The 57,671-nt window shown below is 49.6% G+C and carries 57 protein-coding genes and 2 other annotated features (2 of these 59 cut by a window edge); of the genes, 47 read left to right on the top strand and 10 right to left on the bottom strand.

What is annotated here, in order from left to right; genetic code table 11:
* Positions 1-1,300: the 5' portion of a LuxR C-terminal-related transcriptional regulator gene (locus H1R82_RS09010; protein WP_181731806.1), read on the bottom strand. It extends 173 nt beyond the left edge of the window; only the first 1,300 of its 1,473 coding nucleotides appear in the window; the start codon lies at positions 1,298-1,300; its stop codon lies off the left edge, out of view.
* Positions 1,301-1,484: 184 nt separating this feature from the next.
* Here H1R82_RS09010 and H1R82_RS09005 point away from each other — a divergent pair, with 184 nt between their 5' ends.
* The 12 genes from H1R82_RS09005 (at position 1,485) to H1R82_RS08950 (ending at position 16,414) form a co-directional block, all read left to right on the top strand.
* Positions 1,485-2,381, top strand: coding sequence for a R2-like ligand-binding oxidase (locus tag H1R82_RS09005; RefSeq protein ID WP_181731805.1), 897 nt, complete (start codon positions 1,485-1,487; stop codon positions 2,379-2,381).
* A gap of 57 nt (positions 2,382-2,438) precedes the next feature.
* Positions 2,439-4,175, top strand: a complete 1,737-nt coding sequence (locus H1R82_RS09000; RefSeq protein ID WP_181731804.1) for an ABC1 kinase family protein — start codon at positions 2,439-2,441, stop codon at positions 4,173-4,175.
* 25 nt (positions 4,176-4,200) lie between these two features.
* Positions 4,201-4,416 carry a hypothetical protein gene (locus H1R82_RS14665; RefSeq protein WP_232333875.1) on the top strand — a complete coding sequence of 72 codons (216 nt, stop codon included), beginning with the start codon at positions 4,201-4,203 and terminating at the stop codon, positions 4,414-4,416.
* A gap of 169 nt (positions 4,417-4,585) precedes the next feature.
* The gene (locus tag H1R82_RS08990; protein ID WP_037993563.1) at positions 4,586-5,518 is read left to right on the top strand and encodes an NAD(P)H-dependent flavin oxidoreductase; all 933 of its coding nucleotides are present in this window, start codon (positions 4,586-4,588) and stop codon (positions 5,516-5,518) included.
* Between the two features lie 384 nt (positions 5,519-5,902).
* Positions 5,903-7,201 (top strand): trigger factor, encoded by a 1,299-nt coding sequence (gene tig / locus H1R82_RS08985; protein WP_181731803.1) that lies wholly within the window; start codon positions 5,903-5,905, stop codon positions 7,199-7,201.
* Between the two features lie 79 nt (positions 7,202-7,280).
* Complete coding sequence (gene clpP, locus H1R82_RS08980) at positions 7,281-7,865, top strand: ATP-dependent Clp endopeptidase proteolytic subunit ClpP (protein WP_181731802.1); 585 nt, start codon at positions 7,281-7,283, stop codon at positions 7,863-7,865.
* Between the two features lie 17 nt (positions 7,866-7,882).
* The gene (clpX, locus tag H1R82_RS08975) at positions 7,883-9,148 is read left to right on the top strand and encodes an ATP-dependent protease ATP-binding subunit ClpX (RefSeq protein WP_181731801.1); all 1,266 of its coding nucleotides are present in this window, start codon (positions 7,883-7,885) and stop codon (positions 9,146-9,148) included.
* A 172-nt stretch (positions 9,149-9,320) separates the two neighbouring features.
* On the top strand, positions 9,321-10,439 hold the full coding sequence (locus H1R82_RS08970; RefSeq protein ID WP_309544813.1) for a lipid II:glycine glycyltransferase FemX: 1,119 nt from the start codon (positions 9,321-9,323) through the stop codon (positions 10,437-10,439).
* Positions 10,440-10,561: 122 nt separating this feature from the next.
* Positions 10,562-12,223: an ATP-dependent protease LonB gene (gene lonB / locus H1R82_RS08965; RefSeq protein ID WP_181731799.1), complete on the top strand. Its 1,662-nt coding sequence runs from the start codon at positions 10,562-10,564 to the stop codon at positions 12,221-12,223.
* A gap of 147 nt (positions 12,224-12,370) precedes the next feature.
* Positions 12,371-14,719, top strand: a complete 2,349-nt coding sequence (lon, locus tag H1R82_RS08960; protein WP_181731798.1) for an endopeptidase La — start codon at positions 12,371-12,373, stop codon at positions 14,717-14,719.
* Positions 14,700-15,296, top strand: coding sequence for a ribosome biogenesis GTP-binding protein YihA/YsxC (yihA, locus tag H1R82_RS08955; RefSeq protein WP_181731797.1), 597 nt, complete (start codon positions 14,700-14,702; stop codon positions 15,294-15,296). Before lon ends, yihA begins: the two co-directional genes overlap by 20 nt.
* A 20-nt stretch (positions 15,297-15,316) precedes the next feature.
* On the top strand, positions 15,317-16,414 hold the full coding sequence (locus H1R82_RS08950; RefSeq protein ID WP_181731796.1) for a D-alanine--D-alanine ligase: 1,098 nt from the start codon (positions 15,317-15,319) through the stop codon (positions 16,412-16,414).
* 44 nt (positions 16,415-16,458) lie between these two features.
* On the opposite strand, the gene map is transcribed toward H1R82_RS08950, so the two are convergent.
* From map to H1R82_RS08925, 5 genes are all read right to left on the bottom strand, one after another.
* Complete coding sequence (map, locus tag H1R82_RS08945) at positions 16,459-17,226, bottom strand: type I methionyl aminopeptidase (protein WP_181731795.1); 768 nt, start codon at positions 17,224-17,226, stop codon at positions 16,459-16,461.
* Positions 17,227-17,393: 167 nt separating this feature from the next.
* Positions 17,394-17,864 (bottom strand): hypothetical protein, encoded by a 471-nt coding sequence (locus H1R82_RS08940; protein WP_181731794.1) that lies wholly within the window; start codon positions 17,862-17,864, stop codon positions 17,394-17,396.
* Between the two features lie 187 nt (positions 17,865-18,051).
* A complete protein-coding gene (locus H1R82_RS08935) occupies positions 18,052-18,897 on the bottom strand; it encodes an ABC transporter permease (RefSeq protein ID WP_309544810.1) in 846 nt (281 codons plus the stop codon).
* Entirely contained in the window at positions 18,894-19,667 is a 774-nt protein-coding gene (locus tag H1R82_RS08930) for an ABC transporter ATP-binding protein (protein ID WP_181731793.1), read from the bottom strand. Before H1R82_RS08930 ends, H1R82_RS08935 begins: the two co-directional genes overlap by 4 nt.
* Positions 19,664-20,692, bottom strand: coding sequence for an ABC transporter substrate-binding protein (locus H1R82_RS08925; RefSeq protein ID WP_244954660.1), 1,029 nt, complete (start codon positions 20,690-20,692; stop codon positions 19,664-19,666). The genes H1R82_RS08930 and H1R82_RS08925 overlap by 4 nt, the downstream gene beginning before the upstream one ends.
* A 199-nt stretch (positions 20,693-20,891) precedes the next feature.
* Between H1R82_RS08925 and hemA the strand changes: the two genes are divergently transcribed.
* From hemA to H1R82_RS08855, 14 genes are all read left to right on the top strand, one after another.
* Positions 20,892-22,238, top strand: a complete 1,347-nt coding sequence (gene hemA / locus H1R82_RS08920; RefSeq protein WP_181731791.1) for a glutamyl-tRNA reductase — start codon at positions 20,892-20,894, stop codon at positions 22,236-22,238.
* Positions 22,239-22,252: 14 nt separating this feature from the next.
* Positions 22,253-23,074: a cytochrome C assembly family protein gene (locus H1R82_RS08915; protein WP_181731790.1), complete on the top strand. Its 822-nt coding sequence runs from the start codon at positions 22,253-22,255 to the stop codon at positions 23,072-23,074.
* A 22-nt stretch (positions 23,075-23,096) separates the two neighbouring features.
* Positions 23,097-23,828, top strand: coding sequence for a precorrin-2 dehydrogenase/sirohydrochlorin ferrochelatase family protein (locus H1R82_RS08910; protein ID WP_181731789.1), 732 nt, complete (start codon positions 23,097-23,099; stop codon positions 23,826-23,828).
* Positions 23,765-24,691 carry a hydroxymethylbilane synthase gene (gene hemC, locus H1R82_RS08905; protein ID WP_181731788.1) on the top strand — a complete coding sequence of 309 codons (927 nt, stop codon included), beginning with the start codon at positions 23,765-23,767 and terminating at the stop codon, positions 24,689-24,691. The genes H1R82_RS08910 and hemC overlap by 64 nt, the downstream gene beginning before the upstream one ends.
* Positions 24,688-26,205, top strand: a complete 1,518-nt coding sequence (cobA, locus tag H1R82_RS08900; protein ID WP_181731787.1) for a uroporphyrinogen-III C-methyltransferase — start codon at positions 24,688-24,690, stop codon at positions 26,203-26,205. The genes hemC and cobA overlap by 4 nt, the downstream gene beginning before the upstream one ends.
* Positions 26,206-26,230: 25 nt before the next feature.
* The gene (gene hemB, locus H1R82_RS08895; protein WP_370527057.1) at positions 26,231-27,202 is read left to right on the top strand and encodes a porphobilinogen synthase; all 972 of its coding nucleotides are present in this window, start codon (positions 26,231-26,233) and stop codon (positions 27,200-27,202) included.
* Positions 27,203-27,331: 129 nt separating this feature from the next.
* Complete coding sequence (gene hemL, locus H1R82_RS08890) at positions 27,332-28,624, top strand: glutamate-1-semialdehyde 2,1-aminomutase (protein ID WP_181731785.1); 1,293 nt, start codon at positions 27,332-27,334, stop codon at positions 28,622-28,624.
* Between the two features lie 191 nt (positions 28,625-28,815).
* Entirely contained in the window at positions 28,816-30,039 is a 1,224-nt protein-coding gene (locus H1R82_RS08885; RefSeq protein ID WP_181731784.1) for a LysM peptidoglycan-binding domain-containing protein, read from the top strand.
* Positions 30,039-31,145, top strand: a complete 1,107-nt coding sequence (locus tag H1R82_RS08880) for a phosphotransferase (RefSeq protein ID WP_181731783.1) — start codon at positions 30,039-30,041, stop codon at positions 31,143-31,145. The genes H1R82_RS08885 and H1R82_RS08880 overlap by 1 nt, the downstream gene beginning before the upstream one ends.
* 236 nt (positions 31,146-31,381) lie before the next feature.
* Entirely contained in the window at positions 31,382-31,543 is a 162-nt protein-coding gene (locus H1R82_RS08875) for a hypothetical protein (RefSeq protein ID WP_181731782.1), read from the top strand.
* Between the two features lie 120 nt (positions 31,544-31,663).
* Positions 31,664-31,894: a binding site (T-box leader), on the top strand.
* 53 nt (positions 31,895-31,947) lie between these two features.
* Positions 31,948-34,587, top strand: coding sequence for a valine--tRNA ligase (locus H1R82_RS08870; protein ID WP_181731781.1), 2,640 nt, complete (start codon positions 31,948-31,950; stop codon positions 34,585-34,587).
* A 160-nt stretch (positions 34,588-34,747) separates the two neighbouring features.
* Complete coding sequence (locus H1R82_RS08865) at positions 34,748-36,052, top strand: bifunctional folylpolyglutamate synthase/dihydrofolate synthase (protein ID WP_181731780.1); 1,305 nt, start codon at positions 34,748-34,750, stop codon at positions 36,050-36,052.
* Between the two features lie 17 nt (positions 36,053-36,069).
* Positions 36,070-37,455 (top strand): UDP-N-acetylmuramate--L-alanine ligase, encoded by a 1,386-nt coding sequence (gene murC / locus H1R82_RS08860; protein WP_181731779.1) that lies wholly within the window; start codon positions 36,070-36,072, stop codon positions 37,453-37,455.
* A gap of 99 nt (positions 37,456-37,554) precedes the next feature.
* A complete protein-coding gene (locus tag H1R82_RS08855) occupies positions 37,555-38,196 on the top strand; it encodes an SCO family protein (protein ID WP_181731778.1) in 642 nt (213 codons plus the stop codon).
* A 29-nt stretch (positions 38,197-38,225) separates the two neighbouring features.
* Here the strand turns inward: H1R82_RS08855 and H1R82_RS08850 are convergent, their stop codons facing one another.
* The gene (locus H1R82_RS08850) at positions 38,226-39,455 is read right to left on the bottom strand and encodes an ABC transporter permease (RefSeq protein WP_181731777.1); all 1,230 of its coding nucleotides are present in this window, start codon (positions 39,453-39,455) and stop codon (positions 38,226-38,228) included.
* On the bottom strand, positions 39,452-40,186 hold the full coding sequence (locus H1R82_RS08845; RefSeq protein ID WP_181731776.1) for an ABC transporter ATP-binding protein: 735 nt from the start codon (positions 40,184-40,186) through the stop codon (positions 39,452-39,454). Before H1R82_RS08845 ends, H1R82_RS08850 begins: the two co-directional genes overlap by 4 nt.
* Positions 40,187-40,278: 92 nt before the next feature.
* On the opposite strand from H1R82_RS08845, the gene H1R82_RS08840 reads away from it, so the two are divergent.
* The 17 genes from H1R82_RS08840 (at position 40,279) to obgE (ending at position 53,882) form a co-directional block, all read left to right on the top strand.
* The gene (locus tag H1R82_RS08840) at positions 40,279-41,322 is read left to right on the top strand and encodes a type IV pilus twitching motility protein PilT (protein WP_181731775.1); all 1,044 of its coding nucleotides are present in this window, start codon (positions 40,279-40,281) and stop codon (positions 41,320-41,322) included.
* A complete protein-coding gene (locus H1R82_RS08835) occupies positions 41,309-42,028 on the top strand; it encodes a prepilin peptidase (RefSeq protein WP_181731774.1) in 720 nt (239 codons plus the stop codon). The genes H1R82_RS08840 and H1R82_RS08835 overlap by 14 nt, the downstream gene beginning before the upstream one ends.
* Before the next feature lie 39 nt (positions 42,029-42,067).
* The gene (locus H1R82_RS08830) at positions 42,068-43,183 is read left to right on the top strand and encodes an SPOR domain-containing protein (RefSeq protein WP_181731773.1); all 1,116 of its coding nucleotides are present in this window, start codon (positions 42,068-42,070) and stop codon (positions 43,181-43,183) included.
* A 197-nt stretch (positions 43,184-43,380) separates the two neighbouring features.
* Entirely contained in the window at positions 43,381-43,980 is a 600-nt protein-coding gene (locus H1R82_RS08825; protein ID WP_181731772.1) for a Maf family protein, read from the top strand.
* Between the two features lie 89 nt (positions 43,981-44,069).
* Positions 44,070-44,777, top strand: coding sequence for a RadC family protein (gene radC / locus H1R82_RS08820; protein WP_269747550.1), 708 nt, complete (start codon positions 44,070-44,072; stop codon positions 44,775-44,777).
* A 43-nt stretch (positions 44,778-44,820) separates the two neighbouring features.
* Entirely contained in the window at positions 44,821-45,879 is a 1,059-nt protein-coding gene (locus H1R82_RS08815) for a rod shape-determining protein (RefSeq protein WP_181731771.1), read from the top strand.
* Between the two features lie 15 nt (positions 45,880-45,894).
* Complete coding sequence (gene mreC, locus H1R82_RS08810; protein ID WP_181731770.1) at positions 45,895-46,710, top strand: rod shape-determining protein MreC; 816 nt, start codon at positions 45,895-45,897, stop codon at positions 46,708-46,710.
* A gap of 30 nt (positions 46,711-46,740) precedes the next feature.
* The gene (gene mreD, locus H1R82_RS08805; RefSeq protein ID WP_181731769.1) at positions 46,741-47,271 is read left to right on the top strand and encodes a rod shape-determining protein MreD; all 531 of its coding nucleotides are present in this window, start codon (positions 46,741-46,743) and stop codon (positions 47,269-47,271) included.
* Between the two features lie 76 nt (positions 47,272-47,347).
* Positions 47,348-48,028 (top strand): septum site-determining protein MinC, encoded by a 681-nt coding sequence (locus H1R82_RS08800; protein WP_181731768.1) that lies wholly within the window; start codon positions 47,348-47,350, stop codon positions 48,026-48,028.
* A 26-nt stretch (positions 48,029-48,054) separates the two neighbouring features.
* Positions 48,055-48,849, top strand: a complete 795-nt coding sequence (gene minD / locus H1R82_RS08795; protein ID WP_181731767.1) for a septum site-determining protein MinD — start codon at positions 48,055-48,057, stop codon at positions 48,847-48,849.
* 94 nt (positions 48,850-48,943) lie between these two features.
* The gene (locus H1R82_RS08790; protein ID WP_181731766.1) at positions 48,944-49,702 is read left to right on the top strand and encodes a M23 family metallopeptidase; all 759 of its coding nucleotides are present in this window, start codon (positions 48,944-48,946) and stop codon (positions 49,700-49,702) included.
* Positions 49,695-50,561, top strand: a complete 867-nt coding sequence (locus H1R82_RS08785) for a M50 family metallopeptidase (protein WP_181731765.1) — start codon at positions 49,695-49,697, stop codon at positions 50,559-50,561. Before H1R82_RS08790 ends, H1R82_RS08785 begins: the two co-directional genes overlap by 8 nt.
* A 68-nt stretch (positions 50,562-50,629) precedes the next feature.
* Positions 50,630-50,701, top strand: a sequence feature (ribosomal protein L21 leader region).
* 12 nt (positions 50,702-50,713) lie between these two features.
* Positions 50,714-51,028: a 50S ribosomal protein L21 gene (rplU, locus tag H1R82_RS08780; RefSeq protein ID WP_037993499.1), complete on the top strand. Its 315-nt coding sequence runs from the start codon at positions 50,714-50,716 to the stop codon at positions 51,026-51,028.
* Positions 51,025-51,363, top strand: a complete 339-nt coding sequence (locus H1R82_RS08775; protein ID WP_181731764.1) for a ribosomal-processing cysteine protease Prp — start codon at positions 51,025-51,027, stop codon at positions 51,361-51,363. The genes rplU and H1R82_RS08775 overlap by 4 nt, the downstream gene beginning before the upstream one ends.
* A 22-nt stretch (positions 51,364-51,385) precedes the next feature.
* Positions 51,386-51,694 carry a 50S ribosomal protein L27 gene (rpmA, locus tag H1R82_RS08770; RefSeq protein WP_037993495.1) on the top strand — a complete coding sequence of 103 codons (309 nt, stop codon included), beginning with the start codon at positions 51,386-51,388 and terminating at the stop codon, positions 51,692-51,694.
* Positions 51,695-51,850: 156 nt separating this feature from the next.
* Complete coding sequence (locus H1R82_RS08765; protein WP_181731763.1) at positions 51,851-52,570, top strand: Spo0B domain-containing protein; 720 nt, start codon at positions 51,851-51,853, stop codon at positions 52,568-52,570.
* A gap of 7 nt (positions 52,571-52,577) precedes the next feature.
* Positions 52,578-53,882, top strand: a complete 1,305-nt coding sequence (obgE, locus tag H1R82_RS08760; RefSeq protein ID WP_181731762.1) for a GTPase ObgE — start codon at positions 52,578-52,580, stop codon at positions 53,880-53,882.
* A 28-nt stretch (positions 53,883-53,910) separates the two neighbouring features.
* On the opposite strand, the gene H1R82_RS08755 is transcribed toward obgE, so the two are convergent.
* Both H1R82_RS08755 and H1R82_RS08750 read right to left on the bottom strand, forming a co-directional pair.
* A complete protein-coding gene (locus tag H1R82_RS08755; protein ID WP_181731761.1) occupies positions 53,911-54,291 on the bottom strand; it encodes a hypothetical protein in 381 nt (126 codons plus the stop codon).
* A gap of 80 nt (positions 54,292-54,371) precedes the next feature.
* Complete coding sequence (locus tag H1R82_RS08750) at positions 54,372-54,842, bottom strand: low molecular weight protein-tyrosine-phosphatase (RefSeq protein WP_181731760.1); 471 nt, start codon at positions 54,840-54,842, stop codon at positions 54,372-54,374.
* Positions 54,843-54,990: 148 nt separating this feature from the next.
* Between H1R82_RS08750 and H1R82_RS08745 the strand changes: the two genes are divergently transcribed.
* The 4 genes in view from H1R82_RS08745 to pheA are tightly spaced (at most 23 nt apart) and all read left to right on the top strand, a layout consistent with a single transcriptional unit that may run on beyond the window.
* Positions 54,991-55,434: an ACT domain-containing protein gene (locus H1R82_RS08745; RefSeq protein WP_181731759.1), complete on the top strand. Its 444-nt coding sequence runs from the start codon at positions 54,991-54,993 to the stop codon at positions 55,432-55,434.
* A gap of 23 nt (positions 55,435-55,457) precedes the next feature.
* On the top strand, positions 55,458-56,531 hold the full coding sequence (gene thrC / locus H1R82_RS08740; RefSeq protein WP_181731758.1) for a threonine synthase: 1,074 nt from the start codon (positions 55,458-55,460) through the stop codon (positions 56,529-56,531).
* Positions 56,528-57,457, top strand: coding sequence for a homoserine kinase (gene thrB / locus H1R82_RS08735; RefSeq protein WP_181731757.1), 930 nt, complete (start codon positions 56,528-56,530; stop codon positions 57,455-57,457). Before thrC ends, thrB begins: the two co-directional genes overlap by 4 nt.
* 20 nt (positions 57,458-57,477) lie before the next feature.
* Positions 57,478-57,671: the beginning of a prephenate dehydratase gene (gene pheA, locus H1R82_RS08730; protein WP_181731756.1), read on the top strand. The gene runs 700 nt beyond the window's last position; the window shows 194 of its 894 coding nt (coding positions 1-194); it begins with the start codon at positions 57,478-57,480; its stop codon lies off the right edge, out of view.

The raw sequence follows: 57,671 nt of genomic DNA, 5'->3' as shown, positions 1-57,671 counted from the left end.
TTTCCCGGTGGGTGAGCGGGGAGGAAAGTTGAAGGGGCGACGCGTTGGCATAAAGTTTGGTGCGTAAATTCCGGGATACGCGGGTCAACAGGGAGCGGATGATTTCGATGGTGGTTTGTGAAACGTCGAAAGGCCTTCCGTTTTGATCCAACAAAAGCACCCCGGTGACATGATGGTTCTCTTCAAACAAAGGAGCGACCAAAAGAGAAGTTAAACGGAAATGCCGGATGTGATGTTTCGGCAGCAGATGGTGAACCTGCCGGAAATACACCGGGCGTTTGACATCAAACAATTTGGAAATCCCAGGCACATTCTGTTCGGATTCATGAATCCGCTGAATTTCTTCCAACGGCACATTATACGAGCAAATCCCTTCCACCTTCTTTAATAAGGGATAGTACCAAAAAAAGGCGCTGCGTTGAAAGCCGGTCAGGCGGCAGATTTGTTTCATGCTGGTGAGCAAGGTTTCCTTGACGCCGCTGGTGGAAAGCAACGTGTCATCAAATTCCAGAATCGCTTCATATTGCCGGAGGGTGTCATACAACGGGCCGCTGGTATATTGCCGGGAAAACTGCAGGGCATGCCGGATCCAACTCGCAATTTCCCGGGCATAAGACCGGGACAAAGCATTTTTGCTGCCTGAAATGGCCAGCGTGAGATGTTGGTTGACGGGTTCGGTGAACCCCCGGGCTTTTCCCTGGAGGATGCGACGGACAAATAAAGTTTGTCTCTCCGTGGGGTATGCCGCAACCCATCGGTTGTTCCGCGGATGATGGACTGCCAGGTCCAGAATTTTTCCTTCGGAAGTGAGCACCGCCATTTTGCTCCACCGGACATCCGGACGGATTTTTAATCCTTGCAGCAGTTGAACCAGCGGGGAATGAGACCGGATGTGAGGAGAATCAAAAGCGCGGAGTGACAAAAACGGCCGTTGCATCAGGGCCAGGTTGATGTTCATGCACAGCGTGTGGATCTTGTGAAAGGCCTGTTGGACAAACGAAGGATCTTGCGATTCCATGACCAATTCCATGAGGATTTGTTCCAAGGATCCGACGGCAAACATCCAATGTTTCGGATCGACGGCCGGTGATTCACCCATCATCCGTTGTTGCAACCGGTCAATCCAAGCGTTTTCGTCGGAAAATGCGAGATCCAGGTGATCAAGCAGGAAAGAGAAGAGACGGGACAGAGCGGCTTTTTGTTCATCCGGGGCATTCCACTTGGATAATTTCAAATGCCATCGTGCCAAACATTCCGGATATCTGCCGGAGATCAGATCAAGCAGTTGCTCTATTTCCATGGCCAACCCCCTAAAAACCTTGGTTTTAGGGGTATTATAACCCAGAATTTCAGGGATTGTCCAAATATTTCAAATAAAATAACATTTAATTGAAATGGTTGGATGTGTGTAAAGAAGGAGCGCAAAGGCGTTTTGCTGTTGTAAGCGGTGACATCTTGTTTGAATCATTGAGGGGGGAACGATTGTGCGGGAACTGAAAACAACCGGTGAAAAGGGATTGGATCATTCGCTTTTGCCCATGCGGTTATATCACAAGGCGAAAAAGTTGGGGGTCTGGGATCCGAAAGACATTGATTTTACCCAAGATAAAGAAACATGGCAAACCTTCACGGACGATGAAAAAGAAGCGAGTCTTCGCTTGGGGGCGATGTTTCAGGCGGGGGAAGAAGCAGTGACCCGGGATTTGCTTCCGCTCATCCGGGTGATTTCCATGGAAGGGCGTTTGGAAGAGGAATTGTATTTGACGACATTTCTGTTTGAAGAAGCGAAACATACCGAGGTATTCCGGAGGTTTTTGGATGAAGTGGTCGGCGGGGCCGGGGATTTGACGATTTATCATCAGAGCCACTTTAAGAAAATTTTTTACGAGTACCTGCCGCAGGCGATGGAACGTCTGATTGATGATCCGTCACCGGAAGCGCAGGCGGAAGCTTCGGTTACTTATAACATGGTGGTGGAAGGAATCCTGGCCGAATCCGGTTATCATGCATTTTATACCGCATTAAAGGGACAACTGGCCATGCCCGGGATGTTTGAAGCCGTTACGAATTTGAAACGAGACGAAGCCCGGCATATCAGTTACGGGAGCTATCTTTTGCAGCGGCTCATTTCAGAGCATGATCACATATGGGATGTGGTTGTCAAACGGATGGAGTTGCTGCTTCCGCATGCAATTGGTGTGGTGGATGAAATCTTCGGCACGATGGATCCGTTTCCGTTTGATCTCAAAAAAGATGACATTGTTGCTTTTGCAATGAAACAGTTTCAAACACGCATGGAAGTGCTCCGGCGGGCGCGCGGAAAAACGCCGGATGAAATTTATTCCATCAGCGAAAAAGATGTCGGCTTGACGGATGAATAATTTTGCATTGGATCAGGCGGACCCGGTGTCCGCCTGTCTTAATCTTTGGAAGGGGGGATGGGTGTGTCCGTCGTGTCGGCGAAAGAGGTTTCGGATTTGGAGTTGGATCAGGCGAGGCGGGAAATTCTTGAAATGCGTTTGAAAATCACGAGAAGTCAACGGTATCGCACCATTGCCGGAATCTTTGCCAAGCACGGGTTGCTTCACTTGTTGGAAGACCGCGGGTTGTTCCGGCTGTTTTTTAAAAAGCGGACCCGGGAAGAAGAAGAAAAACTGCACCGGTTCGGACGCAGGCTGCGGATGGTTTTTGAGGAACTGGGTCCCACTTTTATCAAACTGGGACAAGTTCTTGTTTCCCGGCAGGAAATCATTCCCGAGCCGGTGACGACGGAACTTTCGGAGTTGTTAAACGAAGTTCCTCCCATGCCTTTCCGCTATATGGCCGCGGTGATGGAAGACGGGCTTCCGGAAGGATTAAAGGAGTTTGAGTGGATTGACCCGGAACCGGTCGGATCCGCTTCATTGGCCCAAGTGTACCGTGCACAATTAAAGGATGGACGGGTTTGTGCCGTCAAAGTGGTCCGCCCCATCGTGGACAAACTGTTTGAAACGGATATTTCCATCATCCAAAAATTTGCCGGCCGGTTGCAAAAAAGGCTCCCTCCCCCATACGCAGCTTCAGTGGATTTAAACGGGTTGGTCCGTGATTATTACAGCAGTTCGACCAACGAACTGGACATGCTGGCCGAAGCCCGGACCATGAAAGAGCACCGGGAGATGATGAAGGATTTTGAGACCATTTCCGTCCCCGAAGTGTACAAGGTTTCAAAAAATGTCCTGGTGATGGAGTATGTGGACGGTTGGAATCTCAAAGAATTTCCGGTGGATTTTCTCACGTTTGAAGAACGGTTTATGCGGATGGTCGATTTGGCCCATTATTATGTCAAAACGTTTTCCGAAGGATATTATCATGGTGATCCGCACGGTTCCAACATCATGATCGATAAGCACACGAAAAAGGCGTATGTGATTGACTGGGGAATGGTTGGGCGGGTGGATTCCCTCCATACCGAAGCCATTTTCCGCATGTTGCTTCACACCCGCTTGAATCAGGCGGAAGATGCGGCGGAAGCCGTTTTGGATATTATCCAACCGACGCCTTACACCGATCCGATCCGCTTAAAAGATCAGTTGCGTTCCCATTTTGTGCACTATGTGAACAGTGATCAGGCGGGCAAATACAATTGGGGGAATCTCTTGATCCAGGCGATTGTGATCGGGGTGAAAAACCATTGCCGCATTCCCAATGCCATGGCTTTGTGGGCAAAAGGATTCACGGCCGCAGAAGGGACGGCACGGTGGTTGTGCCCGGAAATCAGTTACCACACGGTTGTGGAATCGGCCGATGTGCAAATCTTGAAAAGCTGGTTGTCGCGGAGGTTTAACTACCGGGCCAATGCCAGTTGGATCAGTGAAGTGGCGAAGCTGACCGGCACTTTGCCGCGCAGGCTGAACAAAATCCTGGAGCGGCTTGCGTGGAATGACTGGAAAGTGGTGGTGGAAAACCGGACCGATGATCATTTGGTCCGGCAAATGAACAAGATGGTCAACCGGATGGCGTTGGCTTGGCTGGCAAGCGGCTTATTCGTGGGATCGGCAGTTTTTCTTGCTTTTGGAAATGAATGGATGCAGTCAGTCCAGTCGATCAAATGGTTGATGCAAGGAATGCTGTGGGGGGCATCGGCGCTGAGTGTTTACCTGTTATGGAGAGTGTTCCGTTCCAAAAGAGCTTGACGGGATGACGGGAAGGGGGATGGCGTTGAAAGAGCGCAAAATGACCATGGAAGAGCGAATCGAAGCTTTCTTCCGGCAATCCGGCGGCCCAAACAACAGCAAAATCGAAAAGCTCTTGGATGAACATTTGCGAAACGGAAAAGACCACGGAATGCCGGGAAGGAAAGAAACGTTTGAGGATGCGGTCATCTGGACGGTTATGCATGATCCCAGCCTGTTGCTCTTGTTTGAGCGGATTTAAAAGTGGAGGACGGGGCGTTCAGAAAAGCAACAACAGCTTTTACAGTTGGAAGAAAAGATCAAAAACTTGGAAACGGAAATTAAAAAATTGACAGAAAAAATAAAACCTTACGTTTAGGCTGAAATTATTTTCAGATTCGGGTAAGATGTAGAAGAGGAGGCGATGAAACATGCCAAACTTGGAACAATTAACTTTGCCTGTGGTTGCAGCGCCGATGTTTCTGGTATCCGGCCCGGAATTGGTGATCGAGTGTTGCAAAGCCGGAATCGTCGGTTCATTTCCTTTGTTAAATGCAAGGACGTCCGAAGATTTGGATGTTTGGATGAAAAAAATTACGGAATCCATCGAAGAATTGGAAAAAAACCAAACCGTGGCCCCTTGGGCGGTCAACCTGGTGGTGCACCGGACCAACCGGAGATATGAGGAAGATTTGAAAGCGATCCAAAAATACAAGCCGCCCATTGTGATCACGTCCCTCGGCAATCCGGCGCCCGTGGTGGATGTTGTGCACGAATACGGCGGATTGGTGTTTTCGGATGTGAGCACTTTGCCTCATGCCAAAAAAGCCGCGTCTGCCGGTGTTGACGGATTGATTCTGGTTTGTTCCGGCGCAGGGGGGCATGGCGGGACGATCAACCCGTTTGCGTTCATTGGTGAAGTGCGCAAATTTTGGAACGGAAAGACGATTCTGGCCGGAAGTATTTCCAACGGCCGCGATATCCTGGCAGCCAAAGTAATGGGAGCGGATCTCGCTTACATGGGGACGCGTTTCATTCCGACGGTTGAAAGTTTGGCCAGTGAAGATTACAAAAACATGCTGATTGAGTCAGACTTGGATGATATCATCTACACCGACGCATTCAGCGGTGTCAATGCCAACTATTTGAAACCGAGCATCGAAAGAGCCGGTTTGGATCCGGAGCACTTGGAGAAAAAGGGAACCGTCGATTTCTCCAAAATGAATGAAACCGGTCCCAAAGCATGGAAAGACATTTGGTCGGCCGGCCACGGAGTGGGTCAGATCCGGAAAGTCCAAACCGTTCAGGAAGTGGTGGCGGAGCTGAAGCGGGAATACGAGGAAGCGGTTGGAAAAATCTCTTAAAAGACGGAAAAGGGACGACCCGGAAAACCGCGGTGATTGGCGTTCATTCGTTGCCATCCGGGCCGTCCGGCATTTTTTGTCCCGGGATCACGGATAAAAAGAGGAAAAAGAAAGGATGAAACGAATATTTATAGTTAATTGTTGATCTTCTTTACAAGATGAGATCACATGGTTTAACATAGTGGCTGTTGGTATGGGATACATAATGATGAATAGTAAGTTCCCCGGGTTTATAGGGGCTTTTTTCCTGTTCATGGATGTTTGATGTTTATTGAAAAGTTGCTTTACTGTGTTATAATGAAGTGGTTATTGCGGGGAGCGATACTAGTGAATCGGACTGATCATACCATATGATAGATTTGTGATGCAGGAGGTAACTGTGTAATGAAGGCAAGCTGGGAAAAAACAGAAAAAAACAAAGGTATCCTTACGGTCGAAACAGATGAGCAATCGGTTCAAGACGCACTGGACCAAGCGTTCAAAAAAGTGGTCAAACAAGTGAATGTCCCCGGATTCCGCAAAGGGAAAGTGCCGCGTGCCATCTTCGAAAAACGGTTTGGCGTCGAAGTGTTGTATCAGGACGCTCTCGATATCCTGCTGCCCAAAGCTTATGAACAAGCTGTGGAAGAAACGGGAATCGTGCCGGTGGACCGTCCGGAGATCGACATCGAGCAACTGGAAAAAGGCAAATCGTTGATCTTCAAGGCGACGGTGACCGTGAAACCGGAAGTGGAACTCGGTGAATACAAAGGATTAGAAGTGGAAGTGGATGAAGAACAATTCGCCGTGAAACCCGAAGATGTGGAAAAAGAACTCGAACGCATGCAAAAACAACAAGGTCAATTGGAACCGGTGGAAGATGGAACCGTGGAAAAAGGCGACCGTGTGATCATTGACTTTGAAGGATTTGTCGACGGAGAACCTTTTGAAGGCGGGAAAGCAGAACAATACACGCTGGAAGTCGGTTCCGGAACGTTTATCCCCGGTTTTGAAGACCAGCTGATCGGCATGAAGGCCGGAGAAGAAAAAGAAATTCAAGTCACCTTCCCGGAAGAATACCATGTTGAAGATTTGAAAGGGAAACCGGCCACCTTCAAAGTGAAACTTCACGAAATCAAACGGTTGAACCTGCCGGAGCTGGACGACGAATTTGCTCAGGATGTCAGCGAGTTTGACACGCTCGAAGAATTGAAAGCCGACATCGAGAAAAACATGAAAGAAAAAGCGGAAAAAGACAAAGAAAACTTCATCCGCAATGAACTGGTGGAAAAAGCGGCGCAAAATGCAACAGTGGAAATTCCGGAAGTGATGATTGAAAACGAAACGGAAAACATGTTGCGCCAATTTGAACAACGCTTGATGTACCAAGGCTTGAACCTGGAAACCTATGCGCAATTCACCGGCCAGGATCAAGAAGCGTTAAAAGACCAGTTCAAAGAAGATGCGGAAAAACGCGTTCGCGCCGATCTTGTTTTGGAAGCCATTGCCAAAGAAGAGCAAATTGAAGTCAAAGATGAAGAAGTGGAAGAAGAAATCAAACAAATGGCTGAAGAAATGGGCCGCGAAGCGGATGAAGTGCGCCGCATTCTGGAAAATCAAGGTGCCCTTGATTCCGTGAAGGATCAACTTCGCATGAAGAAAACGATCGATCTACTTGTATCGAACAGTAAAAATAAGGCATAATGATGATAGGAGATGAAGTGAGGCACGTGAAAACGTGCCTTGTTTTTCAAATTTTTCACTCCGAAATGAGGTGTTTTTAATGCCTTTGGTGCCAATGGTGGTAGAACAGACCAATCGGGGAGAGCGCTCCTACGATATCTATTCCAGACTGTTGAAAGACCGCATTATCTTTTTGGGAGGGCCCATTGATGATAATGTGGCCAATTTGGTTGTTGCCCAATTGCTGTTTTTGAGTGCGGAAGACCCGGAAAAAGACATTTATTTGTACATAAATTCACCAGGTGGTTCCGTAACCGCCGGTATGGCGATTTACGACACCATGAATCATGTTCAGCCGCAAGTCTCCACCATTTGCGTCGGGCTTGCCGCCAGCATGGGAGCCTTTTTGCTGGCCGCCGGTGCGAAAGGAAAGCGCTTGGCGCTGCCAAACAGCGAAGTGATGATTCACCAACCTCTGGGAGGCGCCCGGGGACAAGCGACAGACATAAAAATTCATGCAGACTGGATCCTGAAGACTAAAGAGAGAATCAACCGGATCTTGTCTGAACGAACGGGGCAACCGATTGACAAGATCGCCCGGGACACGGATCGCGATTATTTCATGAGTGCCGAAGAGGCCAAGGAATACGGCATCGTGGACCAGGTGATGGCCATCAATCGTTGAAAGGGGTGAGAGAGAAGATGTTTAAGTTCAATGAAGAAAAAGGACAATTGAAATGTTCTTTCTGTGGAAAATCCCAGGATCAGGTGCGCAAGCTGGTCGCCGGACCTGGTGTATATATCTGTGACGAATGCATTGAATTGTGCAATGAAATTGTGGAAGAAGAATTGGGCAATGAAGAAGAAATCGATCTGCAAAACTTGCCCAAACCACAAGAGATCTGCGCTATTCTGGAGGAATACGTCATAGGTCAGGAAGAAGCGAAGAAAGCTTTGTCCGTTGCGGTTTACAACCACTATAAGCGGATCAATTCTTCGCAGAAATCCGATGATGTTGAACTGCAAAAAAGCAACATCATGATGGTGGGACCGACGGGGAGCGGGAAAACCCTTCTTGCCCAAACATTGGCCCGCATCCTGAATGTCCCGTTTGCGATTGCGGACGCGACTTCGCTGACGGAAGCGGGTTATGTCGGGGAAGACGTGGAAAACATCCTGCTCAAATTGATCCAAGCGGCGGATTACGATATTGAAAAAGCGGAACGCGGGATCATCTACATTGATGAGATTGACAAAGTCGCCCGCAAATCTGAAAATCCGTCGATCACCCGTGACGTGTCCGGTGAGGGTGTCCAACAGGCGTTGCTGAAGATTTTGGAAGGAACCGTAGCCAGTGTGCCGCCGCAAGGAGGGCGCAAACACCCGCACCAGGAGTTCATCCAAATTGACACCAGCAACATTTTGTTTATTTGCGGGGGCGCCTTTGACGGATTGGAAACGATCATCAAACGGCGGATCGGCAAGAAAGTGATCGGTTTTGGAATGGACCAGCAAAACGTCAACATGACACCGGGCGAATACCTGAAGCTGGTGTTGCCTGAAGACCTCTTGAAGTTTGGTCTCATTCCGGAATTTGTGGGAAGGCTTCCGGTTATTTCCACATTGGAACCGCTCGATGAGAAAGCGCTGGTGCGCATCTTGCTCGAGCCCAAAAATGCACTGGTGAAACAGTACAAAAAACTGTTGGAAATGGACAATGTCGAATTGTCCTTTGAACAAGACGCGCTGGAGGCCATTGCCAAAGAAGCCATCAAGCGCAAAACGGGGGCCCGGGGACTCAGGGCGATCATCGAGTCCATCATGCTGGATGTCATGTTTGAATTGCCTTCGCGCGATGATATCGTCAAATGTGTCATCACCAAGGACACGGTGGTGCAAGGGGGAAGCCCGAAACTTTACACCCGTGAAGGGCGCGTCATTACAACAAAAAAAGAAGAATCTGCTTGAGGAAGAATGGGATTTGGGCATCTGCTGGAGAAATAGCAGATGCTTTTTTCTATGGTTCATGATATGTTAAAATGTAGTAGTTTCTGATCGAATTAGAAGCAGTTCTACGTCGCGGGTAGAGCTGCTTTTTCGATTAACAAAGGGGTGAGGAAATTTGTTACAAATCGTTTCAGTGGAGCGAGAAAAATTTTTGGATTTCGTTGAGACGCAACCTTACAGAAATTTCTTACAGTATCCGTCTTGGGCGGACTTGAAGTCCGAATGGAAATGGTTACATGAATTTTTGGGATGGGCGACGAAAGACGGCAAATTGGTGGGCGGAGCTGTTGTATTATACAGGAAGGTGCCCGGATTAAATAAATATTTGGCATACATACCCCGAGGACCGATGATCGATTGGTTTTCAAGTTATTCCCTGACCGATTGGTTCCATCCTTTGTTTCACCACTTGAAAAACCGTAATGTATTCTCCGTGAAAATGGATCCGCCGCTTGTCAGCAAAAAGTGGTCTGCGAACCGGATTTCCCAAGCTGTTCAGGAATTTAAATCCCATGGATTGAAAAATAAACGTTTGACAGACATTTTGCCGGATCAGGTCTTCAATGCGGTGGAATATGTGAAACAGGAATTGGCGGAGATGGGATGGAGACAAAACGGCGGGGAAGACAGTTTCGACACCGTGCAACCGCAGTTTGTCTTTCGCCTGAACATGAAAGGAAAATCGTTGGAGCAGATTTTTTCGGGTTTCCATCCGGACTGGCAACAAAGGATCCGGGACGCGGAAAACAGCGGAGTGCATGTTTACCTGGGAACCGAAAACGATTTGCCGGAGTTTCACGAGTTGCTCTCGCTGACGGCCAAACGGGAACAATCCAATGTCCGGGATGTTTCTTATTTTGAAAAAATGTTTGAAACATTGGTATTGGAAAATCCTTACCGGATCCGGCTTTATTTGGCACGGAAAGACAATCAGTTGTTAAGCGCCTCGCTGGCGGTGAGAGTGGACGGGCATACATGGGATTTGTACAATGCCCGGCGCAGTGATTCATACGAAGATCCGTCCGCGTACCTGCTGCGTTGGAAGATGATTCAGGATGCTTACCGGCATGGCGACACCATATTTGATTTCCGGGGAATTTCCACGGTTTTGGATGAAAACAACCGGTTATTTGAATTGCTGCAATTTAAAATGGGTTTTGGCGGTGAAGCCTGTCAATTTATGGGAGAATGGGATTACCCGGTCATCCCGATGCTGCACTGGGCTTTCGACATGTACATGAAAAGCCGTTGATGCCACGATTTTGGTGCTTTTTGGCTATTGAAAAAGCATGAGTATCCCTTTCCTCCTGCGGTCATAATACAGAAAAAGCAGACGGTGTCTGTCCAAATTGCAGGGAGGAAAGGAAGGGGCCTATGAACTGGACTTCTTTACTTATGTTTTTACAAGTGTTTTTCTCCATCATTATCGGGATTTATTTCTGGAGTTTGTTAAAAAGCCAACAATCCAGCCGCAGTGCGGTAAATAAAGAATCACGCAAAGAATTGGAAAGGCTCCGGTCCATGCGCGAGGTCTCTTTGACCGAACCCCTGGCGGAAAAAACCAGGCCGGCCAAACTGGAGGACATTGTCGGACAAGAAGAGGGCATTCGTTCGTTAAAGGCGGCGTTGTGCGGACCGAATCCGCAGCATGTCCTGATTTACGGGCCGCCCGGAGTCGGGAAAACAGCGGCTGCGCGCCTGATTTTGGAGGAAGCGAAAAAGAACCGTTTCTCTCCCTTTAATGAAAAATCCAAGTTCATTGAAATCGATGCGACCACGGCCCGCTTTGATGAACGGGGCATTGCCGACCCTTTGATCGGTTCGGTGCATGATCCGATTTATCAGGGAGCCGGAGCCATGGGAATCGCCGGGGTTCCCCAACCCAAACCGGGAGCGGTGACCAAGGCGCATGGCGGGGTTTTGTTTATCGATGAAATCGGGGAATTGCATCCCGTGCAGATGAACAAACTGTTAAAAGTGTTGGAAGACCGCAAGGTGTTTTTGGAAAGTGCCTACTACAATGAAGAAGACACCAATACCCCCCGGCATATTCATGACATTTTCCAAAATGGTTTGCCGGCTGATTTTCGCCTCATTGGTGCAACCACACGACCTCCTGAAGAAATTCCTCCGGCCATCCGGTCACGCTGCATGGAGATTTTTTTTCGACCGCTGTTGGCGCATGAAATCGAGAAAATCGCCACCGATGCCCTGGAGAGGATTCATTTTGATTACAGCCCGGAAGCCGTTCAGGTGATCATGCGTTATGCGATGAACGGGCGCGATGCGGTGAATATTGTCCAAACCGCAGTGGGCGTGGCGTTGAGTGAACAGCGCAACCGGGTGGAAGCCCGTGACGTGGAATGGGTTGTAAACAGCAGTCAGTTAAATCCGCGCCCGGAATTGAAAATGCCGGAAAAAGCACAAGTGGGGCTCGTCACCGGATTGGCCGTGCTCGGCCCGCACATGGGGGCGACTTTGGAAATTGAAGTGTCGGCAACCCGCGCGGCAAAAGATCAGGGAACCGTCCGGATTACAGGAGTGGTCGAAGAAGAGGAAATGGCCAACCGGCAGCGGACATTGCGAAGAAAAAGCATGGCCCGGGGTTCGGTGGAAAATGTGATGACGGTTCTGCGAAAAATGGGGTTGCAACCGGATGATTACCATTTGCACATCAATTTCCCCGGCGGTGTGCCGGTGGATGGCCCTTCGGCGGGAATTGCCATGGCCACGGCGATTTATTCCGCCATTAAAGGCATTCCGATGGACCCCAAAATGGCCATGACCGGAGAGTTAAGCATTCACGGATATGTGAAGCCCGTGGGAGGCATCATTGCCAAAGTGGAAGCGGCCAAGCAGGCAGGAGCTGAGAAAGTGTTGATTCCCAAAGAAAACATGCAGTCGATTTTTATGCAGTTGGAAGGGATTGAAGTGATTCCTGTTGAACGCATTGAGACGGTTTTTGAACTTGCTTTTGGCCGGGAAAAATCCGTGGAAATGCCGGTTCTTTTTTCACCCACTTCGGCTCCGGTATAATATAGGAATGCAGAGTCCACTTTTTGTTCCGGCTGCGGGCCGCTGCCGGCGGTTGCCCTCGTGTCGTAGACAAAAAAGAATGAATAAGATAAAATCGTACAAAGCTGGCATCCTGTTCCTTGTGTTGACAGCAACGGAGGTGCATGTATGGCTGTAAAAGAAGGGGAACAACATGTATTGCCTCTTTTGCCATTGAGAGGCTTGGTTGTATTTCCCACCATGGTTTTGCATTTGGATGTAGGAAGAGAAAAGTCGGTTCAAGCATTGGAAAAGGCAATGGTGGACGACCAAAATTTGATTTTGCTTGCAACGCAAAAGGAGCTTCAGATAGAGGAACCCACCGAAGACGATATCTACCGGACCGGTACGATTGCAAAGGTTCGTCAAATGTTGAAGTTGCCAAACGGCACCATCCGGGTGCTTGTGGAAGGTTTGAAAAGAGCAAGCATCATTGAATACCTCGATGATGAAGATTGTTACATCGTCCGGTATGAAGAATTGGCGGAAGAAGAAGAAGACGGTCTGGATACGGAAGCGCTGATGCGGGCGGTGTTGGAGCATTTTGAACAATATCTGCGCTTGTCCAAAAAGCTTTCGCCGGAAACGTATTCGGTCGTGGCGGATATTGATGAACCGGGACGGCTGGCGGATGTCATTGCATCACATCTTCCGCTGAAGATTGCAGACAAGCAAACGATTGTGGAAACGTTGAACGTTCAGGCCCGTCTCGAAAAATTGTTGTCCATGATCCATAACGAAAAAGAAGTGCTGGAGTTGGAGAAAAAGATCAACTCCCGGGTCAAAAAACAGATGGAAAAAACGCAGAAAGAATATTATCTGCGTGAGCAAATGAAGGCCATTCAAAAGGAACTGGGAGAAAAAGAAGGGCGCATGGGCGAAGTGGAAGAATTGAGGCAAAAACTGTCCGAGTTAAAAGCGCCGGAAGAGATCAAAGAAAAGATTGACAAGGAAATTGACCGTTTGGAAAAAATCCCGACCAGTTCCGCTGAAGGCGGTGTGGTTCGCAATTATATCGATTGGTTATTGGATTTGCCGTGGCTTCATGAAACCGAAGACGATCTCAGCCTGGAGAAAGCGGAAAAAGTGCTGGACGAGGATCATTACGGATTGGAAAAAGTAAAGGAACGGGTGCTGGAGTACCTGGCTGTGCAACAGATTGTCAAGAAAATGAAAGGCCCCATTCTTTGTCTGGCCGGCCCGCCGGGAGTCGGAAAAACTTCCTTGGCACGTTCCATTGCCCGTGCGCTGGGACGGAATTTTGTCCGTGTCTCATTGGGAGGCGTGCGGGATGAAGCGGAGATTCGCGGACATCGCCGCACTTATGTCGGTGCCATGCCGGGCCGGATCATTCAGGGAATGAAACAAGCGCAAAGCACCAATCCGGTCTTCTTGCTGGATGAGATTGACAAGATGTCCATGGATTTCAGAGGCGATCCGGCCTCTGCGCTCTTGGAAGTCCTGGATCCGAATCAAAACCAGGCATTCAGCGATCACTACATTGAGATTCCGTATGATTTGTCCAAAGTGATGTTTATCACCACGGCCAATGTGATTCACAATATTCCCCGTCCGTTGCTCGACCGGATGGAGGTCTTATACATTTCGGGTTATACAGAAATTGAAAAAGAGCACATTGCCAAAGACCATCTGTTCCCCAAACAGTTAAAAGAACACGGTTTAACCAAAGAAAACATGCAAATCCAGTCGGGGGCATTGTTGAAATTGATCCGGAATTACACGCGGGAAGCCGGGGTCCGGAATCTGGAAAGAACGATCGGAACCTTGTGCCGGAAAGCGGCCAAGCAAATTGTCTCCGGCAAGAAAAAGAAAGTGGTCATTACATCCAATAATTTGGAAAAATATTTGGGACCGGAGCGTTTCCGTTACGGACGGGCGGAAGAAAAGGATCAAGTCGGGATTGCAACCGGCCTGGCCTGGACGGAAGCGGGCGGGGACACGTTGTCCGTGGAAGTTTCCTTGTTGCCCGGAAACGGTAAGCTCACATTGACGGGGAAATTGGGAGACGTGATGAAAGAATCGGCCCAAGCCGCATTCAGTTACATTCGTTCCCGCGCCAAGGAATTGAACATTGATCCGTCTTTCCATGAAAAACACGACATTCACATCCACGTTCCGGAAGGAGCCATTCCCAAAGATGGCCCTTCAGCCGGAATTACCATGGCTACCGCTTTGGTTTCCGCATTGACCGGAATTCCGGTTTCCCGTTTTGTCGCGATGACCGGGGAAATCACATTGCGCGGACGGGTGCTGCCCATTGGCGGATTGAAGGAAAAATCGTTGAGTGCCCACCGGGCGGGTATCAAACATGTGTTGATCCCCAAGGATAATGAAAAAGATCTTCAAGACATTCCCAAAAGCGTGCGGAAAGAATTGGAGTTTACAGCGGTGGAGCACATGGATGAAGTGTTGCGGTTGGCGTTAGTGAGGGATCCTTATGCTGGTGAAGAAAGCTGAGTTTGTGATCAGTGCGGTGAAACCGGATCAATACCCCGATGACGCCCTGCCGGAGATTGCTCTGGCCGGGCGTTCCAATGTGGGCAAATCATCGCTCATCAATTGTCTGATCAGAAGAAAAAATCTGGCGCGTACCAGTTCAAAACCCGGGAAAACCCAAACCATCAATTTTTACCGGATCAATGACCTTTTTTATTTTGCGGATGTTCCCGGTTACGGATTTGCCCGCGTTCCGAAAGCGATGAAAAAACAGTGGGGAAAAATGATGGAAACTTATCTGCTGGAACGGGAACCGCTCAAAGCGGTGATCCAAGTGGTTGATTTGCGACACCCACCCTCGAAAGATGATCAGAATATGTACGAGTTCTTAACGTATTATTCCATCCCGACATGGGTCGTGGCCACCAAGGCAGATAAAGTTCCGAAAGGAAAATGGCAAAAGCATGCCAAGATCATCAGGGAAACTTTGAAAATGGAAAAAGAAGATCCGTTCCTTCTCTTTTCCGCGCAAACTGCATATGGTAAAGAGCAGTTGTGGAACTTGATTGAGGAACAAGTGAACGCAAATCAGGAGTAGACGGAAGAAAGGGTGGGAGAATGGAGAAAAAAGTTCGTGTTGCGGTTTTGTTCGGAGGAAGATCCGGGGAGCATGAAGTCTCTTTAAATTCGGCCGCATCCGTGATCCAGGCGATTGACCGGAACCAATACGAAGTGATTCCCGTTTGGATTTCGCATGAAGGACAATGGCATTTCGGGGAAAAAGCGATTCCGGCCATTGCCGGCTTGCTTGAGAAAGAAGTTTGCGAGCAATTGCAAACACATTTGCCGGCGCTTGTGTCCAAAGGAAGCGGAACCTTGCCTGCATTTGCCCCGCATGAAGTGGATGTGGTGTTTCCCGTTTTGCACGGCACATACGGTGAAGACGGGACCATTCAGGGCATGTTGGAAATGGCGCAGATCCCTTATGTCGGAGCCGGGGTGTTGGCATCGGCCGTCGGCATGGATAAAGTGTTGGCCAAGAAAGTGTTTGAACAAGAGGGGCTTCCGCAAGGCAAATACGTTTATTTCTTGAAATCAGAACTTAAAAAAGACATCCAAAGAGTGATCGAAAAAGTGGAACAAGAGCTTGGCTACCCCTGCTTTGTCAAACCGGCCAATCTGGGTTCCAGCGTGGGGATTTCCAAGGCCAAAGACCGTGAGGCATTGGTGGAGGCTTTGCAATTGGCTGCCCAATATGACCGGAAAGTGATTGTGGAAGAGTATATTCCCGCACATGAGGTGGAAGTGGCCGTGTTGGGAAATGATGAACCGCAAGCTTCCATGCCGGGGGAAATCGTATCTTCCAATGAATTTTATGATTATAAAGCCAAGTATATTGACGGGAAATCCGTGATGCGGATTCCGGCGGAACTTCCGGAAGAGACAACCGGCAAGGTCCGGCAACTGGCAATTCAGGCATACAAAGCCATTGATTGCAGCGGCTTGGCGCGGGTGGACTTCTTCATCCGCAAGGACAACGGCCGGGTGTTGATCAATGAGATTAACACCATGCCGGGCTTCACGCCTTACAGCATGTATCCAAAGTTGTGGGAGCATTCAGGGGTTTCCTATCCGGAATTGATTTCCAAACTGATTGAGTTGGCACTTCAACGTTACGAGGAAAAGTCCAATTTGAAAACCGTTTTTGACCTTTAAGCAAAAAAGGGCTGTCGCGATTTGCACAGCCCTTTTTCTTTTGCTTAAAAATCAAAGGATTCATCCGGTTGCCGGGTCAGGATGAGCGGCCCGTCTTTGGTGATCGCCACGGTGTGTTCGTATTGCGCCGACAAACTCCCGTCCACTGTTTTGGCCGTCCATCCGTCCTCCATGATTTTGACCAAATGCTTTCCCAAGTTCAGCATGGGTTCAATCGTGATCACCATTCCTTCTTTCAATTCCGCTCCCTGGCCGGGCGGGCCGAAATGGGGAACTTCGGGGAGTTCATGGATGCGCCGGCCGATCCCGTGACCGATAAACGATCGGACCACCGACATTCCGTTTTGCTCGGCATAAGACTGGATGGCATGGGAAATGTCCCCGATTTTGTTGCCGGGTTTGGCTTGTTCAATGCCTTTATACAATGCGGTTTTGGTGACGGTTAATAAGTTTCGGGCCGCTTCGGAAATCTTTCCCACTGCATAAGACCAAGCCGAGTCGGCCAGCCAGCCGTCCAGGTTGACGACCATGTCAATGCAAACAATGTCTCCTTCTTTCAGCGGTGTTTTCCGGGGGAAACCGTGGCACACCTCATCGTTGACTGAAGCACAGGTGGCATAGGGATAGCCCATGTAACCTTTTTGTTCCGGGGTGGCCCCGTGCTGCTTCAAAAACTGTTCCACCCATTCGTCGATCTCAAGTGTTGTCACTCCCGGCCGAATTCGTTTTTTCAAGTGCTGATGACATTTGGCAAGAAGTTTTCCCGCTTCATGCATTTTGCGGATTTCTTGGGGGCTTTTTAAAGAAATCATTCCGCGATCTCTCCCTTGTTTTCTTCATCGGAATGTGTACGGTTTTCCACCAATAAGTTATTCACGAACCATGGAGGGATTGCAAAAAGGGTAAGAAAACCACCGGTATCCCCGGTTGTCCCATTTTCATGCACCGGAGCCGGTGGTTTTGGCTGACGATGGCCCCATTATTTTTTGGAGATAAAAACCAGTCCCAAGATCACGATCAAAACGGGCCAGTAAGCATGAAAGACCGAAGTGATCGGGGAGACCAAAGGAAGTTCGGTGATGCCCGGGTATGCAAAAATTCCCGTCAATATCAAAATCACCCCGACCAAAGCCGTGATTTTGCTTTTGTTAATGGTAAATTGCAACAAAACGACCAATCCGAAAAGAGCAACCAATATGCTCCAGTGTTTGGGCCATCCGTTGACGTATTTCAGGCCCCAGACCATGATACTGATGGTGGCGGCGAAACCGGCCCACAAAGTCAGCGCGCTGATTTTCTTCAAGATTCCGACATAAAGCAAAAGGACACTGAACAAGAATAAGAGAAACGGCCATGTGATCAAAGAAGCAATAGAAGTGAGATCGGTTTGGACAAGCAGAAGGATGATTCCGACCAGTGTGATGATAAAACCGAGAATCTTTGTTTGCATAAACCCTTCTCCCTTTGTCAATAAGTAGAATTTTCCTATAACATCTTATCACAATTTCAGCAGGAGCAAGGTACAGATTTATCGATCCGGCCGGGTTTATCCTGCCGGCCGTGAAGAAAAAAATGAAGAAAAGAATTGGGAAACAGAAAACGGCACTAATGGAAGCGGGACCAATCTTGTGCTTCGGTTATCCGTTTTGCTGCAGTCCTTTATAAACGAGCCGTTTTTCAATGACCGCGATCAACTGATACATGATGGTGGCGATGACCGCCACGATCATCAGGCTTAACATCACAAGATGCAGATTAAACACTTGAAAACCGTAAATCATCAAGTAACCGAGCCCCTGCTTGGAGACCAAAAATTCGCCGACGATGACCCCCACCCATGACAACCCGACATTGACCTTCAAGGCGGCAATCATATCGGGAATGGCGGCGGGAAAGATGATCTTCCAAAAGATCTGGCTGCGGCTGGCCCCAAACGAACGGGCCAAAAGCAGATAACTGGAGTCCACGCTTTGAAAACTGGTGTAAATGACGATGGTCGTAATGATCACGGTGATGGCGATTCCCATGGCCAGAATGGAGACGAAGCCGGAACCGAACGAAACAATGAACAGAGGGCCGAGCGACACTTTCGGCATGCTGTTTAAAACCACAAGGTAGGGATCCAATACACGGGATAAAAACGGTGAAGCCCATATAATGGTGGCAAGGATAACCCCGGACAGGGTGCCGATCAAAAAGCCGGCAATGGTTTCCATCGATGTGATGGCGATATGGGAATATAATTCCCCGGAACGGGCCAATTCGGCCGCTTGCTTCATCATGAGCGAAGGACTGCTGAATAAAAAGGAGTCAATCCAGCCGGCCCGGGCTCCCCATTCCCATGCAAAGACAAAACCGATCAGGATCACAAAGCGCAAGAACCAAACCCCGATTTGCCGGAGACGCAATCTGCGCAGGAAATCGGCATGAGAGGGGCTCTTGGCCCCTTTGGTCAACCACTTTTTCCACGAAAAAAAGCTCACGGTTGTTCCACCTCCTGCCACAATTGTTCGAACAGCCGGCGAAAAACCGGATGGCTGCGGGATTTCAGCGCAGACAAAGCGCGGATTTCTTCCGGAACGGCCATCGTTTTTTGAATGGTTCCGGGACGGCCGCCCATCACCAAGATCCGGTCGCCCACCGCCAAGGCTTCTTCAAGGTCATGGGTTACGAGGACAGACGTTTTCTTGTGTTGTTTCATGACATCCTTCAACAAGTCTTCCAAAGCAATTTTGTTTTGAATATCCAGAGCCGAAAAAGGTTCATCCAACAGCAGGATTTCCGGATTGACGGCCAATGTGCGGACCAGCGCCACCCGTTGCCGCATGCCGCCGGACAATTGGGACGGATATTGATGGGCCGTGTGTTCCAACCCCATCTGTTTGAGGAGATGAAGGGCGTATTCGACGCGCTCGGGCGTGTTTTGTTTCCGGAATTCCAAACCCAAAATCATGTTTTTGAGGACGGTGCGCCACTCCAGCAATCCGTCCTTTTGCAGCATGTAACCGGTGTATTTGGCCGCATGGGTTTTTCCCTCTTTGCCGAACAACAGAATCTGCCCCTCCGTCTGTTTGTAAATGCCGGCCAGAAGCGAGAGGATGGTGCTTTTTCCGCAACCGCTGGGACCGACTAAAACCAGGGTTTCTCCTTGTTCGACAGTGAAATTGATGTCCCGGATGGCAGTGACTTCTTCTTCCTTGCTGAAGAAGGTATGCGTCACGTTCTGAAACTGGATAGCCGGTGTGGGTTTCATGGTGTCCCTCCCCCTCCTTTGAGTTCCTCCACAATTTTTTGGCTGATGTGAGGATCAATCAGTTCCTCATAGGGAACATTTTTGGGCAATTCGCCGGCTTGGGACATAATGCCGAGGAAATGCTTGTATTCATCCGGATCGATGACGGGATTGTCTGCATAAGCGTCCTGATCTTTATATCGCTTGATCACCCGAATCAAGATGGAGCGGTCGGTATCGGGAAAATAACTTTGGATGGCGGAGGCAATTTCTTCGGGGGAATGGTTCTTCACCCAGATTTGTCCTTTGTACACGGCCCGGACAAATTTTTGGGCGATATCCGGATTTTCGCGGAGCCACTTCTCTTTCGCCAGGTAACAAGTGTAGGGGAGACGGCCGCTTTCTTTTCCAAACGATGCGACGATGTATCCTTTGCCTTCGGCTTCGATTTTGGAAGCGATGGGTTCAAACAGTTGGGCAAAATCGCCGGTTCCTGCCAAAAACGCATTTCCCAAATTTTGATAATCGACATTTTGGATGATTCGCACATCCCGATGGGGAATCAATTGATTTTTCCGTTGTACGTATTCACTGACCATTTCCGGCATGCCGCCCCGCCGTTGTCCCAAGAGTGACCGGCCTTTTAACATTTGCCAGTCGAATTGGCGGACGGGTTGGCGGGATACCAAAAATGATCCGTCGGTTTGGGTGAGTTGGGCAAAGGCTTTGATCGTATCGGAACGGGAACGGGCGGTGACGTAGATGCCGGCTTCCACGCCGACCAGAACGATGTCGGATTCCCCGGCCAGGAGGGTGGTCATGGTTTTGTCCCCGCCGTTTCCATTGACCAGTTCAACCGACAATCCTTCTTGTTCAAAAAAACCTTGGCTTAAGGCCACATACTGCGGTGCGTAAAAGATGGAATGCGTCACCTCGACCAGCCGGATGTTGGATTTATCGTCAGGGGAAGATGTGCATGCCGTTGACAAGAAGACCAGAGAAAGAACGAGCAGGAAACAAGAAAGCCGCTTGACAGACCTTCTCAAGTCGATCACCTCATTTAAATTAGGCATGGATCTATATTTCCATTATATAATAAGATTGGCAATATTTGCTCAACAGGATTTCGGCGGCTTCAAAATGTGTTCACACCCGTTTTTCCGGGGATTTACAATCGTATGTTATAATGAAGTTTGATTCATCGCAGATTTGTGCCCAGTGTCGGGAATCGAGGTGAAGAGCAACATGCATATACTGACCATTGGACTGAATCACGAGACCGCTCCGGTTGAATTGAGGGAAAGGCTTGCCTTTTCGGAAGACCGTCTGGATTATGCCTTAAGAACGTTGCGGGATATGAAAAGCATTATGGAATGCGTGATCTTGAGCACTTGCAACCGCATGGAGCTTTATGTGGTTTGTGACCAGCTCCACACCGGTGAATATTATGCCAAGACCTTTATCGAAAACTGGTTTCGTATCCCCAAAGAAGAGTTTTGTGATTACCTTTACGTGAAAAAGAACGAAGATGCCGTCCGGCATTTGTTTCATGTCGTTTGCGGCATGAATTCCCTGGTGTTGGGCGAAACCCAAATCCTGGGGCAGGTGAAACAAGCCTTTTTCACAGCGATGGAAAGCAAAACAACCGGAACGTTATTCAATACATTGTTTAAACAGGCCGTCACGTTTGGAAAACGTGTTCATTCGGAAACCGAAATCGGACAAAATGCCGTATCCGTCAGTTATGTTGCCGTGGAATTGGGCAAGAAAATGTTTGACTCCTTTGAGGATAAAACGATTCTTTTGGTCGGTGCGGGCGAAATGAGCGAATTGACGGCGAAACATTTTTATTCCAACGGGGCAAAGCGTGTACAAGTTGTCAACCGGACCTTTTCGAAAGCGGAGGAGCTGGCCGGAAAGTTTCACGGGGAAGCAAGGCCATGGGAAGATCTGGTTGCTTGCCTGAAAGAAGCGGATATCGTGGTCAGTTCCACCGGATCCAAAGAACCGGTCATGACCCGTTCCATGGTGGAACCGGTATTAAAAAGCCGCCGTTCCCCGCTATTCTTGATCGATATTGCCGTGCCCCGGGACATCGATCCGGCTATCGCCGGGCTGGAGTCCGTGTTTTTATATGACATTGATGATTTGCGAGAAATTGCTGAATCCAACATGTCCCTAAGGCAGAAAGAAGCCGAAAAAATCAAGGGCTGGATTGAGGAAGAAGTTCGGGAATTCAACACATGGCTGGATACTTTGGGCGTCGTTCCCCTGATCTCGGCGCTGAGGGAAAAAGCGCTGTCCATTCAGGAAGATGCCGTGAACAAGATCGAACGGAAGCTGCCGGAGATGACTGAGCGGGAAAAACGGGTCATTCGCAAACACACCAAGAGCATTGTCAACCAAATGATGCGTGATCCGATTGTCCGTCTGAAGGAACTGGCCACCACGCCGCAGAAAGAAGCGGCACAGGAAATGTTTGTTTACTTGTTTGCTTTGGAAGAGCTTTTAAAGCAGGAAGATGAGGAAGAAACAGCCAAAGTGGAAGTGAAAAATCCAGCGCTTGGTCATGAGGCTTGGGCCCGCATTTAAAGGAGGAAACCTTGATGTTTGCGGAGCGTTGGATTTATGATTTCATCATATATTTATATGCGTTCAGCATCTTGTTTTCTTTTGCTGATCTGTTGCACCGGAACAGGCGCTCCGAGAAAATATCCTATTTTTTCTTGGGGATCGTGTGGTTGATCCAAACGGCAGTTTTCATCCTGGCAGTTTTTGATTGGTGGCCCGTACAACTGCCGTTTTGGATTGATGCTTTTTTTATTTACTCATGGATTTTGGTCAGTTTTACACTGGTCATGCATCTGGTCTATCGTATGCCGGTTTATTATTTTCTGGCCAATCTGATGGGGTTTGTCGTTTTGGTGTTGAACCTGTTTTTTGTGCGTCATCCATCCGCAGCCTTTGAACATTTGTTGTTGACGGAACTGGTTTTCATTCATGTGACCATCGCGATGATGGCCTATGCCGCTTTTTCGCTGGCTTGCATCAGCGGGGGGCTTTATTTGGTCAGCAATCATTTGTTGAAAGAGAAAAAGTGGAATCGTTTGTTGCGCATCTTGCCCAGCTTGGACCGGCTGGAGTCCTTTTCCGTTTGGTCGGTTGTCGCCGGTGCCGTTTTCTTGCTAATTTCCGTGTTATTAGGTATCATTTATGGTTACCAAACGGTTGGCAACCGGCTTTGGTTGGATCCGAAATTGTGGGGAACGTTTTGGGTAATGATTTTGTACGGCTGGATTATCTGGCAATGGGCGCGCACACGGTTGACCGGCCGGCGCCTGGCTTGGTGGAGTTCGCTTTCTTTTTTATCCATCTTGCTGAATTATTTCATTACCCAAGCAGGTGTTTCCTTTCATCAATGGTTCTGAGACCGGAAGGAGCACGACAAAGATGAGGCAACCCTATGCCATGATGATTGATCTGAGAGGAAAGCCCTGTTTGGTGGTGGGGGGAGGAAAGGTGGCCGGGCGCAAAGTGAAGACGCTGATCGATGCCGGAGCTTATGTCAAAGTGGTGAGTCCGGCGGTCACACCCATGATCAAATATTGGGCGCTTTCCAGAACAGTGGAATGGTTCGCCCGGCCTTACCAAAAAGAAGATGGTGCGGGCCAATTTTTGGTGGTTGCCGCCACCGATGATCCCGATGTCAACCGGACCGTTTATTGCCATGCGGTGATGCGGGATCAATGGATTAACGTCGTTGATCAGCCCGGGCTTTGCAATTTTACGATCCCTTCGGTCGTGACACGGGGGAGACTGCAAATTGCCATTTCCACCCAAGGGGCAAGCCCGTCCGTGGCCAAGAAAATCCGCCGCGAACTGGAAGACATCTATGGCGAGGAATATGAGCTGTATTTGGATCTGGTGCATGAGATGCGGCAGAAAATTCAAGCCCGGGTCACGGAAAAACGGCTCCGGTACCGGCTGTACAAAGAATTGGCATCGGACCGGTGGATTGAAGCTTGCCGCCGAAACCCGGACGGGGTTCGCCGTGAAATGGCTGAATGGTTGGAAAACATGATGTTAAACGGAGCGAAGGAGAAAGGAGGGTCTGTGGCATGCGGACGCTTGTGGCAGGAACAAGACGAAGTGAGTTGGCACTTACCCAAACCCATTGGGTGATCGAACGCTTGAAGGAATTGGAACCGGGATTGGATATCCGGGTGGAAAAAATTGTGACCAAAGGCGATCGCATTTTAAATGTCACCTTGTCCAAAGTGGGCGGCAAAGGATTGTTTGTCAAAGAAATTGAACAAGCTTTGTTGGATGGGAAAATTGATTTTGCCGTGCACAGCATGAAAGATATGCCTTCTGAAATGCCCCCCGGATTGGTGATCGGGGCGGTTCCGGTGAGGGAAACACCGACGGATGCCCTGTTATCCATCGACGGAAAAACATTGGACGAACTCCCGTCCGGAGCGGTGGTGGGAACCAGCAGTTTGAGGCGCCAGGCGCAAATCTTGGCTTATCGTCCGGATTTGAAAGTGAAACCGGTGCGGGGCAATTTGGAAACGCGAATCCGCAAGATGCAGGAAGGCCAGTTTGATGCCATTATTTTGGCGACATCCGGATTGAAAAGGATGGACTGGGAAAACAAAATTTGCCAGGAGCTAACCGCGGATGTCATGCTGCCGGCAGTCGGGCAAGGGGCTTTGGCTGTCCAGTGCCGTGCGGATGATGAAGAGCTTTTGGCTGTTTTACAGCGGTTGAATCATGAGGAAACGAAAAAAGCCGTTTCTGCCGAACGGTCTTTTTTGCATGCTTTTCAAGGCGGATGCCATTTGCCGATTGCAGCTCATGCCACCTTGGAGCAAGATGAGATTCATTTGACCGGCCTCGTTGCCGATCCCGGGGGACAAGCCGTGATCAAAAAAGGCATCCGCGGGAACGATCCCGAAAAGATTGGAAAAGATTTGGCGGCATGCTTAAAAGAAGAAGGGGCCGGCCGGCTGTTGGAAACCGTGCGGGAGGGACTTAAGATATGACCGGTACGGTTTATCTGGTTGGTGCGGGCCCCTGGGATCCGGGCTTGATCACCGTCAAGGGATTAAAGGCGCTGAAAAAAGCCGATGTGATCATTTATGACCGGTTGGCCAATCCCCAGCTTTTGAATCATGCCAAGGAGAATGCCGAACGGATTTATGTGGGAAAATCATCCGACCATCATACACACACGCAGGAAGAGATCAATGATCTGCTGGTTGAAAAGGCCAAACAAGGATTGACGGTGGTCCGGCTGAAAGGCGGGGATCCTTTTGTTTTCGGACGCGGCGGGGAAGAGGCCGAACGTTGCATGGAAGAAGGTATTCCTTTTGAAGTGATCCCCGGCATCACCTCTGCCATTGCCGTTCCGGCTTATGCAGGGATTCCGGTCACCCACCGGGATATGAATGCATCGTTTTCGGTGGTCACCGGGTATGAACGGAAAGAAAAAAATGAACCCTCCGTTTCTTTTGCTTCCTTGGCCCGGGCAACCGAAACCCAGGTGTTTTTGATGGGAGTCAAAAACCTTCCCTATATCGTCGAACAGTTGAGAAAACACGGGAGAGCCGGCGATACGCCGGTGGCTTTGGTCCGTTGGGGAACCAAAATGGAACAGGAAACCTTGGTCGGCACGCTCGAGGATATTGTTGAAAAGGCGGAAGAACGAAATTTCCGCCCGCCGGCGGTGATTGTTGTCGGGGAAGTGGTCCGTCTGCGTGAAAAGCTGGCATGGTTTGAACAGAAACCATTGTTTGGCAAACGGATTTTGGTCACCCGGGCACGGGAGCAAAGCCAAAGCTTGTCGGAGAAGATTCATGAATTGGGAGGAGAATCGCTGGAGTTTCCGGTGATCAAAATCACCCGCCCGAAACGCCAGGCCTTTCTTGATCAATCCCTCCGCCGCCTTCATGAATATGACTGGATTGTTTTCACCAGTGTCAACGGGGTGAAATTTTTCTTTTCACGATTGCGCGAGTTAAAGATCGATATCCGGCAAATGGCCAAAGCGAAGATCGCCGCCATCGGCCCGAAAACGGCCGAAGCCCTGTGGGAAAAAGGGTTGCTCGTCGACGTGATTCCCGAAGAATACCAAGCGGAAGGGTTGATTGAAAGCCTTCGCCACCATGTCAAAGCGGGAGATAAAATCTTATTGCCCCGCGCCAACATTGCCCGCAAAATTTTAGCGGTCAAGCTGGCTGAGATGGGTTGTGAAGTGACCGACGCTGATGCCTACGACACGGAGACAGAAACTGGAAATGCGGGTGAAATTGTTCAGGGGTTACGGGAAGGAACGATTCATGTGATAACTTTCACAAGTTCCTCCACGGTCCGGAACTTTGTCCGGTCCCTGCAAACGGTGGAAGCGGATGTCACCTCATTGCTAAAAGGGGTGCAAATTGTCTGCATCGGCCCGATTACGGCTCAAACGGCCAAGGAATCGGGATTGAAAGTGAACAGCATTGCCAAAGAGTACACCATTGAAGGATTGGTGGAAGCATTGAAGCAGTTGCCGTAAGGTTTTTAGAAGGAGGATGAAATCAGTGGCTTCATTTATTCGTCATCGCCGCTTACGCATGAATGAAAACATCCGGTCTCTGGTGAGAGAAACACATTTGCATATCGATGATTTGATTTATCCGTTTTTTGTGATTGAAGGAACGGGGATCAAACAGGAAGTTCCCTCCATGCCGGGCGTTTATCAATATTCTTTGGACCGTCTTCACGAGGAAATGGATGAAGTGGTGAAACTTGGAATCCGTTCGGTTTTGGTATTTGGCATTCCGGCACATAAAGATGAATGCGGATCTCAAGCCGATGATGCGCACGGAATTGTCCAGGAAGCGATCCGGTATCTGAAAAAAGAATATCCCTCCCTGTATGTGATTGCCGATACCTGCTTATGTGAATATACCTCCCACGGCCACTGCGGTGTGGTGGAAAACGGGCAGGTGTTAAACGATCCGTCCTTGGAACGGTTGGTTTCCACGGCCGTTTCGCAAGCCGAGGCGGGAGCGGATATGATTGCCCCATCCAATATGATGGACGGGTTTGTTTACGCCATTCGCGAAGGACTGGACAAAGCCGGGTTTGAAAATGTCCCGATCATGTCCTATGCCGTCAAGTATGCTTCCAGCTACTACGGACCGTTCCGTGATGCGGCACAATCGGCTCCGGAATTTGGCGACCGGCGTTCTTACCAAATGGATCCGGCCAATGTCCGGGAAGCCATGCGTGAAGCCGCATCCGATGTGGCAGAAGGCGCCGATGTGCTCATTGTAAAACCTGGATTGGCTTATTTGGATGTGTTGCAACGGGTTCGCGAACGTTTTGATTTGCCGGTGGTGGCTTATAATGTGAGCGGGGAGTATTCCATGGTCAAAGCGGCGGCCATCAACGGCTGGATCAATGAAAAAGAAGTGGTGATGGAAAGCATGCTGGCATTTAAACGTGCCGGAGCGGATTTGATCATCACTTATCATGCCAAGGATTTGGCCCGTTGGCTGAAAGAATGATTTTTCGCATGCCGGTTTCAACCAGCCGGGCCCTTCCGGCCGGTTGATTTGCCGGATGCGGGTTTTGCGTTACAATACAGACAGCGCGTTTACATATCGCTCAAGAACATGAAAAAAGGTGGGTCCGTTATGCGTCTTTCTTTTGAACGATCCGTTGCCGATTACCAGGAAGCGGTGAAAGTGATCCCAGGCGGTGTCAACAGCCCGGTTCGTGCTTTTAAATCGGTCGGTCTGAACCCGGTTTTTATTGAACAAGGGCAAGGTTCCGTGGTGACGGATGTCGACGGGAACCGGTACATCGACTATATCTGTTCCTGGGGGCCGCTCATCTTGGGACATGCCCATCCCGATGTGGTCCGGAAAGTGAAAGAAACGGCAGAAAAAGGAACCAGTTTCGGGGCGCCGACGGAACTGGAAACGAAAATGGCCAAGATGGTTACCGAGCGCATGCCTTCCGTGGATATCGTGCGCATGGTCAATTCCGGAACCGAAGCCACGATGAGCGCCATCCGTTTGGCACGCGCTTATACCCAAAGGACGAAAATCTTGAAGTTTGAAGGAAGTTATCACGGGCATTCGGACAGCTTGTTGATTAAAGCGGGTTCCGGGGTGGCCACGCTCGGTCTTCCGGACAGCCCCGGCGTTCCGATGGATTTGGCCCAATCGACGTTAACCGTTCCGTACAATGATTTGGACAGTGTCCGGCTGGCTTTTGAGAAATTTGGCGAAGAGATCGCCGCGGTGATTGTCGAACCGGTTGCGGGCAATATGGGTGTGGTTCCGCCTCAGCCCGGCTTTTTGGAAGGAATCCGGGAGATCACCGGACAATATGGAACCATCCTGATTTTTGACGAAGTGATGACCGGTTTCCGTGTGGATTATTATTCCGCCCAAGGACGTTACAACGTCATGCCCGATCTGACCACCATGGGGAAAGTGATTGGCGGCGGCTTGCCGGTGGGGGCTTTCGGCGGCAAACGCGAGATCATGGAGATGATTGCTCCGGTCGGCCCGGTTTACCAAGCCGGCACGTTATCCGGAAACCCGTTGGCCATGGCAGCCGGTACGGCCACCTTGGAAGCCATGACCCCGCAAGCTTATGAGGAGCTGGAGAAGAAAGGGGCCATGCTGGAAGAAGGAATGAAACAAAATGCCGAAGAAGCCGGTGTGCCGCATCATATCAACCGCGTCGGTTCCATGGTATGTCTCTTCTTTACCGATGAAAAAGTGACCAGCTATGAACAGGCCAAATCGTCCGATACCGGTTTGTTTGCTTCCTACTACAAAAACATGCTGGAGGAAGGGATTTTGTTGCCGCCTTCCCAATTCGAGGGCATGTTTGTCTCGGTGGCCCACAGTGAATCGGACATTGAGCGCACCATCGAAGCAAACCGGCGTGCACTGAAAAAATTGTCCAAATGAATATGAGAAAGCATGAAACCGTTAAGAGACGGCATCCGTAAGGATTGCCGTCTCTTTTTCTGTTTTTTCAACCTCCTGTCCAAAAGAACCGGTTATAACTGGAAAGGAATTGCATATAGTTTACTAATATCCCAAACGACGGGCACTGTGATGTCGTTTGGTGAAGAAAATCCTCAAAAGGAGGGAATCAAATGGAAAATCAGTTCACTCAGCTTCGTTTCGACATTTTGGAGAAGGTGCGTTTACATCCGCAACAACCGGGAATCGATACCCTCCTGGAACTGGACTTATATCCGGATGTAGAGATAAAAGACGAGGGTCAACATTTAAAAATCCAAGGTTATTTGCGTTTGAACGGCGTTTATGTAGGGGAAGAACAAACCGCTGAAGGAGAAAGCGGGGCCTTACATAACGGGGGCGTGGGGGAAGAAACCAATGAGCTGGCTTATGTGATTCCGGTGGAAATCACACTTCCTGCCGACAGGGCAGAGCAGTCCCGGATTTCCGCGGAAGTGGAGACGTTTGATTATGAAGTCCTGTCTCCATTTGAGTTGAAGATTGAAGCGATTTTAATGATTGACGGTTTGCTCCCCGAAAGCAGCAGTGAGGAAGAAGAGCAAAGCGGGGAAAATGTGCAAAAATATCCGGTTTTCTCCGGATCGACAGCTCAACCTTTAACCATTTCCGGGGAAGACGGGAACAAGGAGGCGGCTGAGAAAGAAGAGGATCCTTCGGAGGCTGTTGCACAGCGGCAAGCACAGGAACAAGCACAGGAAGAAAAACCGGTCCGTGAAACCGGCGAAAGAAAGGCTGCGGATGAAAGCGAAGAGAAAGCCGGGGAAAAAGTGAAGGCGGCCGAAGAAGTTTCAAAACCGGCTTTGCACGAGACGGCGCAATCGGAAAAAGAACCGGAGGAAAAAGAAAGCAAAGAGGTTGTACAGGAAATCAAATTGTCACCCAAAGATTTCTGGTATGAAAGGCAAAAATCCAAGCAAATGGATTTGAAACCGGAGGAAGATTTGATCCTGCCAGAAACAGCGGAAGAGGAGCCCCCCGTCCAAGAGACGGCGGAGGTGCCGAAACAGGAAGATGGCGCACCTGAACCGGTCCTTGCCGAAGAGGAAGACGCTGTGGAAGACTCTGCCGCCGGAGAAGAAAAGGATGAATCCGGTGAAGCCCGGAGCAAGGCCGAATGGATCCGCTGGTTGGTTCACGGAAAGGAAGAAAATTTTGTTCCGATCAAAATGGTAATCGTGCAAGAAAATGAGACCATTGACCAGGTGGCTGGCAAGTATGAGGTGTCTGCCGATGAGATTGTGAATAAAAACCGGTTGAAAACCGACCGGCTGGAACCCGGACAAATCTTGCAAGTTCCCGCAAAACCAGCCGAATCGCACGAAAATGGGGAAGCTTAGTGACGGAATTCATTTACAGTGCCAATGAAAAAATTCCAAACCGGTTTTTCCGGTATTCGTTTGGAGTGGGGAGAGGAGGATGTGGATTGGATTTCACCCGTTATGATGAATGGAAAATGGTTTGTGACCAATACGGTTGGCAACCGGTCCGGGTGGAAGGAGACGGGCGGGTCTTCAAAGTGACATTGCCGGACCGGGAATTGGGGCTGAAAAGATCGGGGGCCTCTTATGAAAAATTGATGCTGCTTCACCGGATTTTGGAAAAAATGAACCATCAGGGGTTTGTGCACACGTTGCCTTGGGAGTTGACCCCGGAAGGTGAGCCCGTTGTACGCACCCGTACAAGCTGTTGGTATGCGGTGCCGTGGAAAGAAAAAGGGGCGGGCGAAGTATCCGCACGGGATGTGGTCATGGGATTGGCGCATATGCATCGCTTTTCGGAGCCGGTCTTGAAAGATTATCCGGAATTGGCGGGAAAAACGGACGAACGGTTGATCGGCAAGTGGGAGGAGAAACGGCAGGATTTGAAGAGTTACCAGGAACAAATCCGCGCACGGGAATTTCCGTCTCCCTTTGATCAGTCGGCAGAGCAAATCTTTAAACAGCTGGACCAATCGCTCTCGTTTGCGATCCGGGGCATGAAGCGCTATCTGGAATCGGAAGATGGTGCTCCCCCGCGTTACGCCCTTTGCCACATCCGCATTCACCCGGGCAACATTGTCGCGGATCAGGAAAACTTTTATTTTATCGATTTTGACCATGCCGGGGTGGATTCGCCGGTACGTGACCTGGCGCTGGCGGTGGAACGCCTGAGCGATCCGTCCGATCCGAAAAATTCGCCTTCGGCACTGATTCAGGCCTATGAAGAGATTTGCCCCCTCCGGTCCAAGGAAAAAAAGCTGCTCGGATTATATTTGTCCTATCCGGAACGGCTGTTAAAGACTCTCCGGATTTATTATCAGGATCCCAAGCTTTTAAATGATGAGCCCGAAGCGGTTTCGCGCCTGGAACAAGAGATGGCCCGGTATGAAAAAACCAAGGCATTGGTACGCCGGTTGTGGATGAACAGAAAAAAAGGAAAGACGAATAAAGAAAAACGCAGATAAACGAAGAATAAATCCGGGATCTCCCGGTTTTTTGTTTTTTGTCACTATTCAATCGCTCTTTTGATGATAAACTTATTATCAGTCATTTGCATCTCATGGAAGACCGATTTAAGATACAATCGTTTAAAAGCGAAGGAATTTGTTTCGGATGCTGGACAGAAACGTACAAAATGTGGAGAATAGGAATATGTTACAAAGAAAAGACTTCGGATGCTGACAGGAAGGGGTTTATTCACTTGAGAGCAGTTAAAACGATCGTGAAAAAAACTTACAAAGGTGTGTTGTTCTTAACTTTTCTCAGTATCCTGTTGTTGTGCACGGTGTTGCTTCTGGCTTTTTTGGCGGATCCTCAGGCGATGTATGAATTTATTAAACAAACGTTTGGCGTCCGTTCATAAAAGGGAATCATCGATGCGTCTTGTTGAAACGGCGGTATCGCCGTTTTTTATTCAAATGGGGTATAGTTTGACGCAAAGTTGGAAACCGTGTAATATAATAGTCAATATCAGATGTGAATGGAAAATGCGAAGACGGAGAAGAGTAGACGGATTAAAGCAGTCAGAGAGAGAAACCCTTGGCTGAAAGGTTTCTTCTGCATTTAACCGTCGAACGTCGCTCCTGAGCAGGTGTCTGAAAGGTTTTTGAAACCGTGTAAGATAACCCGGTCCCAGCCGTTATCTGGTCAGAGTGCACTAATTTTTTAATTAGTGAATAAAGGTGGTACCGCGAAAAGAACTTTCGTCCTTTGCCGGCGAAGGTTTTTTTTATTTTCGGAAGAAAGGTGAGCAGGAGGTTAGAAAGAATGTCGACGATGCCAAAAACGTATGACCCGAAACAGGCGGAAGCCAAATGGTATGATTATTGGATGAAAGGTGGGTATTTTCAAGCGGGAAATGACCCGGATAAAGAGCCGTTCACCATTGTGATCCCGCCGCCAAACGTTACGGGAAATCTGCACATCGGCCATGCTTTGAACAACACGTTACAAGACATTTTGATCCGTTTTAAACGGATGCAGGGGTATGATGCCTTGTGGCTGCCGGGGATGGATCACGCGGGAATTGCCACCCAATCCCGTGTGGAAGCGAAACTCCGGGAAGAAGGAGTCAGCCGCCATGATCTGGGGCGGGAAAAGTTTTTGGGCGTTGTATGGCAGTGGAAGGATGAGTATTCCAAAAACATCGCCAATCAATGGCGGAAAATGGGATTGTCGCTGGATTACAGCCGGGAGCGCTTTACGCTGGATGAAGGGCTTTCGGAAGCGGTTAAAGAAGTGTTTGTCAAGCTGTACGAAAAAGGCCTGATTTACCGCGGGGAATACATTATCAACTGGGATCCGGTTGCCAGGACGGCCCTGTCGGACATTGAAGTGATTCACAAAGAGGTGCAAGGCGCCTTGTATCACATCCGGTACCCGCTGGCAGACGGTTCCGGATCGGTGCAAGTGGCCACCACCCGGCCGGAAACGATGCTCGGGGACACGGCATTGGCGGTTCACCCGGATGATGAGCGCTATCAACACTTGATCGGCAAAGAAGTGATCCTGCCGCTTACCGGACGCAAAATTCCGGTGATTGCCGATGAATATGTGGATCAGGAATTTGGAACCGGGGTTGTCAAAATCACACCGGCTCATGACCCGAATGACTTTGAAGTGGGCAATCGCCACCAACTGCCGCGGATTTTGGTGATGGATGAATCCGGGAAAATGAACGAAAATGCCGGCAAGTACCAAGGTATGGACCGGTTTGACTGCCGCAAACAAGTCGTCAAAGATCTGGAGAATGAAGGATACCTGGTCCGGGTGGAAGAACATGTGCATTCGGTCGGGCACAGCGAACGTTCGGACGCGGTGGTGGAACCGTATCTTTCCACCCAATGGTTTGTGGCCATGAAGCCGCTTGCAGAGCGGGCGATTCAGGCCCAGAAAAAAGGAGAAGGCGTCCGTTTTGTTCCGGAACGTTTTGAAAAGATCTATTTCAACTGGATCGAAAATGTGCGGGATTGGTGCATTTCGCGGCAACTGTGGTGGGGACACCGGATTCCGGCATGGTACTGCGGCCAATGTGATGAGATGACGGTGGCCCGTGAGGAACCGAAGACTTGCCCGCATTGCGGAAGCGATCAGTTAAAGCAGGATGAAGACGTCCTGGATACTTGGTTCAGTTCCGGACTCTGGCCGTTTTCCACATTGGGTTGGCCGGAAGAAACCGCGGACTTAAAACGGTACTATCCGACGGATGTTTTATTGACGGGATATGATATCATTTACTTCTGGGTTGCCCGCATGATCTTTTTGGCACTGGAATTCACCGATGACATTCCGTTTAAAAATGTCCTGTTCACCGGCTTGGTCCGGGATGCGGAAGGCCGGAAAATGTCCAAGTCGCTCGGAAACGGGATCGATCCGATGGAAGTGATCGACCAATACGGTGCCGATGCCATGCGGTACATGTTGTCGACCGGTTGCACCCCGGGAAATGATCAGCGTTTCCGCTTTGAACGCGTGGAAGCGGCAAGAAACTTTGCGAACAAAATCTGGAATGCTTCCCGTTTCGCCCTGATGCACTTGGAGGGAGTCGAAAAAGAAGATCTTTCCTTGGCAGGACCCTTTTCAACGGCCGACCAGTGGATCCTGCATCGCCTGAACGAAACGGTCCGGGATGTGACCAGGCTCTTGAACCGCTTTGATTTCGGAGAAGCGGGACGGGTGCTGTACAACTTCATTTGGGATGAGTTTTGCGATTGGTATATCGAGTTTGCCAAACTTCCTCTTTACGGTGAAGATGAAGAAGCGAAAAAAGTCACCCGGTCCGTGTTGGTTCATGTCCTGGACCAATCCCTCCGGTTGTTGCACCCCATGATGCCGTTTATCACGGAAGAAATCTGGCAGCATTTGCCGGTGAAAGGGGAAAGCATCATGATCGCCCCGTGGCCGGTGGAAGATGAACGGTTCGAATCCCCACAAGCGGTCCGGCAGATGCGGGTGTTGATTGAAATCATCCGGTCGGTGCGCAATATCCGGGCGGAAATGGATGTTCCGGCCAAACGTCAAATCGAGCTTTTGATCCGTCCGGACGGTGACATGGAAGAAACCATCCGGAACCACGAATCGGCGATTAAAAAATTGTGCGGTGTCGACCGGTTAACCATTGATTCCGGTCTCAAACGGCCGCAAAAATCCATGGCGGATGTGGTGACCGGAGCCGAGATTTTCTTGCCGCTTGCCGGAATGGTGGACGTGGAACAAACCATTGCCCGTCTGAAAGCCGAATTGAAAAAATTAAATGCCGAAGTGGAAAGAGTGGAGAAAAAACTGGCAAACCCCGGCTTTGTTTCCAAAGCACCCGCCGAAGTGGTCGAGAAAGAACGGAAAAAGGGTGAAGAGTACAAAGAAAAACGGGAGAAAGTGCTCGCCCGTTTGAAGGAAATGGAAGGATGACAAGGGGGGAGGGCTCTCCCCTCCCCGTTTCATATTGACGGATGGCCGGATAACAGGCAAAATGGACAAAGTGAATGTATTCTTATTAATTAAAAAAGTTTTGGAAAGAAGCTGAGGGAGAATGACTCAATTCGAAACAGCTCAAGAAGTATTCGCTTGGATGGAACAAACATGTGCCAAAACCATTCAACCGGGACTGGAACGCATGGAATGGATGCTGGAGCGGTTGGATCATCCTGAACGAAGGTTAAAATTCATTCATATTGCAGGAACCAACGGGAAAGGTTCAACCGCTGCCATGATTGCATCCGTATTAAAAGAAGCCGGTTTTTCGGTGGGGATGTTTGTTTCCCCTTACGTTCTTTCCTGGCATGAACGAATTCAATTCGACGGACAACCGATGGATGAATCTTCTTTTGTCCGCTGGGTTAATGAATTAAAGCCGCTGATCGAAAAAATGGCGGAAGAAGGGCCGGGGGCCCCATCTCATTTTGAATTTTGGACTTTGGTCTCATTATGTTATTTTGCGAAAGAAGCCTGCCCGTGGTTTGTGGTGTGGGAAACCGGGATGGGAGGTCGTTTTGACTCCACCAATGTGGTTTACCCGTTGGTATCCGTGATCACCGAAATCGGTTATGACCACCAAAAGTGGCTTGGCAAAACGTTGGAAGAGATCGCAACGGAAAAGGCGGGGATCATCAAACCCGGAGTGCCGGTGATTTGCGGCAGCAAAAAAGAAGAAGCGCTGTCCGTCATCAAACGGGTTGCCAAAGACAAACACTCCCGATTATATATGTATAATGAAGATTTTTCTGCCACCGCACACCATCAGGATCTGGATGAGCAAAGATTCACGTTTGAAAATGTGTATCGCAAGTTGGAAAATCTTTCGCTCCCGCTGGCCGGGGATCATCAGTTGCAAAATGCGGCAACGGCATTGATGACGTTGGAAATTTTGCGCCAAAATTATGCAACGGTCATCGAGCCGGAGCACTATCTCAACGGATTGAAAAAAACAGCATGGCCGGGCCGGTTGGAAAAAGCGGGTGACCGGCCGCACATTCGACTGGACGGCGCTCACAATACAGAGGGGATCAAGGCGTTGGTTCAAACCATAAAAAAATATGGATCCCGTTATCGCCGAATCGGTTTTATGATTGCCATGATGAAAGACAAACCGGTCAGGGAAATGTTGGAGCACCTTGCGCAAACGGCTGATTTTGTTGTGACAACCTCGCTTGAGGAACATGCCCGTTCCCTTGGGGCGGAGGAATTGGCCCACATGTTGAAAGAAATCAATCCGGATTTAAACGTGGTGCCCGTCCAAGGAGAACAAGACGCACTTCACGTATTCCAAAACCAATTGAATGATGATGATTTAGGCATTGTGGCCGGATCGCTGTATTTGGTTTCTGCAGTGCGGCCGTTATTGATGAACCATGGGGGAAGACAGGGACTTACATGAAGGTTGGTGATTTCACGATGAATAGTCAAAAAAGGGTTCACTTTGTAGGAATTGGCGGATATGGCATGAGTGCCATTGCACGGGTTCTTTTGGACTTGGGTTATCAGGTGTCCGGTTCGGATGTGGCTGAAAATGCATTGGTGAAAAACCTGATGGAGCGCGGAGCCAAGGTTTCGATCGGACACTCGGCGGAGCATATCGACGGGGCGGACATCGTTGTCTATTCTTCCAGCATTTCTCCGGACAATGTGGAACGGGTGGCGGCCAAAGAACAAGGGATTGAAGTGCTTCACCGTTCTCAAATGTTGGCCCGCCTTTTGAATGACAAAAAAGGGATCGCGGTTGCAGGGGCTCATGGAAAAACAACCACTTCCTCCATGGTTGCCCAGACGCTGGAATTGTGCGGAGTGGATCCGACCTATATCATCGGTGGAGAGATTGTCGCCCTGAAAGGAAATGCCAAAGCCGGCCAGAGCGATTATGTCGTCGCTGAAGCGGACGAGAGCGACGGATCGTTCCTGGAGTATTATCCGCATCTGGCTGTCGTGACCAATATTGAAGCAGATCATCTTGAAAATTATGGCGGCGATTTTGAAAACTTGAAAAAAGCGTACCGTTCCTTCCTCAATCAGGTAAGGCCCGACGGTGCGGCAGTGCTGTTTTGGGACGATGAATATGTCCGGGAAATGGCGGATGATGTAAACGGCCGCATCATCACGTATGCCATTGACCGCGATGCGGATTACCGGGCCATAAACATCCGCGAAAATTTGCGTCAGATTCAATTTACCGTTGTGCGCGGGGAAGAGGTGTTGGGGGATGTGCTGTTAAACATCCCGGGGCGCCACAATGTGGCCAATGCCTTGGCGGCCGTCATTGTCTGCCTGGAAGTCGGGGTGCCGTTTGAGCAGATTGTGAAAGCGTTGTTCCGTTTTCAGGGAGCCAAACGCCGCTTCCAGGTGATTGGCGAAGAACAAGACATCTTGATTGTGGACGATTATGCCCATCATCCGACGGAAATCCAAGCTACATTAAAAGGGGCAAAGGCGCTCGGCCGCCGGATGGTTGTCGTCTTCCAGCCGCAGCGGTATTCACGCACGCATTTATTGATGAATGAATTCAGCCAGGCTTTTTACGATGCGGATGAAGTGATCATCAATACCATTTACGCACCGCCCGGCGAGCAACCGATTCCCGGCGTCACCGCCGAGCGTTTGGCCGAACTGATCAAGCAAAACAGCAATGCCAATACCCGGTTTTTGGCCACCAAAGAAGAAGTGGTTGAATATCTGGCTCAACATGTACAGCCCAACGATTTGGTGATGACCATGGGGGCCGGCGACATTTGGCGGGTGGCTCACATGCTGAAAGAAGAATTGCAAAAAGAACGGGTGAATGAGTAAAAAATGATTGCGGAGTCGGAAAAGAGCCGGTATTTCACCGGCTCTTTTTCTGCAGGAAGGATTTATGCTATGCTTTGCATGAGAAAGGAGGAGAGACCGGTGAAGTCAGGAAAATGGCTTGCGCTGATTTTGATCGGCATGTTGGCCGTTTTGGCCGGATGCGGTGCCGCCGACCAGCCGGCAGAAGAAACCCAAACCGGACAAAGTGCCGTATCCGATAATGATGTGTCCGATCTGAATTGGAGGGTTCCTTCATTTACATATACCAATCAAAACAACGAAACCGTGGGATTGGATGATTTGAAGGGAAAAGTTTGGCTGGCCGACTTTATCTTCACGCGCTGTCCCAATGTTTGTCCGCCGATGACGGCAAATATGTCCAAAGTTCAAGAAGCTCTGAAACAAGCCGGGGTGAAAGCGGAAATCGTATCGTTCACGGTGGACCCTGAACATGATCAACCGGAACAGTTGAGGGTGTTTGCCGAAAAGCACCATGCTGATTTAAATTCATGGCACTTTTTGACTGGTTATTCCCTGGAGGAGATTCAAAAGTTGACTCAAGAGGCTTTTAAGGGGTCCATCTCTCAACAGGAAGGGCCGTCCCCGGATGTTCCGCTGTTGGTCAATCACCCGACACAATTTTATCTGATCGACCAAAACGGGAAAGTCGTGAAATTTTATGACGGATTGAAGCCGGATGCCGGGCAAATCGTTCAGGATGTTAAAAACTTGCAAAAATAAAAGGCTTGAGAACCATCTCAAGCCTTTTTTTAACGGGAATTGATGAGATGTTCCCCCCGGCGTGGCAAATAAAGCAAACTGAGCGCCGTGCTGATCAAGGCACCGGTGATGACCAACCACAAGCATTCCAGGGTTGACAATGCATCAACGATCCGGGCGAATAACGCGATCCATACGGTTTGGATTCCCAGGTTGATCCATCCGATGAACGTCAACCCTTTAGCCCATTGAGCGGCTGAGAGGGGATATAACCGGCGGATGCCCGGGTATTGTTTCGGATCGGCCAATTGCGGCAATTGCTTGATGAACATCCAAGCACAGGCGACACAGACGCCGGCGCTCACCCATCGGTTTGGAAAGATCCCGATCAAGATCATGGCCCAGATGAGCAGTCGGATTTGAATGGAAAACAGTTCGCTTTTCCGGATAAAGGTGCGCCAATACAAATATGAAGATGCTTGTTGCCGGGACCACCGGGGAAGAAACCGGATCAGCCATGCCCGTTTCTTGACGGGGGTCTTGAGCCGCGGCATGTCCACAAACAAGCCGGCCAGCGAATGATAACGGGCCAATGTGTTTGCTTCCGATTTCTGCATCAACCGCCAGGGATAGGGACAGGCAGGAGCTTTTCGGTAAACGGCAATGGCTGAAAGCAGAAGGCCGATGAGCAAGACCGACGCCCAGATTCCCTGCTGATGCAAGAAAGCATAAGCGGCCCCTCCGTTGAACAGAAAGCGGATCCCGGTTACCAGACGCACTTGCTGCACGGGGAGCAAAATGGTTAACCGCATTTGCCACCATTCGGCGAAGATGTTTACCACTTGGATGACGGCAAAAAAGACATAGGAGACAAAAAAGAATCCATGGCTTTTCCAAACCGCGAGAAAAACCGGATAGAGCAACAGGGTGAAAATGGCCAGGTGAATCAGATGAATGGCGGTGCTGTAGATCAAGCTGGCCCGAAAATACGGTTTCATCCGGGTTTCCAGCGGCAGAAGAAAAACGGAATCAGCCGGCTGGATCCATGTGCGGATCCGGCTGGATGTCAAGAGCAAGGCATAAGGAAGAGTTAACAAAAGTTCAATCGGAAAATCAGGGGGCAGCCAGATCAGGAATTGCTCGTAAGCAAAATACAGGGCAATGAATAAGATTCCCAGAAAAAGGGGCGTCCCCCCGCTACTGGCCACCATCCGGATTGAGCGCATGGCAGCCAGCCAGGAATTTTTCATTCGGTCATAAAAAAGTTTGCCGGTATTCATGATCGCTTCCCTTCTATCGCCAACATAAACAGTTCATCCAATGCCTTGTTCCGGGTTCCCGCCTGCCGGTTCATCTCGGACAGGGTGCCGGAGAAGCGCACTTCGCCTTCATGAAGCAATACAAAGCGCTCACAAAATTTTTCGGCCGTTTCCAAAATGTGTGTGGACATTAAAATGCCCATCCCCTCTTTTTTTCTTTCTTCCAATAATTGGAGCAAAGAACGGATGGCCAGCGGATCCAACCCGACAAAGGGTTCATCGATGATCAAAAAGCGGGGGCGGACCAGGAAAGCGCACAAGATCATGATTTTTTGCTGCATGCCTTTGGAAAAAGTGTCCGGAAACCAGTTTTTCACTTTGTTCATCCGGAAACGTTCCAGCAAGGCCCCTGCGCGCTGTTGGAACTCCTCCCGGGACAATTGATAAGCACTGGCTGTCAGTTCCAGGTGCTCCCATAAAGTGAGTTCTTCATAAAATTGCGGGGTTTCCGGGATGTAAGCGAGTTGGGACCGGAACGATTCCGGATTTTCTGACAACGTATACCCGTTGATGGTGACGGTGCCGGAAAAAGGGGTGACAAGGCCCAAGATATTTTTGATGGTGGTGCTTTTTCCGGCGCCGTTCAACCCGATGAGGCCCACCATTTCACCGGGTTTCACCGAAAAACTGACATTTTTGATGACCGGATGTTGACGGGCATATCCACCGGTAAGTTGATTGACTGAAAGCATAAAATACTCCTTTATGTAGTGAAAAATGGATATGGTTTACCATTAGTTTGCGTGAAAAAAGAAAGGATTGCAAGCAGGGAAAAGATCCGCGGATGGAAAGGAAAATTCAAAACAAAGTAGAATTGGTAAAAATTGTCGGGATTTCTGCGGGAGGAGGGAAGCGGGTGCTGTTGGAGGAAGCCGTTCATCTTGCTTTGAAAGAAGGCGCGACCGATTTGCATTACATTGAGGGGGAGCATCCTTGTATGCGGGTGAACGGGGAAGTCTTGGTATGGTATGCCGGCCGGGGAATAAGAGAAGAGATTGAAAAGTGCATGCCATCCGGGACGGATCCGGTGAGGGAGTCGGATTTCACATGGCATTCAGGCCATCACCGGGCGAGGATTCATTGTTATCAAAAACAAGAGCGTCTGGCGCTGGCCATCCGCTTTTTGCCGGATCGCATTCCGACTCCGAAAGAGCTTCATCTTCCCCCGGTGCTGTATCAAAAAGTGATGTATCAAACCGGTTTGTTGCTGGTCACGGGCCCGACCGGAAGCGGAAAAACGACAACGCTGGCTTCGTTGATTCAGGAATTGAATCATACGGAAGCTTTACATATCCTGACGTTGGAAGATCCGATCGAGTATTTCCATGCGTCAAAAAAGTCGCTGGTCATCCAACGGGAAATCGGGAAAGACACCGAAAGTTATGTAAGTGGTATGTTGTCCGCTTTGCGGCAAGGACCGGATGTGATCATGGTCGGGGAGTTAAGGGACGTTGAAAGCATCATGGCCGCCCTTCACCTTGCCGAAACGGGGAAACGGGTCATGGCCACTTTTCATGCCGGGAATGTGGAAAAGGCGATTTACCGGATCATTGACAGTTTTCCCGCGGATCGGCAAAAATGGGTGCGGTCGCAATTGGCGGCTTCGCTGTCGGCGGTGGTGGCCCAAAAGATGGCCGGGCCAATCGGCAGGCGTATGCGGCCGGTTTTTGAAGTTTTGCTGAACCATCGTTCCGTTGCCCATCTGATTCGAAATGGCGAGATCCACCAGCTTCCTTCCGTGATGCAGGCTCATCAGGCTTCAGGCATGCAGACCATGGAAATGGAATTGAGAAAACTGCAGGAGGAAGGAATCGGTGCCATTGAATGAATATGGATTATGGATGGCGGCGGGAATAAGCGGCTTGGTTGCTTATTGGATCCCCGGACTGGCTTATTGGATCGGATCGGGCAAATGCGGGGAGCCGGTACACTGTTCATTTCGTTTGAAACCGTTGTCCCGGGTTTTCTTCGCCATTTTCGCCGCCGGCTTGTCATGGACGGTTCAGTGGAAGCTGGGAACCGGTTGGGAAAGTTGGATGGCGACGGTGTTGGTTTGGTTGTTATTGGTGATTGCACTGACCGACATCTGTTTTTTTCTGATCCCCGATGTGGTCACATACAGCGGCTTTTTCCTCTTTATGTCGTGGCGTTTCTTTGTGGATGCCGCCAACATGCCCGTTTACCTGGCCGGAGGATTTTTCATCACGTCGGGGTTGTCTCTGGTCAGCTGGATCAGCCGCGGGCTGGGTTGGGGGGATGTCAAGCTGGTCGCCATGGCATCCTGGGTGGTGGAATGGCCGCAGCTTTTGCTGTCCATCTGGTTTGCCACGCTGAGTTCCATGCTTCATGTGGCCGGGCGTCTCCGGTCCCGGGGGAGGGCGGCCGTCCGTGAACCGCTTCCGTTCGGTCCTCATTTGGCCGCAGGCATGTTTCTTTCCTTATTGTGCGGGGATGTGCTCCGCGATTGGTACGGGGAGCAGTTTTTGCAATTTTTCCTGCCCTGTTTTGGTTCTATCGTTCCTATGAATTCATAAACTATATTAACAGGATGATAGAGAGGGGGCAGTCAATCCATGGAGAAACTGAGAAAAACTCAAGTGCAAGTGCATAAAACCGGATTAAAGGTAAGGCTTCAAACCAGACCGGTTGCTGCAAAGCCGAAGCATGACTGTTCCGTCACAACGGAAACCAAACCGCTGTACAAACCGAAAACGGAAACGCAAAAGCCATCGTGGGAACCATGGCTGAAAATGAAAAATTTGACGACAGGAAGTGTGTGGCCGTGGGAAAAGGCAAAGAATGAAAAACGGGTGATTCAGTGGGCTTCCCCGAACAATCCGTTTCGTCATAAAAGAACCGGGAAAAAAAAGCGGAACAACCCAGCTTGGCAAATGATATGTTCGGCCGGGGCCGCGTTGGTGATCGGCACCATCATGGGACTTTCCGTCTTGAATTTGTTTTTTAATGAAAATGCCACGTTTTCCAACCGTACCATTGATTCTCATCTCAATCCGCCGCCGGATGCGGGGGAAAAAGAAACGCCGCTACCGGAACCAACCGACCGTTCCCAGGCTCTTCCCCCGCTTCAGACCGTGATGTTGCAGGCGGGAAGTTATGAAGAAAAAGCAGGAGCGGAAAAAGCGATGAATCAATTCCGGGTGAAAGGGTTGGCCGCCGTGATGTCGGAACAAGCTCCGTACCGGATTTATCTGGGGATGGCACCTGACCGGGACCTGGCCCTGAAATTGTCGGCAATTTATCAGAAGCAGGATGTCTCCGTTTATTTGAAGGAAGTCCGTTTACAGGGAGAAGCGGCATTGGATCCGGAAGTGAACCAAGCGCTTCTGGATCCATTGAAACAAGGAAACCGCCTGGTGCAACAACTGAGCAGCCTGTCAGCCGGCGCCATCCGGGGAACGGCACAGCAGGAAACACCTCTCAAGGTACCGGGGGATTTATCTGAACAATTCCAAAACTTTGTCGTCCAAATGCAAGCGGTGAAAGGAAAACTTCCGGGTGACGCCGGGGAATCGGCGGACCGGATGATCCAAGCGTTGGACCAGGCCGTGCAAAGCGGGTTGGCTGCACAAAAAAATCCCGGCCAGGCGCTCCTGTGGCAAATGCAAGAGGGGTTGATCCGGTACACCGTGGGTTACGAGAAATTGATCCAATCCTTAAAAGAACAATGAAATTTTTGAGTCGGATGTCACCAAGGGCGTTTGGAATCTTGTTGAAGAGCTTGCCATCTGATAAACTAAAAAATGATATATGAATTGACGGCACCCCGCGAAAGCGGGTGCTTTTTTCCTTGATAAGACAATATGTAAATTTTTGGAAATTGATTATAACCGTTGGTTGGTTTTGGTTTTCAGGCAGGTGTTGGTGGATGGATATGAAACGCGAAATTGTTTTGGCTTCCGGATCTCCTCGCAGAAGAGAATTGCTTGCACGTTTTGGAGTTCCGTTTCGTGTTCAAACAAGCCGCATTGATGAAACGAGGGATTTGCCCGATTTGCCGGAAAAAGTTGTGGAAGAACTGGCAAGGCGCAAAGGGAAGGCAGTTGCCGCCGGATGCCGGAATGCTTTGGTCATCGGAGCGGATACGGTGGTTGTGTTTGATGGAACCATTTTGGGAAAGCCGAAAGATGAACAGGATGCCGTTTCCATGCTGAGGATGTTGTCAGGAAAAGAGCATCAGGTTTATTCCGGGCTTTCTTTGATCACCGTTGATCAGGGGAAAATCACGAGAGAGGATGTATCGCACCGGATGACGCGCGTTTGGATGCGACCGCTTTCCGATGAGAAAATCGAATGGTATGTGAACACGAAAGAGCCTTTAGATAAAGCTGGAGCTTACGGAATCCAAGGGTTGGGAGCTTGTTTGGTGGACCGGATTGAAGGATGCTATTTTAATGTGGTCGGCATGTCTTTGTCCCTCTTGGATGAAATGCTGACCGAAACCGGTTATACCCTTGCACAGGATTAACGTCGGAGATTCACCTCTGCTGACCTTTGACAACCTGGTTTAATCCTCCGGAAGGAAGGAGTGGAGTGGCCGGCAGAGGAGGATGGATGATGAAGGAACCGAAAAATTCATTGCCGATGTTAAAAGATGTTCCGGAGGAAGAAAGACCCCGTGAGCGGATGTTGCGCTTCGGGCCGGAGAAGTTGTCCAATGCGGAGTTGTTGGCACTTTTGCTCCGGACGGGAAGCACGGGAGAATCGGTCATGGTGCTGGCGCAACGCGTGTTGAGCAAAACGGGGGGTTTGAAAGCCCTCACGCAAATCTCACTCCAAGAATTGATGCAAATTCATGGCATCGGCCCTGCCAAAGCCGTACAAATCATGGCAGGGGTTGAACTCGGGCAACGGATTTCAAGATTGCTGCCCGAGGAACGGTATGCCATTCATTCCCCGCAAGATGCTGCCCGCTATGTCATGGAAGAGCTTCGTTTTCTGAAACAGGAGCATTTCGTTTGCCTTTTTTTAAACACCAAGTATCAAGTCATCGGAAAACAATGCATTTTTAAAGGGAGTTTAAACGCCTCTGTTGTTCATCCCCGGGAGATCTTCCATGAAGCGATCCGTTTCAGTGCTGCGGCAATCGTTTGCGTACATAATCATCCCAGCGGGGACCCGACCCCCAGCCCGGAAGACCTCGAAGTGACGGAGAGGTTGGTGGAAGCCGGGAAATTATTGGGGATTGAAATTCTGGATCACCTGATTATCGGGGATCAACTGTATATGAGCATGCGTGAGCACGGCATGATTCCGGAGGAATGACCGGCAATGAACGAGATAAGGGATCATGGGGAGGAGGAACTTTATGTTTGGCGGTTTTGTCAAAGATTTGGGAATTGATTTGGGGACGGCCAACACCCTAGTATACGTCAAAGGGGAAGGGATCGTGGTCCGGGAACCGTCCGTGGTGGCCATGGAGTCGGGAACCGGTGAGATCAAAGCGGTGGGGAATGCAGCCAAGCTCATGATCGGGCGCACCCCCGGTAACATTGTTGCGATCCGCCCGATGAAAGATGGTGTGATTGCGGATTACACCACCACGGCAACCATGATGGAGTATTTTATCAAAAAAGCGATGGATCAAAAAATGATCATTCCCCGTAAGCCCAACGTGATGGTCTGCATTCCGTCAGGGGTGACCCCCGTTGAAAAGCGGGCGGTGGAACAAGCATCGACGCGGGCCGGAGCCAAAGAGGCTTACACGATTGAAGAACCTTTTGCCGCAGCCATTGGGGCCGGCCTACCCGTTTGGGAGCCGACCGGGAGCATGGTGGTGGATATCGGCGGCGGCACCACCGAAGTGGCGGTCATTTCCCTCGGGGGAATCGTGACGTGCCAGTCGTTGCGGGTGGCCGGCGATAAAATGGATGAAGCGATCATCCAATATATCCGTCGGAAGCATAACTTGTTGATCGGCGAGCGGACGGCGGAGATGCTGAAATTGGAGATTGGCTCGGCGATTCCGAGTGATGATGATTCGGGCAAGGAAGAACGGGAAATCAAAGGAAGGGATTTGATCACCGGGCTTCCCAGAAAAATTTCCATCACTTCAAGAGAAATTGCGGAAGCTTTGTCCGAAACGGTCAGAGAGATTATCAATGCCGTGAAATTGACTTTGGAAGAAACCCCGCCGGAGCTTGCGGCCGATATATTGGAACGCGGGATTATGTTGACCGGGGGAGGGGCTTTGCTCCGCAATATCGATGAATGTTTGCATCAGGAGACCCACATGCCCGTGATGATCGCGGAAAACCCGCTGGATTGCGTGGCGATCGGGACGGGTGCTTCTTTGGAGCATCTGGATAAGTTGAATCCGAAAAATCATTCCGGCTATCTGGAGTCGTTTCGGAAACGTTTTTATTAAAGGGTTGTGAAATGGATGAGGCGCAGTACCAATCGGTTTCTAATGGTGATGGCCCTTGTGGTTGCAATCTTTCTGACCGTCAATGTGACACGGGGGGAAAGAGGGACGCTGTCGGCACCGGAAAGCTGGTTCATCAACGGTTTTGGATGGATTCAATCCTTGATTCACCTGCCGGTTCAACCCCTTCTCGCGGCGGGACATGAGGAAGAAAGCCCCGAAACCGCCATGATGAAATTAAAAGTTCAAGCACAAAACCTGGAAAAGGAAAATGAGGAGTTGAAAAAGCTTCTCGGCTACAAAAAAGAACATCCGATGGATACCATTACGGCCCGGGTGGCTTACCGCAATCCGGACCGTTGGAATAACCGGTTGGTGATCAACCGGGGTACGGAAGACGGTGTCAAGCCCAAAATGCCGGTCATCACTTCCGAGGGATTGATCGGACGGGTGGAAAATGTGACGAAGTACATGGCCGAGATTCAGCTGTTGACGGATTCGGAAGGAGGCCCCGGGATTGCGGCGGTGATCCAGACCGGCTCGGAGGAAGTGTTGGGGATTGTTGAAGGATATGATCCCCGGAGAAAATGTTTGATTTTAAATAAAGTCTCCGTCACCGCCCGGCCGGAGAAAGGACAAATGGTGGTGACTTCCCGGTTATCGGATGTTTATCCGGGAGGGATTTTGATCGGCACCGTCGACGATGTGAAAATGAGTGAAGGAAAAGTTGAACAGGTGGTTTATGTCAAACCGTCCGCATCGTTTGAGAATCTGGATTTTGTCATGGTGGTGAAAGATCCGGAGAAATTACAATTAAATCAGCTTCAGAAATAAAAACATACCGGGAACGGGAGGGGAAAATCGATGAAAAAATACTTCGTCGCTTTTCTCTCCTTCCTATTTATATTGGAAGGATCCAAATTGCAGTTATTGCTCCCTCAATCTTGGGGGAGCACTTTTGTCATGATTCCGGCGTTGGTGGTAAGTGGTTTGATTTCTATTTCTTTCTATTTGCCGCGCCGCTATGTTTTATGGATTGGTTTTATCTTCGGATTGTTCCATGATATTGTTTACGGGCCGGCCATCGGGATCAAAGCTTTCACGTTCCCTCTTGTCGCTTACGGCACTTACCTGTTGTCCGGAGCTTTTTCATTGTATCAATGGATCGCCGGGATCACCTTCTTTTTGGGGCAATCCGCATATTTTATCATTCTCTATGGCTGGTATTGGTTGTTTGGTTTTACAAACATGGATTTTTCTTATGCCTTTTGGCTCCATATCGTTCCGTCCATCCTGTTGAATTGGTTGCTGGCCTATCTCATTCATCAGCCGATCCGTTGGATCTATCAGAAAAAACGGAATCGCTCCATTATCTTTGACACGATTTTGCGTTAAGCCTGTAAAGCGCGACACGGATGGAAGGAAAATAAAGGGAGAAAGCGAAATCAATAGTGAGGCGGGTGACGTCAAGATGGGTAAAGTGTTAAAACCGGGCGTAACGATCAAAGGCACCAAAGACGGCCTTCTCTTCTATCTCGATGATTCGCGTCCCTTTTCAGCTGTATTGGAAGAGTTAAAACATAAGCTGGAAAACACGCAAGCTGCAAATATTTGGGATGGTCCCGACATGAAAGTCATCATCAAGCTGGGGGAGCGGCAGATTACCCGGACGGAAGAAAAGTCAATACGCGCATTGTTCTCCAAACGAAAAAACTTGATTATTCACGAATTCCAATCAGAAGGAAAGCATTATCTGCAAAGGGAAGAAGATGAGATTGAAGTCAAATCGGGGACGGTGCGTTCCGGTCAGGTGTTGGTACATAGCGGAAATCTCCTTTTTCTGGGGGATGTGAATCCGGGCGGAACGATTCAATGCACGGGAAGCATCTACGTATTGGGGGCGTTGAGGGGGCTGGCCCATGCCGGATGTGAAGGAGATGAAAATGCCATCATCGTTGCATCGGTTTTGCGTCCCACACAGCTTCGGATTGCAGATGTGATTTCCCGCCCGCCGGATCGTTGGGACGAGGCCGAAGTGGGGATGCGCTTTGCTTATTTGTCGGATCATCAAATTGCCGTGGAGAAAATTCATCTTCTGGGGCAGTTGCGTCCGGAATTCGAGTGGAAAACAACCAGACGGCGTTTTTTATAGATGACAGATGGTTTGGAGGGTGAGCATTGGGAGAGAGCGTTCTTGTAACCTCGGGCAAAGGGGGCGTGGGAAAGTCGACGACTTCGGTCAATATTGGAACCGCCCTTGCTTTGTCCGGGAAAAAAGTGTGTTTGGTCGATGCAGATATTGGTCTTCGGAATCTGGATGTGTTGATGGGGTTGGAGAACCGGATCATTTATGACCTGATCGACGTGTTGGAGAAGAAATGCCGGATTGAACAGGCTTTGATCAAGGACAAGCGTTGTGATGAGCTTTATTTGATGCCGGCCGCCCAAACAAGGGACAAAACCGCCGTTTCCAGAAAGCAAATGCGTTGGTTGATTGCCGAATTAAAAGAGCAATTTGATTATGTGTTCATAGACTGCCCGGCAGGTATTGATGTCGGTTTTAAAAACGCCGTATCCGGTGCGGATGCAGCGATTGTCGTCACCACTCCCGAAAATGCGGCCATCCGGGATGCGGACCGGGTGATCGGTTTGTTGGAAAAAGAGGAAGTGTCGGCTCCGAAATTGGTGGTCAACCGGTTGCGCAAGCAAATGGCCAGGGACGGAAGCATGATGGATGTCGATGAAGTCGTGGCTGTCCTGGCCGTGGATCTTCTGGGGGTGGTTCCCGATGATGAGCAGGTGATCCGGGCCGGACACACGGGGGAACCGATCGTTTATGACCATCGGAATCCGGCCGGAAAAGCTTACCGGAATATCGCGCGTCGGATTCAGGGAGAAATGGTTCCCCTCATGGTCTTGGAAAAAGAAATTGGCGTGTTTACCAAAATGAAAAAATGGTTGGGATTTGCTTGAAGAAACACGAAGCAGGCCGGGGCGGTCTGCTTTTTTCATATTCCGGATGGGTTGGACATATATTGATGAAAAATGGACAAACGGGTGATAACCTATGGCCAGTGAACATGAGTGGGTTCGGCAAATCCGAAAAAGACGGGAGCAACAATGGCGTCAGATGAACAAGATCAGAGAACGGAATCTTGCCGGAAACCGCTTGGGATCCGGTTCGGTCCCGTGGTATCAGGCGTCCGTGAAACAGCCGGAGGAAACCAAAGACAGACGGAAACCGCTCCAATCATTTTTGAACCAGTGGATCGTTGTGATGATTTTGTTTTTGGCAACCGCCGCGGTTTATTCGGTACCGTCAGCCCGGACCGCTCCTGTGAAACATTGGATATCCCGGTCGCTCACAGAGGAATTTCAATTCGCAACCGTGTTGGACTGGTATCAAAAATATGCCGCCGGATCCCCTGCATTGTTGCCGGCCTTTTCGGGAAACCATGAAGAAAAAAAGGAAGAGCAGTGGACCGTCCCGGTGTCTGGGAAAATTGCCTTGCCGTTTGATGAGAAACGAAAAGGAGTGGTCCTTGTCACTCCGGAGTCGGCTAAAGTGGTGGCTTCGGCAGAGGGAAGGGTTCAATTTACAGGGTATAAAGAAGGACTTGGCAACACCATCATTATTCAGCATGCCAACGGGACCGAAACATGGTACGGCTGGTTGGAAGACATGAAAGTAAAAGAAAAAGACTGGGTCCAAAAAGGAAAAGAGATTGGTACAGTCAAAAAGATGGAGAATCAATCCTTTTTCTATTTTGCCATCCGGAAAAATAAAGAATTCATCAATCCGGCGGGTGTGATTCCATTTGATTAAGCGAATGGTTCCGGTGCCCGTTCGCATTCATCCTCTGTTTTGGCTCATTGTCTGTTCAGCGGTATGGACAGGCTATTTTATTGAGATTATGACTTTGTTTGTGCTGGTGCTGATTCATGAATTGGGCCATGCGGCGGCTGCCGGTGCATTCGGCTGGAGGGTGGATTCCATTGAGTTGTTGCCGTTTGGCGGGGTGGTGAAAACCGATGAATGGGGAACGGTGCCGGCCCGGGAAGAGCTGACGGTCGCTTTGGCCGGACCGTTTCAACATATCCTGATGATCCTCATCAGTTTGTTTTTCTACCGTCAAGGATGGTGGACAAAAGAGTGGACGGAATATTTTATACAGGGAAATCTCATGATCGCCGGTTTTAACCTGTTGCCCGTTTATCCTTTGGACGGGGGGCGTGTTTTTCTTTCGACGCTCAGTTATTTTTTCCCGTACCGGTTTTGCCTTCACTTTACCCTGTGGACGGGAATGGCCGGATCGCTTGCTTTGTGCGTGCTGGCCCTTTTTTGGTCGCCCGAAGGGATTTTGGTTCACTTATTGATTCTTGGCATCTTTTTGTTTTATTCCAATTTGCAGATGCTCAGGCAAAAAAATATCCATTTTTTCCGTTTTCTCCTCTTTCGGCGCCATCATCCCGATTTGTCCCGCCCGGTCAAAAAGGTGCGCATGGAACCCGACACCCGCTTGAACGAGGTGATTTTGAAGCTCTGCAAAGAAAAATACCATGTTTTGGAGGTGGTGGATCAAAACGGGGAACTGGTGAGCATTTTGCCCGAAGAATGGCTGCTCGATGCTTACATGACTTGCCCGTACGGCAAAACCACCATCAAGGAATGGTTTGCGTCATGAAATTGGGTGGAGTTGGAAGCGAAAACACTTTGACAATTTCCATGGGAATGTGCTAAGATAAGCGTTGTTGTTATCACCGCTCACAACGGGATTCCAAAAGGCTCGATGCCTTTCCTGCTGTGGCGAGTCTCTATTTAAGAGGAGGATTGGAAATGTACGCTGTAATCGAAACAGGTGGCAAACAATATCGCGTGGAGAAAGACAGTGTTCTCTACATTGAAAAACTGGATGCACAAGAAGGGGAAACCGTCACCTTTGATAAAGTTTTGCTGGTAAATGACGGTGAACAAGTCAAAGTGGGAACCCCTCTGGTGGAAGGTGCAAAAGTAACCGGTAAAGTATTGAAACATGGAAAAGGGAAAAAAATCACCGTGTTTAAATATAAACCGAAAAAGAATTACAAACGGAAAAAAGGGCATCGTCAACCGTTTACCAAAGTGGTCATCAGCGGCATTGAAGCCCAATGATCCAGGTTCGGGTGAAGCGTGACGGCCAAAACCGTGTAAAACGGGTGTTGATTACCGGGCATGCCGATTACGGCGAGTATGGAAAAGATATTGTGTGTGCCGCTGTTTCCGGCATTTCCATCGGCATGGTGAATGCCATTGAACAAATGTTCGGTGTCCAGGTTCATCGTGATGATGACGGGGACGGGAAAATTGATTGTTTCTTGCCGGATCAGGTGAAAGATCCTGATACTCGTGAAAAAATCGGCTTGTTGCTGGAAGCGATGGTCGTCTCACTCGAAAACGTGGCGGAAGCCTATTCGTCTTATGTTAGAATAAGTGAATGGAAATCATAATGAACAGAAAGAGGTGGACATGATGCTGAAACTTAACCTGCAATGCTTTGCTTCGAAAAAAGGTGTGGGTTCCACAAAAAACGGTCGGGACAGCATTTCTAAACGTCTGGGTGTAAAACGTGGCGACGGTCAATTCGTATTGGCCGGAAACATTTTGGTTCGTCAACGCGGAACCAAAATTTACCCGGGCTTGAATGTCGGCCGTGGCGGAGACGACACCTTGTTTGCGAAAGCTGACGGAATTGTACGCTTCGAGCGTATGGGACGCAACAAAAAACGCGTGAGCATCATTCCGGTTGCAGAAAAAGAAGCAGCCGCTGCACGTGCGTAAGGTTGAATTTCAAATACCAGTTTAATGAAAGGTAAGCATTGTTCGTCGTCGGGCAAGTGCTTACCTTTTATTTATGGGTTTTTCTTTCAGGGGCAATCTTGTACAATAAATGGCAAAGCAAAATTTCGGATATACATAAGATGGGAGAGGTTTATTTTGAAGCGGGGGTTTCTGCTCTGTAAGCCGTTTGTTCCGTTGATGTTGGTGATGACCGGGTGGCTTGTGCATCCGTTTGGAAAATCGGGGGATGTTTTCTTTTTCCTCGCTTCATGGTGTGCTCTTTTGGGAGGGATCTTTTATGGGCAACGACAAAATGAAATCCGGGAAGCCGGCCGGATCAAAAAAATGCTGTCCGATTTGCGCCACGAATGGATGAATCACATTCAGGTTTTGATGGGATATTTGATGATGAAAAAAGAAGAGGCCATGAAAGATTATTTTAACCGGCTGGTGAAGCAAGCCCGAAACGAGCGCATCATATCCAATCTGTCTTATGCTCCGCTGGCGGTTGCTTTGCTTGACATGCGCCATCGCCTGAAAGAGTGGGAGCTGTCTTTGGATGTTTCGGATCAGTTCCGGTTTGAATCAGTGGAGGAAGAAAAGAAATTTTTGAAAATTTGGCAGCAGTTGATAACGATGATTGAAAACAGGCATCAACAAACGGATGCGTATTCCGGAGTCTCTTTTTCTTTGGAAAAAGAGGATAACCAGGTGCGGGTCGGGGTCCGCTCAAACGAGGCTTCTTTTTGTTCCGGGGAATGGTTGCCGGTGTTGGAAGACCGTTTGAAAACGGTGGAACCATCGATCGCGATCCAAAACCTGGAAAATGCATTCGTGTTGACCTATCAACTGAAGCCGAATGGACTGGGAAGGTGACGAAGCAATGTTTGTGGATAAAGTCAAGGTATATGTAAAAGGCGGGGATGGTGGAAACGGCATGGTGGCATTCCGCCGGGAAAAGTATGTACCCAAAGGCGGTCCGGCAGGCGGAGACGGAGGCCGTGGCGGAGATGTCGTTTTTATCGTGGATGAAGGCTTGCGGACGTTGATGGACTTCCGGTACCAAAAGCATTTTAAGGCCAAACGGGGAGAAAACGGGCGTTCCAAATCGCAACACGGTGCCAATGCAGAAGATTTGGTGGTGAAAGTTCCTCCGGGAACGGTGGTTCGGGATGCCGATACGGGTGAATTGATCGCGGATCTGACGGAAAGCGGCCAGAAAGCAGTCGTTGCCCGTGGAGGCCGTGGCGGCCGCGGAAACATCCGGTTTGCCACCCCTGTCAATCCGGCGCCGCAAATTGCCGAAAATGGGGAGCCGGGTGAAGAACGTTGGATTGAGCTTGAATTGAAATTATTGGCGGATGTCGGTCTGGTTGGGTATCCGAGCGTTGGAAAATCGACGTTGTTATCCGTTGTTTCCGCAGCCAAACCCAAAGTGGCCGCCTACCACTTCACAACGCTCGTTCCCAACCTGGGAGTGGTTCATGTCGAAAGCGGCCGGAGCTTTGTGATGGCGGACCTTCCCGGATTGATTGAAGGCGCCCATCAGGGCGTCGGCTTGGGGCATCAATTTTTGCGCCATGTGGAACGGACCCGGGTGATCGTCCATGTCATTGATATGGCAGGATCCGAAGGACGGGATCCTTATCAGGATTATTTGCAGATCAACGAAGAGTTGAAGCAATATCGCCAGGAATTGGAGAAGCGCCCGCAAATTGTGGCGGCAAACAAAATGGATTTGCCGGACGCCGAAGAAAACCTTGCGTTGTTTAAAGAGCAAGTGGGAGAAGAGGTGCCGGTTTATCCGATTTCCGCAGCGACCGGCAAAGGGGTCAAAGACTTGATTTATGCAGTTGTTCAATTGTTGGAGAAAGTGGAAAAAGAGATGCCGGCTCCCGGGGAACCGATGGAGTTGCCTGCACGGCGGAAGGTCTACCGGAACAAAGAAGAGGACGACCCGGCATTTACCATTCGCAAAGAAAATGAAGTTTACGTGGTGGAAGGCGAGCGGATTCAAGCGTTGGTTCAACGGACGAATTTTTCCTATCATGACAGCATCATGCGCTTTGCAAAAATCATCCGGAACATGGGAGTGGAAGAAGCGCTCCGCAAACGCGGGGCAAAAGACGGAGATACGGTACGGATCGGGGACATGGAATTTGAATTGAATGATGCCGTGGATTATTAAAAAAGCAACCGGGGATCCGGTTGCTTTTTTATTGACGGATGGTCCCGGTGGCATGGGAATAACGGGCGTTTTCATCCGGGGCTTGATCCAGTTTGAACATGAATTTTCCTTCATCATGCACAATTTTTTGTATTTTCTTTGTGCCCGGCGGGACTTTTCCCTCGGCGATGGTCGGACATTCCAAATGGTCACAGTAGGTAAATACATAGTAATAGACCGGAGAAGGACCGTCATTTTGAATTTCCATGGTCATGGTTCCTTTGTCAAGATGAAACCATTCGGTCCAGGATGAGGGTTGGGACTGGTCCGGGGTTAATGTCAGAGAATGTTCGACCGGGAATGAAAAGCCGACGGAAAAACAAGCGAGTAAGAGGATGGAGAAAATTTTTGTTTTCCAGAGGTGTTGCATTTCATCACCACCTTGCTCTATTTAGTATAAGCAGGATTGGATGGAATATGAAAGGGAAACCGGAACAGTTTCCCGAAAATTTAGTGAAGGTTATGTTCCTTTTTGATGAAATCAAGTAAATTTTTACATCCTTCGCTGACCAAATCATACGTTTCTTGAAAATTGCCCGTGTACCACGGATCAGGCACTTCGGTGTAAGAAGTCCCGGGAATAAAATCGACAAACCGGTAAATTTTGTGATCCGGGTCCGGGGCCAAACGCTTCAAATCACGGACATTGTTGTTATCCATTCCGATAATATAGGTGAAAGCGGAAAAATCGTCCCGCTTTACTTGACGCGCGGTGATGCCGTCAAAGGAGATGCCGGCTTCGGTTAATTTTTTTTGCGTTCCATGGTGCGGGGGCTCTCCGGTATGCCAGTCCCCGGTGCCGGCTGAGTCTGTTTGAATTTCCTGCTCCAGCCCTTCCTCTTTGACCAGATGGCGGAACACGGCCTCAGCCATGGGGGAACGGCAAATGTTGCCCAGGCAGACAAACAGTACTGAAATCATTGACCAATCGCTCCTTTTTGTTGCAAATGATTGCAGATTTTATCATAACACGAAAAAAAATATGAAAAAAGCTTGCTTGAAAACGCTGTCAAAGATTAAAATGTCCGTATATAGAAAACATTTGTTTTTTAATGGGGGACAGTTGGGTATGTCAGAAGATATATTTGCATTGGTTCGTGTGGATATGCTTCCTGAAGCGATTCAGAAAACGTTGGAAGTGAAAAAATTGCTTGAAACCAAAGAAGTGACCAAGGTGCAGGAAGCAGTGGAAAGAGTGGGCTTGAGCCGCAGCTCGTTCTACAAATATAAAAACAGTGTTTTTCCGTTTAATGCGATGGTGAAAGAGAAAATTGTCACCATTGCCCTGACGCTGGAACACCGGGCAGGGGTTTTATCCCAAGTGCTCCAATACATGGCCGGGATGAATACCAGTGTCCTGACCATCAACCAGACCATTCCCTTGCAAGGGGAAGCCACGGTGTCAATGTCTGTGGATACCACGCAGATGGAAGCCGATATCCAAACTGTTTTGCACGGGCTTTCCCGTTTGGATGGTGTGCGGCGGGCCGCCGTTGTCGGCTCAGGAGAGTAAGAGAGAGTGAGGAGAGAAGAAAGATGAGAACAGGAATTTTGGAAAAGTACAGAGAGGATCTGCCGATCACCCCGGAGACGCCAAAGTTGACCTTGTACGAAGGAGAGACCCCGCTTTATTATGCAGAAACCTTATCCAGGGAATGGGGCGTCCGGTTGTATTTGAAATTTGAAGGTGCAAATCCGACCGGTTCCTTCAAAGACCGCGGTATGGTTTTGGCCATTGCCAAAGCAAAAGAAGAGGGAAGCCGGGCTGTGATTTGTGCATCGACGGGAAACACGGCCGCATCGGCCGCAGCCTATGCCGCCAAAATGGGAATTCAATGCTTTGTGGTGGTGCCGGACGGGTATGTGGCTATGGGCAAACTTTCGCAGGCAGTCATGTATGGGGCCACGGTTTTGTCCGTAAAGGGAAATTTTGACCAAGCGCTGAAGGTGGTGCGTGACATCACGGAAACTCATCCTGTCACCTTGGTCAATTCCGTCAATCCGTACCGGATCGAAGGGCAAAAAACCGCGGCGTTTGAAATTGCCGAACAGTTGGGGGAAGCCCCGGATGTGTTGGCGATTCCAGTCGGAAATGCCGGCAATATCACGGCGTATTGGAAAGGTTTCAAAGAGTATCACCAAAAAGGAATCATCCAAACCCTCCCGAAAATGTGGGGGTTTGAAGCGGAGGGGGCAGCCGCCATTGTCCGCGGGGAGCCGGTTGCCGAGCCGGAAACGGTGGCGACCGCAATCCGGATCGGAAACCCGGCCAGTTGGAAACAGGCGGTTCAGGCAGCAGATGAATCCAAAGGGTTGATTTCGTCTGTCACAGACCGTGAAATGTTGTTTGCCTATCAAGAGATCGCCAAAAAGGAAGGTGTGTTTTGCGAGCCGGCATCTGCCGCTTCCGTGGCCGGCGTGATGAAAATGCTTCGTTCTGGAAAAGGGAAACCAAAAACAGTCGTGTGCGTGTTGACGGGTAACGGCCTCAAGGATCCGCACATCGCCTTGGACACGGTTCAAGTAAAGCCGCGAGTCATCGCCTGTGAAAAGGAAGCGATTTTGGATTGTCTGTTTGAAAAACAAAAATCAGGGAGTTTTCCGTTATGAGCTTCTCGCCGTTTCGGGTGAAAGTTCCGGGCAGCTCGGCCAATCTGGGTCCGGGCTTTGATTCGATCGGGATGGCTCTGAATTGTTATCTGACGCTTTATTTTGAACCGTCCTCCTGTTGGGAGATCACGGTCGGGGGAAAGCATGCCGGTCAAGTTTCCCGGGATGAGGATAACCTGATTGTCCGTGTCATCCGGGATGTCTCCCGGGAACAGGGTGTCTTTCTCCCGCCTTTTAAGTTGCATATTGAAAATGACATACCGGTGGCCAGAGGGTTGGGAAGCAGTGCGGCGGCGATTGTGGCCGGCCTCATGGCGGCCGATCACCTGCTTGGCATGAACTGGAGCCGCAAAGAGTTGTTGAGAAGAGCCACGCTGTTGGAAGGGCATCCGGATAATGTCGGGGCTTCCCTTTTCGGAGGGGTGGTGATTGCCTCCTGGGATGGCCGGCAGGTGGAAGCGGTGGCGTGCGAACCGCCAGATATGCCGGTGATGACGGTCATTCCGGAACAATCCCTGTTGACCCAAACGGCCCGCCGGGCGCTGCCGGATCAGTATCCGCGGGATGATGCGGTGTTGGCAAGCAGCCGGGCCAATTTGCTGGTGGCGGCTTTGTTTTTGAAACAATGGGACTTGCTGAAAACGGCCATGCAGGATGCTTTTCATCAGCCCTACCGTGAAACGTTGATTCCCGGTTTGAAAGAAAGTTTAAACGAAGCGACTGCCCATGGTGCTTACGGGATTGCTTTGAGCGGGGCGGGGCCGACCATGGTGGCTTTTGTGAATGACTGGATGGAGCTGGAACGGTTTTTCCGCCGGTTGTTTTATGAGCTAAACGTGCCGGTCCGGATGGAAAAGATGTTTCCGGCTGAGAAAGGGGCGGCAGTGGAGTTGACAGCCACAGAAAAACATAGTAAATTCATTTGAAAAATATAAGGAGTTTGTGCATGGATAAACGTGTTGCCTATCTTGGACCTGTCGGAACGTTTAGTTATATGGCTGCAAAAGCTTTGTTCGCGCATGAAGAAGACGTTCAATTTATTCCTTATGCTTCGATTCCCGATTGCTTGAATGCCACTCAGGAAAAAGAAACCCGGTGTGCTGTCGTTCCGATTGAGAATACCATTGAAGGATCGGTGAA

The sequence above is a fragment of the Thermoactinomyces intermedius genome (genome assembly GCF_013912365.1).
In the GTDB taxonomy this organism is placed as follows: domain Bacteria; phylum Bacillota; class Bacilli; order Thermoactinomycetales; family Thermoactinomycetaceae; genus Thermoactinomyces; species Thermoactinomyces intermedius.
This window is presented reverse-complemented; position numbering and strand designations above follow the sequence as displayed.

Excerpts from the sequence above, each read along its gene's own strand:
- H1R82_RS09000 (WP_181731804.1), top strand. The coding sequence starts at position 2,439 with ATGGGTGTGTCCGTCGTGTCGGCGAAAGAGGTTTCGGATTTGGAGTTG.
- H1R82_RS08990 (WP_037993563.1), top strand. The coding sequence starts at position 4,586 with ATGCCAAACTTGGAACAATTAACTTTGCCTGTGGTTGCAGCGCCGATG.
- tig (WP_181731803.1), top strand. The coding sequence starts at position 5,903 with ATGAAGGCAAGCTGGGAAAAAACAGAAAAAAACAAAGGTATCCTTACG.
- clpP (WP_181731802.1), top strand. The coding sequence starts at position 7,281 with ATGCCTTTGGTGCCAATGGTGGTAGAACAGACCAATCGGGGAGAGCGC.
- clpX (WP_181731801.1), top strand. The coding sequence starts at position 7,883 with ATGTTTAAGTTCAATGAAGAAAAAGGACAATTGAAATGTTCTTTCTGT.
- lonB (WP_181731799.1), top strand. The coding sequence starts at position 10,562 with ATGAACTGGACTTCTTTACTTATGTTTTTACAAGTGTTTTTCTCCATC.
- lon (WP_181731798.1), top strand. The coding sequence starts at position 12,371 with ATGGCTGTAAAAGAAGGGGAACAACATGTATTGCCTCTTTTGCCATTG.
- yihA (WP_181731797.1), top strand. The coding sequence starts at position 14,700 with ATGCTGGTGAAGAAAGCTGAGTTTGTGATCAGTGCGGTGAAACCGGAT.
- H1R82_RS08950 (WP_181731796.1), top strand. The coding sequence starts at position 15,317 with ATGGAGAAAAAAGTTCGTGTTGCGGTTTTGTTCGGAGGAAGATCCGGG.
- map (WP_181731795.1), bottom strand. The coding sequence starts at position 17,226 with ATGATTTCTTTAAAAAGCCCCCAAGAAATCCGCAAAATGCATGAAGCG.
- H1R82_RS08940 (WP_181731794.1), bottom strand. The coding sequence starts at position 17,864 with ATGCAAACAAAGATTCTCGGTTTTATCATCACACTGGTCGGAATCATC.
- H1R82_RS08930 (WP_181731793.1), bottom strand. The coding sequence starts at position 19,667 with ATGAAACCCACACCGGCTATCCAGTTTCAGAACGTGACGCATACCTTC.
- hemA (WP_181731791.1), top strand. The coding sequence starts at position 20,892 with ATGCATATACTGACCATTGGACTGAATCACGAGACCGCTCCGGTTGAA.
- H1R82_RS08915 (WP_181731790.1), top strand. The coding sequence starts at position 22,253 with ATGTTTGCGGAGCGTTGGATTTATGATTTCATCATATATTTATATGCG.
- H1R82_RS08910 (WP_181731789.1), top strand. The coding sequence starts at position 23,097 with ATGAGGCAACCCTATGCCATGATGATTGATCTGAGAGGAAAGCCCTGT.
- hemC (WP_181731788.1), top strand. The coding sequence starts at position 23,765 with ATGCGGACGCTTGTGGCAGGAACAAGACGAAGTGAGTTGGCACTTACC.
- cobA (WP_181731787.1), top strand. The coding sequence starts at position 24,688 with ATGACCGGTACGGTTTATCTGGTTGGTGCGGGCCCCTGGGATCCGGGC.
- hemL (WP_181731785.1), top strand. The coding sequence starts at position 27,332 with ATGCGTCTTTCTTTTGAACGATCCGTTGCCGATTACCAGGAAGCGGTG.
- H1R82_RS08885 (WP_181731784.1), top strand. The coding sequence starts at position 28,816 with ATGGAAAATCAGTTCACTCAGCTTCGTTTCGACATTTTGGAGAAGGTG.
- H1R82_RS08870 (WP_181731781.1), top strand. The coding sequence starts at position 31,948 with ATGTCGACGATGCCAAAAACGTATGACCCGAAACAGGCGGAAGCCAAA.
- H1R82_RS08865 (WP_181731780.1), top strand. The coding sequence starts at position 34,748 with ATGGAACAAACATGTGCCAAAACCATTCAACCGGGACTGGAACGCATG.
- murC (WP_181731779.1), top strand. The coding sequence starts at position 36,070 with ATGAATAGTCAAAAAAGGGTTCACTTTGTAGGAATTGGCGGATATGGC.
- H1R82_RS08850 (WP_181731777.1), bottom strand. The coding sequence starts at position 39,455 with ATGAATACCGGCAAACTTTTTTATGACCGAATGAAAAATTCCTGGCTG.
- H1R82_RS08845 (WP_181731776.1), bottom strand. The coding sequence starts at position 40,186 with ATGCTTTCAGTCAATCAACTTACCGGTGGATATGCCCGTCAACATCCG.
- H1R82_RS08840 (WP_181731775.1), top strand. The coding sequence starts at position 40,279 with ATGGAAAGGAAAATTCAAAACAAAGTAGAATTGGTAAAAATTGTCGGG.
- H1R82_RS08830 (WP_181731773.1), top strand. The coding sequence starts at position 42,068 with ATGGAGAAACTGAGAAAAACTCAAGTGCAAGTGCATAAAACCGGATTA.
- H1R82_RS08825 (WP_181731772.1), top strand. The coding sequence starts at position 43,381 with ATGGATATGAAACGCGAAATTGTTTTGGCTTCCGGATCTCCTCGCAGA.
- radC (WP_269747550.1), top strand. The coding sequence starts at position 44,070 with ATGAAGGAACCGAAAAATTCATTGCCGATGTTAAAAGATGTTCCGGAG.
- H1R82_RS08815 (WP_181731771.1), top strand. The coding sequence starts at position 44,821 with ATGTTTGGCGGTTTTGTCAAAGATTTGGGAATTGATTTGGGGACGGCC.
- mreC (WP_181731770.1), top strand. The coding sequence starts at position 45,895 with ATGAGGCGCAGTACCAATCGGTTTCTAATGGTGATGGCCCTTGTGGTT.
- mreD (WP_181731769.1), top strand. The coding sequence starts at position 46,741 with ATGAAAAAATACTTCGTCGCTTTTCTCTCCTTCCTATTTATATTGGAA.
- H1R82_RS08800 (WP_181731768.1), top strand. The coding sequence starts at position 47,348 with ATGGGTAAAGTGTTAAAACCGGGCGTAACGATCAAAGGCACCAAAGAC.
- H1R82_RS08790 (WP_181731766.1), top strand. The coding sequence starts at position 48,944 with ATGGCCAGTGAACATGAGTGGGTTCGGCAAATCCGAAAAAGACGGGAG.
- rplU (WP_037993499.1), top strand. The coding sequence starts at position 50,714 with ATGTACGCTGTAATCGAAACAGGTGGCAAACAATATCGCGTGGAGAAA.
- H1R82_RS08775 (WP_181731764.1), top strand. The coding sequence starts at position 51,025 with ATGATCCAGGTTCGGGTGAAGCGTGACGGCCAAAACCGTGTAAAACGG.
- rpmA (WP_037993495.1), top strand. The coding sequence starts at position 51,386 with ATGCTGAAACTTAACCTGCAATGCTTTGCTTCGAAAAAAGGTGTGGGT.
- obgE (WP_181731762.1), top strand. The coding sequence starts at position 52,578 with ATGTTTGTGGATAAAGTCAAGGTATATGTAAAAGGCGGGGATGGTGGA.
- H1R82_RS08755 (WP_181731761.1), bottom strand. The coding sequence starts at position 54,291 with ATGCAACACCTCTGGAAAACAAAAATTTTCTCCATCCTCTTACTCGCT.
- H1R82_RS08750 (WP_181731760.1), bottom strand. The coding sequence starts at position 54,842 with ATGATTTCAGTACTGTTTGTCTGCCTGGGCAACATTTGCCGTTCCCCC.
- H1R82_RS08745 (WP_181731759.1), top strand. The coding sequence starts at position 54,991 with ATGTCAGAAGATATATTTGCATTGGTTCGTGTGGATATGCTTCCTGAA.
- thrC (WP_181731758.1), top strand. The coding sequence starts at position 55,458 with ATGAGAACAGGAATTTTGGAAAAGTACAGAGAGGATCTGCCGATCACC.
- thrB (WP_181731757.1), top strand. The coding sequence starts at position 56,528 with ATGAGCTTCTCGCCGTTTCGGGTGAAAGTTCCGGGCAGCTCGGCCAAT.